This is a genomic window from Streptomyces sp. NPDC101227 (assembly GCF_044767545.1).
GTDB lineage: Bacteria > Actinomycetota > Actinomycetes > Streptomycetales > Streptomycetaceae > Streptomyces.
Genome location: NZ_JBIWOD010000019.1, coordinates 114,054 through 170,337 on the forward strand (window position 1 = coordinate 114,054; position 56,284 = coordinate 170,337).

Consider the following 56,284-nt stretch of genomic DNA (forward strand, 5'->3'; position numbering starts at 1 on the left):
GTCGGTGCTGCCCGCGCTCGCCCGGGAGGCGGTCCCGGCGCTGCTCGCCGTCGGGCGCGCCGACGAAGCCTGCGACCTGATGGCGCACCTGCGCCAGGAGGATCTGGCCGCCGGCCGGTTCCGGCTGCTGACCGCTCAGGTCCTGCTCGCCGAGGGCGAACCGGCCGCCGCCCGCGCGATCTTCGACGCCGGCTTCGAGATCGCCGATCTGCGGGAGGGCGACGAGACCCTCAGCGACACCTGGTACGCCATCGCCGAACGCCTGGTCGCGGGCTCCGGCCCGGTCACGGACGAGGTACGCGCCGAGGCCCGCGACCGGCATCCGCTGCCGGAGCGCTACGAGTTCCGGATGCGGCCGGTGTGACCGGTATGGCTGGGGGCCGGGGATGACGGCCCGTCACCCCAGCGGCTTGTCCAGCACCGCCTTGCTGTGGCTGAAGGTGTCGAGGGAGTACTCGCCGTGGTACCGCCCCATCCCGCTTTCGCCGACGCCGCCGAACGGCAGGTCGGGGGCGGTGAGGTGGGCGACCGGGAGGCCGAAGGCCAGGGCACCGGAGGAGGTCTCGGCCAGCAGGCGCCGCTTGGTGTCGGCCGAGTCGGTGAACGCGTAGAGGGCCAGTGGCTTGTCGCGGTCGTTGATGAAGGCGATGGCCGCGTCCAGGTCGGGTACGGAGACGATCGGCAGGACGGGTCCGAAGATCTCCTCCCGCATCACCGGGGCGTCGGGCGCGACATCGGCGAGCACCGTGGGCGCCAGATAGCGCGATGCGCGGTCGTGGTCCCCGCCGATGACCGTGCGGCCGCTGTCCAGGAGGGCGGCGAGGCGGTCGAAGTGCCGCTCGTTGACGATCCGTCCGTACTCCTCGGCGGCCGCGGGATCGGCCCCGTAGGCGGCGCGCACGGCCTCGGCGAGGTGCGGCTCGACGGCCCGCGCGGTGTCGCCGATGGCCAGGATGTAGTCGGGCGCGACGCAGGTCTGGCCGGCGTTGAGGAACTTGCCGGTGACGATCCGCCGGGCCGCCGCGGCCAGATCCGTACCCGGGTCCAGGACGACCGGGCTCTTGCCGCCGAGCTCCAGCGTGACCGGCGTCAGATGCCGGGCGGCGGCTGCCATCACGATGCGGCCGACGGCGCCGTTGCCGGTGTAGAAGATGTGGTCGAAGCGCTGCTCCAGCAGGGCCGTGGTCTCCGGTACGGCGCCTTCGACGACGGCCACCGCCGCGTCGTCCAGATAGCGGGGCAGCAGCCGGGCGATGGCGGCGGAGGTGCGCGGGGCCAGCTCGCTGGGCTTGACGACGGCGCAGTTGCCCGCGGCCAGGGCGCCGACCAGCGGCGCGAGCGCCAGCTGGAGCGGGTAGTTCCAGGGGGCGATCACCAGGACGACGCCGAGCGGTTCCCGTACGACGTGGGCGGTCGCGGGCAGCAGGCGGTCGGGAAGCTGCGCGGGGCGGGGCGCCAGCCAGTCGTCGAGGTGGGCGAGGGTGTGGTCGATCTCGTTGACGGTGAAGCCGACCTCGGTGCGGTAGGCCTCCTGGGGGCCCTTGCCGAGGTCGGCGCCGAGTGCGGCGACGAGAGCATCGCTCTGCTCGGTGAGCAGCGTCCGCAGGGCTTCCAGCTGACGCCGCCGCCAGGCCGGGGAGGCGGTGCGGCGGGTGGCGAAGGTGGTGCGGAGCCGCTCGACCACGGCGCCGGCGTCCAGGCCGGTGGTCGGGAGAGCGGTGGTGGGGAGGGTGTCTGATGCCATGCCCTCGACCGTACACGAAACGAAAACATTTCGTTTCGTATTGCTTGGCCAGTAGACTCCTGAGGTGACCGAACGCACCGAGAGCAGTCAGAGCGACGCACCCGCCGCCCGGCAGCCCGCCCGTGGGCGGCCCCGCGACGCGGGCCGCGACCGTGCGCTGCTGGAGGCGACCGTCCAGGTCCTCCAGGAGAGCGGCTACGGCGGGCTGACGACGGCGGCGGTCGCCAAGCGGGCCGGGGTGTCGACCGCGACGCTCTACCGCCGGTGGCGCTCCAAGGAAGACCTGGTCGTGGGCACCGCCGTCCGCTGGGCGAGCGACCTCGGTCCCCAGCCGGACACGGGAAGCCTCGAGGGGGACCTGGCCGCGCTGCTGCGGGACAAGGCCGAAACGCTGGAGGGGCCCGGCGGCCGGCTGCTGCACGTCCTGATCGGCGAGGCCGCGCACAACGAAGCGCTCGCCCGGGTCCTGGACACCGCCATCGTCCAGCCGGTCCGCGACCGCGCGGCGACCGTGGTCCGCCGGGCCGTCGACCGCGGCGAGATCGCACCGCTCGAGGACGCGCACGTCCTGGCCGACCTGGTCGTCGGCTCGATGGTCAGCCGCCTGTTCCTGACCCCCGACGCGGCGCACCGGACCCCCGCGGCCGGCCCCGCCGCCCCCTCGTCGGGCACGGCGATGACCCGCGAACTCCTCCCGTTCCTGCTGCGCGCCCTGGGCGCCCCGGCCGGCTGACGGCCGACCGGCGCACCGCCCCGCGGATCCCCTGCGCCCGCGTACGCCATTGGGAGACAGTTCGCGCGCCCCTGGAATGATCCCGGCGCATCACGGGTTGTGACGGATCATGAAGGCAATCAGCGTGAACAGCTACGGCGGCCCCTCGGTCCTCGAATACACCGAGCAGCCCGACCCGAAGGTCGGCCCCGACTCGGTCCTGATCCGGGTCAGGGCGGCCGGCGTCAATCCCGTCGACTGGAAGATCGTCGAGGGCTATCTCGATTCGATGATGTACGCCCACTATCCGCTGATCCCGGGGTGGGACGTGGCGGGCGTGGTCGAGGCGGTCGGCGCCGATGCCGCCGAGTACGAGGTCGGTGACGAAGTCATCGGCTATGTCCGCAAGGACGTGGTGCAGCACGGCACCTACGCCGAGCTGGTCGCGGCCCCCGTACGGACCCTGGCGCGCAAGCCCGCCGCGCTCAGCTGGCAGCAGGCCGCGGGTCTCCCGCTCGCCGGGCTGACGGCCTATCAGTCGCTCCGCCGGGTCGGCACCAAGCGCGGCGAGACGGTCCTGGTGCATGCCGCGGCGGGCGGCGTCGGATCCTTGGCCGTGCAGATCGCGGTGGCCGAGGGCGCCCGCGTCATCGGTACGGCCAGCGAGCGCAACCACGACTTCCTGCGGTCCCTGGGCGCCGAGCCGGTGACGTACGGTGACGGGCTCGAGGACCGGGTGCGGGCGCTGGCGCCCGAGGGGGTGGACGTGGCCCTGGACTTCGTCGGCAACGGCGTCCTGGACGTCTCGCAGCAGCTGCTCAAGGACCGCACCCGACTGGTGTCCATCGCCGACGGCGAGGTCCAGGCGAAGGGCGGCCACCTGGTGTGGGTGCGCCCGGACACCGCCGATCTGACGGCGCTCGGCGATCTGGCGGACGCGGGGAAGCTCGTGGTGCCGGTCGAGGCGACGTTCCCGCTGGCCGAGGCGGCCGAGGCGTTCAAGCGCAGCATGTCGGGGCGGTCCCGCGGCAAGATCGTGCTGGAGGTGTCCTCCTGACGCCGGCTCGGTAGCCGCCGACGGGTCCGGGGACCCCTTCACCCGGCTCCCCGGATCCGTCTGCCGCGGTGCGCCGCTATGCGCTCCGCTCGGCGTCCTGTTTCCGGTCGACGTATTCGAAGACCGACCCGTCCGGATGGCGGGCCACGAGGTTGCGGCCGATCGGGGTCGGCAGCGGACCCGCGATGATGTCCGCGCCGACCGCCGAAAGGTCGGCGAGCGCCTCGTCCACGTCCTTCACGGCGACGGTCGCCGCGATCTTCCGCAGCACCGACAACTCCGCCTCGGGGCCGCTCATCAGGAAGAAGCACCCGACGGCCGCGACCGACACGCCGCCGCGCTGGAAGCGGATGGCCTCGGCGCCGGTGAGTCGTTCGTAGACGCCGATCGCCGCATCGAGATCGCCGACGCATACCCGCAGTGAGGCTCCCAGAATGTCCATACGGACCAGCCTAGTTGGGCACCCCGGCGGCGCGCATCATGGTCAGACCCGGCACAGGATCTCGCCGTGCAGGACGGCGAACCAGCCGTCCTCCTGCGCGCCCCACTCCCGCCACGCGCGCGCGATCCGCGCCAGCTCCCCGGCCGTGGCGTGCCCGCCGTCCACCGCGATCCGGGCGTACGACGACGAGACCGTGCGGTCCGCCCACAGTTCGCTCCACCAGGACCGCTCCTCGGGGGTGTGGTAGAGCCAGGTCCCGGCCGTGGCGGTGATGGCGGACGGGTCGCAACCCGCCTGGCGCGCCCAGGCGTGCAGCCGGCGTCCGGCGTCCGGTTCGCCGCCGTTGGCGCGGGCCACCCGCAGATACAGCTGCTGCCAGTCCGTCATCCCCTCGACCTCCGGGTACCACGTCATGGCCGAGTAGTCCGAATCGCGGACGGCGACGATCCCGCCGGGCTTGGTGACCCGGCGCATTTCGCGCAGCGCCTGCACGGGATCGCCCACGTGCTGGAGCACCTGATGGGCATGCACCACGCAGAAGGTGTCGTCCGGGTAGTCCAGTGCGTGGACATCCCCGACCGCGAACCGGACGTTGGTGATCCCGCGACCGGCGGCGGTGGCGCGCGCCTGGTCCAGTACCCCGGGTGCGTACTCCAGGCCGGTGACCTGCCCGTCCGGGACCAGCGCGGCCAGGTCGGCGGTGATGGTGCCCGGGCCGCAGCCGATGTCCAGGACCTGCATGTGCGGCCGCAGCGAATCCAGCAGGTATCCGGCCGAGTTGGCGGCGGTGCGCCAGGTGTGGGAGCGCAGTACGGACTCGTGGTGGCCGTGCGTGTACACGGCGGATTCCTGCGGCATGGTCGGCTCCTTCGTGTGACCGGGGCGTACGGGTCGGTCGGTGGGTGAACCGCGAGCGGGCATGGCCGTGGTGTCGAAGAGGCCCTCCCGCGCACTGATCACACCGTACGCCTGCATCTCGTATCTTGAGAGTGGCGTCTCATAGTTCGGAATGAGGGTGACCGGTCCCCTCCCGGGGTTATTCGGGCAACAGGCGATAGACCGTCAGCGCCTCGTTCTCCTTCTCCAGCGTCAACTCGCCCTGTGAGGCGATGACTTCACCGTCGAAGGCGAGCGCCGTACCGTCGGGAAGACCGCCCAGCCGCAGGCGGCGCATCCGGGCCTCGCCGAGGACCGGCGAGCTGCGCGGCGCGCCCGTCAGTGCCGCGGCGAGCAGCCGGGTACGGGCCAGCCGGCCGCCGTGCACCACCCGGACGTCGAGCACCCCGTCCGCCAGATCGTGCCGCCGCACCGGCGCCAGCCCCAGCCCCCGGTACTGGCAGTTGCCGGCGAACAGCATCCACACCGACCGCCGCTTGCCGTTGATCTCGACGGTCAACGGCTCGGCGGTGCGCAGCACTTCCCACGCCGCGAGCACCCCGGCGGGCCAGGCGCCGATCCGGCCCGCCCATTTCTCGCGGATCCGCACCAGCTCCGGATACACGCCGATGGAGAAGGTGTTGAGGAAGTACCGGCCCACCGTGTGCGGTCCGCTCCGGAAGCGCGCCAGATCCACGGCGACCGCTTCGCCGCTCTCCAGGGCGCGCGCCGCCGCCGCGTAGGTCTCGATCCCCAGGTCGTACGCGAAGTGGTTGTGGGTGCCGCCCGGCAGCACGGCCAGCGGCAGCCCGTGCCGTACCGCGACCGTCGCCGCCGCGTTGACGGTGCCGTCCCCGCCGAGCACCCCCAGGGCACCGCCCAGCTGCCGGGCGCGCTCCGCGGCCTCCTCCAGGACGTCCGTCAGGGGCTGCGCCTGTGGCCCGCCGTACTCCATCACCTCGGCCTGCGGCAGCACCCCCCGCACCTCCTGGTTGCGGTCCGGGCGCGTCCCGGCGCGCTGCCCCGAGCCCTGGTTCGCGACGACCACCAGGCCCCGCCCGCCGGGCAGCGCGGGCGCGTCGGCGCGCGGCCGGGCGGGCGGCGCCAGCTGGGCGCGGGTCGGTGCCAGGCCGCGCACGGCGAACGCGGCACCGGCGCCCAGCGCCGCCCCGGCCAGCACATCGCCCGGATAGTGCACCCCTGTATAGACGCGCGAGAAGGCCACCGATACAGCGACCGGCGCCAGCGCCAGCCCCCACCACTTGTTCTCGAACGCGACCCCGGTGGCAAAGGCCACCGCCGAGGCCGCGTGCCCGGACGGGAAGGAGGAGGTGAAGGGCTGGCGGTGCAGCCGCCGTATCACCGGCACCGCATCCAGCAGCGGCCGCTCGCGCCGCACGGAACGCTTACCGAAGGTGTTCACCGTCGCCGAGGCCACCGCCAGCGACGCGATGCCGCGCAGCGCGGCCCGCCGCCCGGGTCTGCCGCCCAGCGCGGCGCCGCCCGCGGCGAGCCCGAACCACAGCAGCCCGTGATTGGCGCTGCGGGACAGCCGCGGCAGTACGCGCTGGGCCCCCGGCCACTCGCGCGAGGCGATCCGGACGAAGGTCAGCCGGTCGAGGTGGGTCAGTACGTTACGCATGCGGCACCTTTTACCCCGGTGGGGCCGCGGCAGACCCGGGCGCTGCCGAACGGGGGCGAGCCGAGCCGCAGGGGCTCCCGGGGCGACGGGCGGGCGAATCGGCCGGTGCCGGCACGGAGCCACCCGAATGGCGCAATGCCCCGGCCGCCCCGCCCGCTCATCGCCGTAAGCCGCAGCGGAAGGGCGGGGCGGCCGCATCCGCCACCCGCACCCGGACCGGACGCCGGGCCGCCCCCCATCTCCGTGGCTACCATGCTTGCGAGCGAACGAAAGGGGCTATTACGGCCCAATGGCGAATATGCGCACCCATGTATATACGCCGTGCACATGCGCCGCATACCTGCGCCATGTGCATGCGCATTCCTGTGCATGCACATCGCGGTACGCGCACCTCGCTCCGCCCGGGCGCCGCCGAACGGGCGCGCTCCGGCCCGCCGTCGCAGGCGGCGTATCCGCGCATCACCTCCTATCGTCGGGAGCTCAGCATGGAATCCGGCCCGAACGTCTGGAACTGCCCCTTCGACTACGCCGAAGGCCTTGAGTTCGACCCCACGCTCAAGCGCCTGCTGACCGAGGAACCGGTCGCCCGCATCCGCCTGCCGTACGGGGAAGGCGAAGCCTGGCTCGTCACCCGGTACGAGGACGTACGCACCGTGACCACGGACCGGCGCTTCAGCCGCCACGCCGTCATCGGCCGGGACTTCCCCCGGATGACACCGGAGCCGATCGTCCAGGCCGAGGCGATCAATGTCATGGACCCGCCCGCCAGCAGCCGCTTGCGGAGCCTGGTCTCGAAGGCGTTCGCGCCCCGTCACGTGGAGCGCATGCGGGAAGGCACCCAGCGCGTCGTGGACGAACTGCTGGACCGGATGAGCGAGCAGGGCGCGCCCGGCGACCTGATGGAGAACCTGGCGTCCCCGCTGCCCCTGACCACCATCTGCGAGGTCCTCGACATCCCCGAGGGCGACCGCGACCGGCTGCGCGCGTACGCCCGCACGATGATGAACACCAGCCTCGACAACCGCGACAACGCCGTCCAGGCCAAGGCCGAGATGCGCGCGTACTTCGCGGAGCTGACCGGGCACCGGCGCGCACACCCGGCGGACGACCTGATCAGCGCCCTGGCCACGGCCCGCGACGGGGACGAGATCCTCGACGAGCAGGAACTGACCGTCATGGCCATGGTCCTGCTCATCACCGGCCAGGACACCACGACCTACCAGATCGGCAACCTCTCCTACACCCTGCTCACCCGGCCCGAGGCGCTCGACATCCTGCGTGCCGACCCCGGGAGGCTCCCGCAGGTGATGGAGGAGATGCTGCGGTTCATCCCGTTCCGCAAGGGCGTCGGCATTCCCCGCGTCGCCCTCGAAGACGTGGAGCTGAGCGGCGTGACGATCCGGGAAGGGGACATCGTGCATGTCTCCTATCTGACGGCCAATCGGGACAGCCGGAAGTTCGACCGTCCCGACGAGCTCGATCTGGACCGCGAGAAGCCGCCCCATATGACCTTCGGCTGGGGCGGGCACCACTGCCTGGGTGCCCCGCTCGCCGTCATTGAGCTCGAAGTGGCGCTGGGTACCCTCCTGAAGCGCTTCCCCGAGCTGAAACTGGCGAAGCCGGCCGAGGAGGTGCGCTGGAACGAAACCTCTATCTGGCGCTATCCGCTGGCACTTCCGGTCATCTGGTGACATACGCACCCGGCAGCGGCATGCGGACGTCACCCGTCTGCCGTACCGTTGCTTGGACAGATGACCCACCCTCACAGGGAGAGTTCATTCTTCGACGGCTGGCCCGCTCGCGTCCCTCCCCGGGGCCTCGACTCGGGCCGCCGGAACCGTCAGTGGTTCTGTTGCACCCACACGAGCGCATGCATTGCCGCGGCGGCTACCGCCGGCCCACGAACACCCCGTAAGTCAGAGCCAGGGATCGCACCGAGCGGACCACAGTCTGCTAGGAGTCCAATCCATGGCGGTTCTGTGCAAACCGGCAATCGCGGTCCCTGAGTACATCATCACCAGGGACGACACCCTCGAACTCGCGCGGCAGCTGCACTACGACCATCTGCAGCTCAAGAAGGTGCTCCGGCTGATCGAGCATACGGGCGTGGTCAGACGGCATTTGATCCTGCCGATCGACAAGGTGCTGGAGCACCCCGGGCTCGACGCCCGGAGCGCCATCTACGAAGAAGAGTCCAAGGCCCGGGTCCCCTCCGTGGTGCGCAAGGCACTGGACCAGGCCGAGCTGGAGTCGGAGCAGATCGACCTCATCATCTACGTGTCCTGCACCGGCTTCATGATGCCGGCGCTGACCGCGTGGCTCATCAACGAAATGGGCTTCCGGTCCGAGACACGGCAGATCCCGATAGCCCAACTCGGCTGTGCGGCAGGGGGCGCCGCCATCAACCGGGCGCACGACTTCTGCCGGGCGTACCCCGACGCCAATGTGCTGCTCGTCGCCTGCGAGTTCTGCTCGCTGTGCTACCAGCCCACGGACCTGGGGGTCGGGTCGCTGCTGTCCAACGGCCTGTTCGGGGACGCGGTCGCGGCCGCCGTGGTCCGCGGCAACGGCGGCACCGGCGTCCACCTGGAACGCAACGGCTCGTACCTCATCCCGCACACCGAGGACTGGATCTCCTACGCGGTGCGGTCCACCGGATTCCACTTCCAGCTGGACAAGCGCGTACCCGGCACCATGGAACCCCTCGCCCCGGCCCTGCAAGCCGTCGCCCAGCAGCACCACTGGGACGCTGGCGACCTGGACTTCTACATCGTCCACGCCGGCGGCCCGCGCATCCTGGACGACCTGTGCCGCTTCCTCGACGTACCACCCGAGGCATTCCGCTTCAGCCGCGCGACGCTCACGGAATACGGCAACATCGCCAGCGCCGTCGTGCTCGACGCCCTCGGGCGGATGTTCGACGAGGCATCTGCGCTCGACGGCCAGCGGGGGCTGCTGGCGGGATTCGGTCCCGGCATCACCGCCGAGATGGCCCTGGGGACATGGACGTCAAGTCCGGCGGGGACGGGCTGAGCGCACCCGAGTGCGGCCGGTCCCCACGGACCGGCCGCGCACCCGCTCGTACGAAGGGGTGACCCGATGCCCCATCCGGCCCCGCCCCGCCCCGCCGCTCGACCCCTCCCACCCACCGCTGACGTGTCGCCCCGGTCGCCACCCGCCCCATCTGCCAAGGTGGTCGGAGCCGTCAATCATGTGATGGGCCCACGATCGCCTGCCGACGCGGAGGGTGGAGGTACGGATGCAGCGGACCGCCCCGGATCCGGCCCCGGACCCGCCGGTGGGCCTCCCGGTGCTCCCGGACCTCGCCGCGTACCTCTCCGCGGCCGCCGGCCGCAGTGAACCGGAACCCCCCGGCGGCTCCCCGACGCTGCGCACCGCCGCCTGCGGCTACTGGCAACGCCGCGGCCTGGACACCGACCCCGGCCGTGCGCTCGCCGCCCCCGGCGCACCGGCCCTGCTCCTGGCGCTGTACGCCGCGGCCGACGGCGCGGTGGTGCTGCCGCGGCCCTGCTCCGAGTGGTACGCACCGCCCGCCCGGCTGCTCGGCCGTCCCGTGCACTTCGCGCCCGTCCCGGCCGAATCGGGCGGCATGCCCGACCCGTTCGCGCTGCTGGAGACCGTCCGCCGGGCCCGGATGCACGGCGCGGAGCCGCGCATCCTCGTGCTGTCCGTCGCCGATGACCCGACCGGCACCTGCCCGGCGCCCGAGCAACTGCACGAGGTGTGCGAGGCGGCGGCGGGGGAGGGACTGTGGATCATCAGCGACGAGTCGCACCGCGATCTGCTGCACGATCCCCATGACACCGTGGTGCTCAGCCCCGCCGAGATGCTGCCCGACGAGGTCGTGGTGCTCACCGATCTGCGCGCCACCCTCGCACCCGCCTCCTGGCCCGCGGCGCTCGCCCGCTTCCCGGATACGGAACGGGGCGCCGCACTCCACGCGGCGGCCCTGGAAACGCTGGCCGCGTTGCGCGCCCCGCTCGCCGGCCCCCTCGCCTGCGCCCTCGCGCACGCCCTCGGCGAACCCGGCCCCGTCCGCACCAGAACCGCCGCCACCGCCCGGCTGCACGCCACGCTGACCGCCGCCCTCCACGGCACCCTCACCGCGGCCGGCGCGGTCTGCCGCCCGCCGCACTCCGGCAGCCACCTGTACGCCGACCTCGAGCCGCTGCGGCGTGCTCTGGTGACCCATGGCATCGGTGAACCCGGCGCGCTGGAACGGGAGTTGGCGCCCTGGTCGGCCCGTGGCGGACACCGTTTCGGGGACGATCCGGGGGCGTTGCGGGTACGGCTGGGCTCCGAGGCGCTGCTGGGCGCCGACCGGGAGCTGTGCGGGCGCGCCCTGGAGGCGCCCGATCCCCTCGAACTGCCCCCCGTCGCCGATTCGTTGACCGCCTTGTCGCGTGCGCTGGCCGCGCTCACGGCCCCGGCGGACGGCTGATCCGCCCGGCGCCCCTCCGGTCGTCCCCGTTCGCCCCGTTCGCCCCGTCCGCCTCCTGGCCGTCCCCCACGCGTCCCCCGAATGGAGCCCCCTCGATGACCGAACAGACCGAGCGCTCGGTCGCCGAAGCCCGCGCCGCCACCGCGCCCACCTCAGCCGCTCCGCCGGTCACCCCCGACGCCGCTCCGCCCGTCACCCCGGATGCCGCTCCGCCCGTCACGCCCGTCGCACCCCACGCCGCCCCCGCCCTCCCGCACACCACGCCTGACCTCCCGCCCGCCACCCCGCCACCACTCGTCGAGCCGCGCCCCCTGGCAGCGCCCCGGACCTGGCCCAGGGACTTCACCGACCGGCTGACCGCGCCGCTGCCCGGCGTCCGCGCGCTGGCCCGGATCGCCCGGGAGGGCAAACTGCGCCCGGTACCCGAATCGCTGCGGGAGATCCAGGAACTCCCCTTCGAGCCGGGCCCGATGCCCGCCGCCGGTCCCGCCACCATCGCCCTCACCTGGGCCGGACACGCCAGCTGGGTGATCCGGATCGGCGGACTGACCGTACTCACCGATCCCGTCTGGTCCCGCAAGATCCTCGGCACCCCCGCCCGGGTCACCCCCGTAGGCGTCCGCTGGGAGGACCTGCCGGCCATCGACGCGGTCGTCATCAGCCACAACCACTACGACCACCTGGACGCCCCGACCCTCAAACGGCTGCCGCGCCACACCCCGCTGCTGCTCCCCGCCGGGCTGGCGCCCTGGGCCCGCCGCCGCGGCTTCACCCACGTCACCGACCTCGACTGGTGGGAGGCCGTCGAGCTGCCCGCCGCCGACGGCGCCGTACGCTTCGACTTCGTACCCGCCCACCACTGGAGCAAGCGCACCCTGACCGACACCTGCCGCACCCTGTGGGGCGGCTGGATGCTCACCGCGCCCGACGGGCGGCGGCTGCACTTCGCGGGGGACACCGGCTACGGCCACTGGTTCGAGGAGATCGGCCACCGCTACCCCGGTATCGACCTGGCGATGCTGCCCATCGGCGCCTACGACCCGCGCTGGATGCTGCGCCCCGTGCACACCGACCCGGAAGAGGCCGTACGGGCCTGCCAGGACCTGGGCGCGCGGGCGCTGGCGCCGATGCACTGGTCCACCTTCCTGCTCTCCGCCGAACGGCCGATGGAACCGCTGCACCGGGTGCGCGCCGCCTGGGCCGCCACCGGCCGCCCCCGCGAGGACCTGTGGGATCTGCCGGTCGGGGCGTCCCGCGTACTCGACATGCCGGGAGCCGATGGGCCGGCGCAGCCCGTAGGGGCACTCGACGACGAGCGCTGACGCCCCACCGCCGCGCACACCCGCGGAGAAGGAACTGCGGCGCCCGGCACGCCCCTCCGAAGGTTCTCCGTCCACGGCCCACCCTTCGCCGGACAATAATCGCCGATTTTGGTACGGGGGCCGGGTCGCCGACGATATTCCCGCCCGGCAATCCCGGGTGCGCAGCGCACGACGAGAGGCCCACCACGCCATGCACGACCGGCACACCCGCCGCTTCGGTCTGGGAACCGCCACCGCCCTGGTGATGGGCAACATCATCGGCGGCGGCATCTTCCTCCTCCCGGCCTCGGTCGCCCCGTTCGGCACCGTCAGCCTGCTCGCCTTCGGCGTGCTGACCGTCGGAGCCGTCGCCCTCGCCCTGGTCTTCGGCCGGCTGGCCCAGCGCCATCCGGACACCGGAGGGCCCTATGTCTACGCCCGCGAGGCGTTCGGCGACTTCGCGGGCTTCCTCTCCGCCTGGTCGTACTGGACCATGACCTGGGTCAGCAACGCGGCCCTCGCCGTCGCCGCCGTCGGCTACGTCCACGTCCTCTTCCCCGGCCATGCGTCGGGCGGCACCGACCTCGCCGTCGCGCTCGGCGCGCTCTGGCTCCCGGCCCTCGCCAACTTCGCCGGTACCCGCTATGTGGGCGCCGTCCAGCTGATCTCCACCGTGCTCAAGTTCATCCCGCTCCTCTTCATCGCCGTCGCCGGGCTGTTCTTCTTCGACCCGGGCAACCTCGGCGCGTTCCACGAGGGCGGCGGCAGCGCGGTCGGCGGGCTGTCCGCGGCGGCCGCGATCCTCCTCTACAGCTATGTGGGCGTGGAGTCCGCCGCGATGAGCGCGGGCGAGGTCCGCGACCCGGAGCGCAACGTCGGCCGGGCCACCGTCCTGGGCACCGTCGGCGCCGCCGTCGTCTACCTCCTGGGCACCCTCGCCGTCTTCGGCACCGTCGCGCACACCGAGCTGGTGCACTCCACGGCGCCGTTCTCCGACGCGGTGAACGCGATGTTCGGTGGCCACTGGGGCGGCACGGTCATCGCCGCCGCGGCCGTCATCTCCATCCTCGGCGCCCTCAACGGCTGGACGCTGATGAGCGCCCAGTCCCCGTACGCCGCCGCCAAGGACGGTCTCTTCCCCGCGCCCTTCCTGACCAAGCGGCGCGGCGTCCCGACCGTCGGTGTGCTCGCCGCCGCTCTGCTGGCCAGCGCCCTGACCGTGATCAACTACCTCACCGGCGCCGGCGGCGTCTTCGAGATCCTGGTCCTGATCACCACCTTCTCGGCCACCGTCCCCTACCTCCTCGCGGCCGGCGCGCAGATCTACTTCCTGTTGTCCGGCCGCCGCGACAAGGTCCGCCCGGCCCGCTTCGCCCGCGATCTGACGCTCGCGCTGGTGGCGTTCGGGTTCACGTTCTGGCTGGTGGCCGGGGCCGGTTACGCCGCGATCTACCAGGGCGTACTGTTCCTCTTCGCGGGGATTCTGGTGTACGCGGTGATGGCGGCGCGACGGGCCGGGCGCGGGCGCGGTGGCGAGGCGGCGGCGGACGCGGGGGCGGGCGCCGCGGGGGCCGACGTCCCGGCGGCCGCTTCTGCCGAGGCGCGGTAGCCGGTCCCGTCGCCGTCCCGCCCGCTACGGAACGCGCAGCGGCTCGCCGACCCGGTGCAGATGACGCAGCGCCTCCCCGTACGACGCGAGGAGTCCCGTCTCGTGATACGGGACGCCGATCTCGGCGCAGTACCCCCGCACGATCACCTGGGCGCGGCGGAGATGCGGGGTCGGCAGGTGCGGGAAGAGGTGGTGCTCGATCTGGTAGTTGAGGCCGCCGAGCAGCACATCGGTGAACCGGCCGCCGCGGACATTGCGCGAGGTGAGCACCTGACGGCGCAGGAAGTCCGGCCGGTCATCGCCCGTCAGCGTCGGCATGCCCTTGTGGTTGGGCGCGAAGGTGCAGCCCAAGTAGACGCCGAACAGCGCCTGGTGGAGGAAGAGGAACGCCAGCGCCTTACCGGGGGAAAGGACCAGGAAAAGTGCCCCGAGATACAGCGCCAGGTGCGCCGTCAGCAGTCCGGCCTCCATACCCCGGCGCTTGATCGCGGGTGACCAAAGCGCCCGTAGGCTCGACACATGGAGGTTGAACCCCTCCAGCGTGAGCAGCGGAAAGAACAGCCACGCCTGGTGGCGGCCCATGAAGCGGGGCAGTCCCGTGGCGGCCCGCGCCTGGTCCTGCGACCAGACCAGGATGTCGGGCGAGACGTCCGGGTCCAGCTCTTCGTGGTTGGGGTTGGCGTGGTGGCGGGTGTGTTTGTTCATCCACCAGCCGTACGACATCCCGACGCCGAGATTGCCGAACAGCCGGCCGCCGATCTCGCTCGGGCGCCGCTTCCGGAACACCTGCCGATGCGCCACGTCGTGCGTCACGAGCGCGATCTGCCCGAAGACGAAGGCCAGTACGGCGGCGACGGCCAGCTGCCACCAGCTGTCGCCGAGGACGAGGAACGCCGCCCAGGACCCGACGAACGCCGCGGTCACGAGCGAGAGCCGGACCGCGTAATAGCCGGGCCGGCGGGCGAACAGCCCGGCCTCCGCCATGCGGCGGGACAGCCGGGCGAAGTCGCTGCCGGAAACCGTGACCGGGGCAGCCGGGACGGCGGAGGGGACGGGGGGCTGGAGGCTGGTCGTCATACGGCCGAGTCTTCTGGCGGGGGAGGGCCGCCAACAGCCGGTTCGCCCCCCGGACGGGTGGGGGGTTTACCGGGGGTTCTTCCGGGGGGTGAGCGCACCCTTGCCCCTCACCGGCAATCAGTGTTGCCACTTCCGGGAAGCGCGCGGTGCAATGGACGGTGTGGAGCACTCACCCGCCATCACCCGCGCCCTGACCGAAGTCGGCCCCCGCCTCAAACGCCTGCGCACCGAGCGCGCCGTGACGCTCGCGGCGCTCTCCGAGGCCACCGGCATCTCCAAGAGCACCCTGTCCCGACTGGAAACCGGCCAACGCCGCCCCAGCCTGGAACTCCTGCTCCCCATCGCCCAGGCCCACCAGGTCCCCCTGGACGAATTGGTCGGCGCCCCCGAGGTAGGCGATCCCCGCGTCCGGCTCAAGCCCAAGCACCGGAACGGCACCACCGTGCTGCCCCTGACCCGGCAGCCCGGCCCGCTCCAGACCTTCAAAATGGTGCTCCCGGCCACGCGCAGCACACCGGAGCCCTGCACCCACGAGGGCTACGAATGGCTCTTCGTCCTCTCCGGACGGCTGCGCCTGATCCTCGCCGACCACGACCTGGTCCTCGAGCCGGGCGAGGCCGCCGAGTTCGACACCCGCCTGCCGCACTGGTTCGGCACCACCGGCGACGGCCCCGTCGAACTCCTCAGCCTCTTCGGCAGCCAGGGCGAGCGCATGCACGTACGCGCCAAACCCCACCCCCGGAAAACCCCCGACCGCTGACCCGCCGGCGCCCCGGCGAGACGGGTGCTCGCGCGGCAGGCGGAGCTGCTCTGGAGTGAGTCCTCGTGGCCCCCGTACAGCTGGTTCGGAAGATCTCGTGACCGGGTGAGGCGTGACCTGGCAGGATCCTTACCCACGCGTTCTTGGCGCGTTCCTGAGCTGTCCCCGCTACTCCCCGGCGGTCACCTCCCGACCGGGCACGCGAGGGGCACGGTCCAACTGCTCCTGTGCGGAGGTTCCGTGAAGTTCGCAGACTGGGCACCGATCCTCGTGGCCTTCATCACGGTCGCGGGAGGAGTCGTTCAGGCCCGTCGTAAGCGGCCCATGACCAGGGAGATCGTTAAACAGGACGCTGAGCTGCTGGCCCTGCTCCCCGAGGACAGCGAGGCGAAGCGGATCCTGGCGGCGCACATTGACGCAACCGTGCGCAAGATCGTGGAGGGGGAGGACGAGCGAACGCGTGATCTCAGCGGCGTTCTCTTCTGGGCCAGTTTCCTGGCCCTTGCGGTCTTCCTGGTGGTGGTTGCCGCGGACCGTGGCGGGTACTGGTGGTTGCTGTGCCTCCCTGCCGCCGTCGCCTGGCTGCTGGGAGCCCCCGCGGTGTTGCAGGATGCCTCTCTCCGGCGTCGCGACGCCGGAGGAAGACCGGTGTAGTTCCCATGTCGGCCTCGGTCATGTGACCTGCGAAGCGAGCCTCTTGCTCCATTACCTGGCACGTAATCGCGCCCCGCGCCGCCGCACGCCAGAGTGAGGGCATCGGTTCACCGGCCGGCGCACTCCGGCCGGTGAACCGGTATCCGAAACCGACGGAACCCAACAAGGAGCGCGGCGATATGACCACCCAGCTTCAGCAGCAGAACCAGCAGAACCAGCAGAACCAGCAGAACCAGCAGAACCAGCAGGACCAGAAGAACCGGCCCGGCCAGGAGACGGACGACCGCTACGCGGCCGCCGTCGCCCGGTACTTCGTGGCGTGGAACGCCGCCGACGACGCGGCTCTCGAGGAGGCCGTCGCCGCCGCGTTCACGGATGACGCGGCCTACACCGACCCGCTGGCCGATGTCGCCGGCCACGAAGGGCTCATCGGCCTGATCGCCGGGGCGCACGCGCAGTTCCCCGGGTTCGCTTTCCGGTTGCTGGGCGGAGCGGACGGGCACCACGACCTGGCGCGGTTCGGGTGGGAGCTGGTGGGTCCTGACGGGGCGGCGCCGGTGGCCGGGTTCGATGTGGTGCGGCTGGCTGAGGACGGGCGGATCCGGTCGGTGAGCGGCTTCCTCGACCGGGTGCCGTCCTCGGCGGCATGACGCTCGGGGCGTCCCGTCAGGGAGCCATCGTGCGCAGCAGGGCGACCGTCTCCGGGTCGGCGGGGAGGAAGGTCTCCACCGCCAGCTCGGAGACGGTCACATCCATCGGGGTGTTGAAGGTGGCGATGGTGGAGATGAAGGACAGCACCGCGCCCTCGTGCTCGATCATCATGGGCAGCGCGAAGGGCGGGTGTTCGCCGAAGGACGCCACCTCCCGTCCGCCGGCGGGCAGCGGATACTCCCGTACCTCGTCGTAGAGCGCCCGGAGCGGCGCGGACCTCATCAGCGCCAACTGCCGTTCCATCTGGGCGAAGAGGTGGCCGCGCCACTCCAGGAAGTTGCGGATGCGGGGCGCCAGACCGCCCGGGTGCAGGGTGATCCGCATGGCGTTGAGCGGCGGCCGCAGCAGGGATTCGTCGACGCCCGCCAGCAGCATGGTGATGCCCCGGTTCGCGGCCTGGACGTTGTACGTACCGTCCACCACCAGCGCGGGGAAAGGCTCGTAGCCGGTCAGCAGCCGTTCCATGCCCGCGCGCAGGGCCGCCATCGAGGGATCGTCCAGCGGCGTTTCGGGGAAGGTCGGCGCGTAACCCGCCGCGATCAGCAGGGCGTTGCGCTCCCGTACGGGGACGTCGAGGTGGTCGGCGAGGCGCAGCACCATCTCCTGGCTGGGGCGGGAGCGGCCGGTCTCGATGAAGCTGATGTGCCGGGCGGAGGAGTCGGCGCGCAGGGCAAGGTCCAGCTGGCTTATCTTGCGGCGGTCGCGCCATTCGCGCAGTAGCGTCCCCACCCCCGTGGTCTTCGGCGGGAGCATCGCGGCAGTCGTCATGGGAGGGACGGTAGCCGACCCGCGCCGCCCCGTCCGGCGAGGGCCCGGCACCCGGCGCTACCCGACGGTAGGGGTCGCGCCGGGCCACCGCCGTGCCAGGCTGGAACTGCCACAGTGGCGATCCGGCAGTGCATACGGTGAAGGGGTGAACGCCATGAGTGCCCAGGTGGAACCGCTCAGCGAGAAGGAGATCGAGGACCGCCTCGCGGAACTGCCCGGCTGGTCCGTCGAGGGGGAGCTGCTGCACCGCCGCTACGCCTTCGACGGCCATCTGCCGGCCGCCGTGATGGTCATCCACATCGCCCAGATCCAGGAGGAGCTGGGCCACCACGCCGATCTGAAACTCGGCTACAACCGGCTGACCGTCTCGGTGAACACCCACAGCATCGGCGGCCGGATCACCCACCTCGACTTCGGGCTCGCCCGGCGCATCGAGGCGATCGCCGCCGCCCACGGCGCCCGCTGAGCGCCCCGCCGCGATCAGGTGTGCTTGGGCACCTTCACATAGCGGCCCGCGCGGACCAGCTCCACATTGAACTGGGCACCGCACAGCAGCGACAGATGCGAGAACCACAACCAGACCAGGAACACCAGCGGGCCCGCGAGCGATCCGTAGAGGCGGTTGAAGGTCCCGACGTACGACACATAGGCCGAGAAGCCCGCCGACGACACCAGCCACAGCATGATCGCCACGATGCCGCCGGGGGCCGCCCGCCGCACGCCGCGTGAACTCGGCGGACCGGAGCGGAACAGCACCATCGCCAGCACGGCGGCCAGCAGCAACAACAGGGGCCACTTCAGCAGGTTCCAGGTGGCCTCGCCCGCCTCGCCCAGCCCGAGCGCACGGCCGAGGGCGCGCGCGATCGGGCCGCTCACCAGCAGCGCCACCGCACTGCTGATCAGCAACGCCATGAGCAGCAGCGCGGTCGCCAGGATGCGCGGTGCCTTGCGCCACGGCGGCCGGTCGTCCTTCGTCCGGTGCATGGCGTGCAGCGCCCGGCGGAACACCGCGAGATAGCTGCACGAGGACCACAGCGCGCTGACCAGCGCGCCGCCCACCACCACCCAGGCGGCGGTGCGCTGATGGGCCATGACGATCAGCGCATGACGCACGGCCGTACCGGAGCCGGCCGGAGCGATGGAGCTGATCTGATTGATGAGCTGCACGGTGGCCGAGGGGTCGGCGAGGCCGATCAGCGACACGGTGACGATGATCGACGGGAGCAGCGCCAGCACCGAGTAGTACGTCAGGCTGGCCGCCCAGTCCGTGACGTCGTCATGCCAGACGGCGAGCGGGGTCCGGCGCAGCGCGGTACGGCACTGGGCCCAGGTCGGCAGCGCCGTGCGGGCCGGTGCGGCGGCGGGCGGCGTGGGGGTGACGGGCGGCGCGGACTCAGCGCACACGGCGGCCTCCCGGTGTCGCGATCCGCGTCCGCGCGCGGCGCACAGCGCTCCCGCACATGTCTCTTCCGTCCTCTCTGCCGGTTCTGCCGGTTCACTCGCTCCGGCCGGTCGTGGCCGGATGCCCGGGCCCGCATCATCTCCCGACTCGGCGGCCCCTCCCTGCCATGTGTTCCCCCGCATGACGCGGCTACTGCTACTCCAGCCCCCGCCCCCTCCGGAACCGCGCCATGCCCTCCGCCCAGTCGACCACCGGCTCCGGATAGTCGTACGCGGCCCGCTCGGGCCCGGACAGCCGCCACGGCCGGTGCACCGCCGGGCCCGCGAGGCCGGCCAGCTCCGGGACCCAGCGCCGTACATAGTCGCCCCGTGGATCGAACCGCCGGGCCTGGACCATGGGGTTCAGCACCCGGTTGTACCGGGAGTCCGTACCGGTGCCCGCCACCCACTGCCAGTTGAGCTGGTTGTTGGCCAGATCGCCGTCCACCAGCAGATCGAGGAAGTGGCGGGCGCCGATCCGCCAGTCCGCATACAGCGTCTTCGTCAGGAAGCTCGCCACCAGCATCCGGGCGCGGTTGTGCATCCAGCCCTCATGCAGCAGCTGCCGCATCGCCGCATCGACCACCGGATATCCGGTGCGGCCCTCCTGCCACGCCGTCACCTCCGCCTCGTCGTACCGCCAACGGTCTCCCCGGTCGCGGTAGTTGGCGAAGGCCGCTTCGGGGCGGGCGGCGAGGACCTGGTGGTGGAAGTCCCGCCAGGCCAGCTGCCGTACGAAGGCCTGAGCGCCGGCGTCCGCGCGGCGCGCCGCCCCGGCCGCCACTTCCACCGGTGACAGGCAGCCGAAGTGCAGATACGGGGAGAGGCGCGAGGTGGCATCGCCGGGCAGGTCGTCCTGGCGGTCCGCATAGTCGGCCAGGCCCGACCGCCGCCAGGCCGCGAGGCGGCGCCGGCCGGCCCGTTCGCCGCCGTCCGGCAGGCCCGGCGACGGCCGCCCGCCGGGGCACAGCAGCCGCGCCGACGGCACCTTCTGAGAACGCACCCCCTCCGGCACCGGTACGGCGCGCGGCGCGGCCCGCACCGCCCGGAGCCCCTCCGCCTGCCACCGCCGGAAGTACGGCGCGAAGACCGTGAAGTGGTCCTTCCCGGGCCCGGAACCGCTGGGGGTCACCGCACCCGGCGGCAGCGCCGTGATCACCGCGTCATGCACCACCAGCGCACGGCGGTCCCCAGCCAGTGCCTCGGCCAGCCGACGCTCCCGCCGCAGCGCATAGCCGCTGACCCCGGCGGCGACATGGACCTCCCCGGCCCCGGCCTCCGCGGCCACCCGGCAGGTTTCCAGGACCACATCACCCGTACGGATGACCAGACGGCCGCCGCGCTCCCGCAGCCCCGCGTCGAGATCGGCCAGGCAGTCGGCGAGGAAGGCCGCCCGGTTGGGCGCCGGGAACCCGGCGTCCGCGATGCCGGAGTCCACGACGAACAGGGGAATCACCCGCGGCGCGGCGCGCAGCGCCGCGGCCAGCACCGGCTGGTCGTGCAGCCGCAGATCGGAGGTGAACAGACAGATCGCTACATCCATGCCCCAGCCCTACACGGCGTCAGACGAAGGACAGGCTCCGCCACGGCGACGCCGGATCCTGGGTGAGGACGCGATGGAGGTGCAGGGCCTCGGCGTACTGCGGCCCGAACCAGCCGTTGTCGTACGCCAGCATGCGGCCCAGCGCGTAGCCCGCGGCGAACTCCTCCCACGAGCCGTACACCTCCCTGGCCCGCGCGCCGGCCTGGAGCACGGCCTGCTCGGCCTGCTGCGGTGTGCACAGCCGCGCGCTCAGGCCCCGGCGGACGAGGTGCACCGCGTGGGCGTGGTCCAGGGCCAGGACGGAGACCACCTGGCCACCGGGCGGCAGCAGCCCGTCGGCACGGAAGCGTTCCTCGTAGCGGGTGACGAGTTCGGGGAGTTCGGGGCGTCCGGGGAGGTCAGTGGCCGTCGGCGCGGCCTCGGCGTCGTCCGGGTCCGGCCCGTCCGCCGGCTGCCCCTCGCCCGCACCGGCCCGTGCGCGCAGCGCCGCCTCCGTCTCCGCGGGGACGAACTGCCCGCCGAGCAGCTGGTCGAGGCGCTGCTGCCAGCTCGCCGGGTCGGTCACCGACCACTGCTCGCGCAGCGTCGCGGCGTCCGCGGCGTGGTCGAGGAAGACGGTGCCGAGCTCGTTCCACGGGACGCTGTGGTGCACGGCGAGGGGTGCGCCGCAGGCCAGGCCCTGTGCGAGCGGGCCGTGCAGGGGCCCGCCGTAGTGCGTGGCCAGCAGCCCGCCGGGCCGTACGCCGAAGTGTGCGCGGATCTGCATCCAGGTGGCGCGGTGGGCGGGGGCCGCGGCCAGATAGGCGGCGGACGGGGTCCCGGGATTGACGGCCAGCCGCCATTTGTCGTTCGGCCAGTCCTGCGCCAGTTCCTCGAGCGACACCCGGTCGAAGAACTGCTGCGGCTGCCAGGGCGGCAGCATGCCGCGCGTCAGGACGGGGATGCACTTGCCGCCCGCCGCGGGATCGTCGTACACCGGCAGCGGGTCCTGACCCGGCTGCGGCGCCGCCAGGTACAGATCCTCGCCGGCGATCGCCGCGATCTGCCCGTTCCAGTCGCCCCGCGCCGTCGCTTCACACAGTCGCCGCTCCGTATCGGTCGGCGGCATCCATCCCGCAGTAACCACGCGCCCGACCCTACGGCGAGCCGGTGATCCGGCGGGAGCCGGGGTTGCCGAACCGGCAACGACGGTTGCCCGGGAACGTTCCGTATCGGAGGCTCGACCGCATGAACAATCACGAGCATGCGGAACACGGCCGGACCCACCCCGGACACGGGCACCGGCACGCGCACGGCCACGACGCCCCGATGGACTGGGAGGTGCTCGGCCCGTACCTCGAAAGCGGCGCCGAGGTGCACACGCCGGTCTACGAGCAGGTGGCGGGGTGGCTGCGCGAGCTGTTCCCGGGCGCCGGTGCGGCCGGCCCCGGCACGGTGCGCCGGGTGCTCGACATCGGCAGCGGGCCGGGCGTCGCCACCTGCGTCCTGGCCCGTGCCTTCCCCGCCGCGGAGGTGGTGGCGGTGGACCCGACCGCGGCCCTCCTGGAGCGCGCCCGCGCCCGCGCCGACCGCCTCGGCCTGGGCGGCCGCGTCCACACGCATGTCGCCGAGGTCCCCGACGGGCTGGACGCGCTCGGCGGGGCCGACCTCATCTGGTCCAGCAATGCGCTGCACCACGTCGGCGACCAGCGGGGCGCGGTGGCCGCTCTCGCCGGGCATCTGCGGCCCGGCGGCCTGCTCGCCATCGCCGAGGGCGGCCTGGCCCCGCGCTTCCTGCCGCGCGACATCGGCATCGGCCGCCCGGGGCTGCAGTCCCGCCTCGACGCGCTCGGCGAGGAATGGTTCACGCAGATGCGTTCGGCGCTGCCGGGCGCCGAGGACGCCATCGAGGACTGGCCCGCCTTCCTCGCCGACGCCGGTCTGCGCACCCCCGTCACCCGCAGCTTCCTCCTGGACCTGCCGGCCCCGCTGTCCGGCGCCGCCCGCGATTACGCCCTGTCCAGGCTCACCCGTGCCATGGAGGCCTACGGCGACCAGCTGGACGAGGAGGATCTGACCACCCTCGCCCGGCTCGGCGACCCGCACGACGCGGCCGGTCTGGCCCGCCGCCCGGACGCGTTCCTGCTCGCGGCCCAGACGGTGCACACTGCCCGCGCGCAGTAACGAGGCCGCCTACGCGGCCAGTTGGGCGGTGGCGGTGACCAGCCACCCCGTGCCGCGCAGCCGCACCCCGCCCCCGTCGGCGTCCTCGTGCCCGCGCAGGACGTCGGTGAGGGCGGCGCGGGCGCGGTCCCGTACCTCCGGTGCGACCTGGCTGGTCAGATGGCGCCCGGGTCCGGAGTCCAGCAGCAGCGCGGCCGCGTCGTCGGCGTCGCGGCCCCAAGTTCCGTAGCCCGTCGCGTGGTCCGTGGTGATGTCCGTGAATCCGGCGGCGGACAGCACGTCATGGATGCGCCGCGGGTCCGCGAGGGAGAACATCCCGGCGCTGCCCGGGACACCGAAATCCCCGAGGGGCAGATACGTGCGCAGCCCGGTCACAGCCCCCAGCCACTCGTTGCCCTCGGGCCCCGCGCCGCAGATGAACGCCATCCGGCCGCCGGGGCGCAGCGCGCGGCGGAGGTGCGCGAAGGCGGCGACCGGGTCGGCGAAGAACATCACCCCGAAGCGGCTGATCACGACGTCGAAGGCGTTCGCGGGGAGGGGGTGGGTCTGCGCGTCGCCCCGCTCGAAGGCCACATTGGCGAGCCGCTCCTCGGTCGTGGACGCACGGGCGCGCTCCAGCATGGGGCCGGACAGGTCGAGACCGACGGCCCGTCCGTCGACGGCCCGGCGCGCGGCGAGCCGGGTCGTACGCCCGGACCCGCAGCCCACGTCGAGGACGTGGTCCCGTGCCCCGATCGCGGCCGCGGCGAACAGGGCTTCGTCGAAGCCCGCGTTCACCGCGTCCCACCGGTCCTGATGGCGGGCCCAGTGGGCGCCCTCGTAACCGTTCCACGCCTTCTCCTGGTCGGTGTTGGCGATTCGCCGCATGCCGGACGACCTCCTGTGGGCGCGGGGGGCCGCGCCTAGTATGGGCAAGTGCCCAAACAGTATGGGCGCATGCCCAAACTGGCAATCCCCGCCCGGCGCAACGCTGTTCGGACGTGATGGGATGGGGGCGCCGGCCCGTACGAGGAAAGAGGTCCCAGGTCAGATGACACCGCGTGGAGTGGCGATCCCCGATGTCCGCGAGCGGCTGTTCGCCGCCGCCGAGCGGGTCCTGGCGCGGGAGGGCCCGGGGGGCCTGACCGGGCGGGCGATCACCGGTGAGGCGGGCTGCGCCAAGGGGCTGCTGAACGTCCACTTCGCCGGGCTGGACGAGTTCATCGCCGAGCTCTGTCTGGACCGGTTCGGACGCACCGCCCGGACGGCCGGGGAACTCCCCGCGCGGGCGGGCCGGGGCACCATCGCCGAGAACCTCGTCGCCGTCGCGCGCGTACTGCTGGACTCCGTGGGCCCCACGGTCGCGACCCTCGCCCTCACCCGCCCCGCCGCCTTCCTGCGCGTACGCCAGGCGCTGGAGACCGGGGCGCCGGGCTTCGCGGCCATCGAGGAGGCGATCGCCGCCTACCTGCGCGCCGAACAGCGGCTGGGGCGCCTGGCGGACGGCGCCGACACCGGCACGGTCGCGCTCGCGCTCGTCGGCACGGTCCACCATCTGCTGATGACCAGCTGGTCCGGCGCACCGGACCCGCGAGCGCAGGCGGAGCGGCTGGTCGCCATGCTGATCGCCAACGCCAACGCCAACGCCAACGCCAACGGCAGTGGCAGTGGAAGTGGCAGTGGCAGTGGCAGTGGCAGTGAGGCTGACGGTGAGGGCGCCGGCTTGGTGTGACGGCGGTCAACTCCCGTTCATCGGCTTCGGGTTGATCACGGCGAAGGGCGCGCCCTGCGGGTCCTGCACGACGGCCATCCGCCCGGCGACCATGTCGAACGGCGGCTTGAGCGTCGACCCGCCGCCCTCCTGGAGCTTGGCGACCGTCTCGTCGGTGTCCGCCACCGAGAAGTACGTCAGCCAGTGGGAGGGGGTGCCCGCGGGGACGCCCTCGGGCATCGACTGCAGGCCGCCCACCGGGCGTCCGTTCACGCTGAGTGCGAAGTAGCCCTCGGCGCCTTCCAGGGGCTCGGTCCGGATACCGAGGGTCGTCTCGTAGAAGGCGGCAGCGGCGTCCCGGTCGGTGGTGTTGATTTCGTTCCAGATCACGGCGCCGTGCTCGTTGACGATGCCGGCGCCGGGGAAATCACGCGGCTGCCAGACGCCGAACACGGCTCCGGTGGGGTCGGCGGCGATGAACATCCGGCCGATGGTCATCACGTCCATGGCGGGCATCAGCACCATGCCGCCCGCCGAACCGACCGCCTGCTCGGTGGCGTCGGCGTCGGGGGACGTGAGGTAGGTGGTCCACACCGTCGGGGGCGCGGGCTGGCCGCCCATCGGGATCGCGGCCATGATTCCGGCCACCGGCTTGTCCTTCAGCAGGCACACGGTGTAGCCGCCGGTCTCGGGTGGCCCGATCTCCCCGGTCCAGCCGAACAGTCCCGAGTAGAAATCGATGGCGGCTTGCTGGTCGGGGGCCGCGAGATCGACCCAGCAGGGTGTTCCGGGTGCGTAGGGAGCGGTGACTTCAGGCATCGTTGCCTCCTCGGAGGGCGTGGACGTGCCCCTGCCGATGAGCGCAGGGGCAACCCGCTCTCCCCACACTTCCCGCCGCCCGCCCGGCCCGCCACTCGGCGGCCGGTCCGCCGCCGCCCCCCCCGCACGGCCCGTGCGCCGCGCCGCCGCCCGGACGGACCGGGCGGCAGCGCGGCGGGTGACGCCTGGAGGGGTGACCGTCAGGCGAACGTGGCCGGGTCCGGGCCGAGGCGGTTGCCCGCGTCGAGACCGGCGAGGGTCTTCATATCGGCGTCGTCCAGCTCGAAGCCGAAGACGTCGATGTTCTCCCGGATCCGGGACGGGGTCACGGACTTGGGGATCACGACGTTGCCGAGCTGGAGGTGCCAGCGCAGCACCACCTGCGCGGGGGTCCTGCCGTGCTTCTCGGCGAGAGCGGCGATCGTCGGGTCCTCGAGGAGCCCGCGGCCCTGGCCCAGCGGCGACCAGGCCTCGGTCGCGATGTGGTGCCGGGCGTGCGCGGCGCGCGACTCGGCCTGCTGGAACTGCGGGTGCAGCTCGATCTGGTTGACGACCGGGACGACGGAGGTCTCGCCCAGCAGCCGCTCCAGGTGGGCGGGCAGGAAGTTGGAGACGCCGATGGCCTTGGCGCGCCCGTCCGCGTAGATCTTCTCGAAGGCCTTGTAGGTCTCGATGTACGTGCCTTCGGAGGGCAGCGGCCAGTGGATCAGATACAGATCCACGTACTCCAGGCCCAGCTTGGCCAGGGAGGCGTCGAAGGCGCGCAGGGCGGAGTCATGGCCGTGGTCGGAGTTCCACAGCTTCGTCGTGACGAAGAGCTCGTCGCGCGGGATGCCGGAGGCGGCGAGGGCCTTGCCCGTGCCGTGTTCGTTGCCGTAGATCGCGGCGGTGTCGATGCTGCGGTAGCCCGCTTCGAGGGCTTGGCCGACGGCGGCGGCCGCCTCGTCGTCCGGGACCTGCCAGACGCCGTAACCGAGCTGGGGCATCGCGATGCCGTTGTTGAGCGTGATGGACGGAACCTTGCTCACGGGGGATTCGATCCTTACATCGGTCGACTGCGTGGTAACGCGTTTGTGCGCTTGTGCGTGTTCCTGTGGGAATACGCACCGGAATGTTCAACGAACATCCACTGTCGAACATTCCCGCCGGGGCAGACGCGAGGGGGAGATCTCGGGCCGGACCGATGAGCCGGGCCGAGGGGAGCCGACACGCGTCCCGGACGTCAGCTCGGCGAGGGTGAAGGCGCCCGCGCAGAGCAGCACCAGCCCGGTGAACAGCTCCGCGGCGCCGACGAGCGCCGGCAGGCCGCCCGGCGCCGGGGAGACACCCGTGGTGAGATCACCGGCCAGCGTCCGCGTCACCCACAGGCAGCCACCACAGCCGAAGACCACCGCGCTGCCGACCCAGGCCAGCGCCAGCGGCACCCGTACCCGCAGCCCGGCGAGCGGCGCCCGGCGGGGCAGCAGGCGGGGAAAGAGCAGCAGCAGGACCCCGAGCGCGCCGGCCAGCGAGAGCAAGCCCTGTACGCAGTCGGAGGTGTAGGTCACGGCCGTGCGGGCGTCCGCCTCGGCCGCGGTGACGCCCAGTGTGGAGCCGGTGCCCCACAGGAGCTGGACGACCGCGAGGACGGCGGTCAGCACGGCGGCGGGCAGCGCCAGGATCCGCTGCACGGCGCGCGTACCGGTATCCGGAAGGTCGCGCAGCGGGCGGCACAGCAGGCCGCCCCAGCGCCGGTGCGCGTACACCGCGAACGCGCCGAAGAGCGCGAGGCCTTCGACGATGAAGCCGCCGTAGACGACGCCGAACACCCATGGCTCGAGGAAGTCGCCGCGGGCCATCGGGTGCGGGCCGTCGACGAACGGCGCGGCGAGGAGGCTGCCGGGGACGCCCAGCATGAGCGGGATGAGCAGGCCGGATGCCATCCACAGAGGGAAGGCCAGCAGCCACGCCGGGGTACGGAGCCCGCGCGGGCGGGTGAGGGTGTGCGCCACCAGGGCGGCGATGGCGTCCAGGAGGAAGGTGAAGGCATTGGCCGCGAGCCAGGAGGCATGGTCGATGCGCCCGGTGTCGACGACGCCGATGTCCATGCCCAGTACCCACAGCAGCTTCAGGGTGAGGTACGGGGCGCAGGCGGCGACCGCGATCCGGCCGAGCAGGGTGAGGCGGCGGGTGTTCATGCGCCGGAGTCTGCCGACCCGCGCCCCGGCGGACGTCAGGCCCGGGGACGATCGGCCTCCGCCGCGCGGCGGAGGCCGGGTCACCGCGCCATGGGGCCGTCACGCCCGGTAGAGCGCGTCCACCTCGGCCGAGTACGCCGTCTCGATCGCCTTCCGCTTCAGCTTCAGGGACGGCGTCAGCAGCCCGTGCTCCTCGCTGAACTGGTTGGCCAGTATCCGGAAGGTACGGATCGACTCGGCCTGCGAGACCAGCGTGTTGGCGGCGACCACCGCACGCCGGATCTCGGTCTCCAGATCCGGGTCGCGTACCAGGTCGCCCGCCGGCATCTCCGGTTTGCCGCGCATGGTCAGCCAGTGCGCGACCGCCTCCGGGTCCAGCGTCACCAGGGCGGCGATGAACGGCCGGTCATTGCCGACCACGATGCACTGGGCGACCAGCGGATGCGCCCGCACCCGCTCCTCCAGCGGCACCGGCGAGACCGTCTTGCCGCCGGAGGTGACCAGGATTTCCTTCTTGCGGCCGGTGATCGTCAGATAGCCGTCCTCGTCCACGGCGCCCAGGTCGCCGGTGGAGAACCAGCCGTCGTTGAGCACCAGATCGGTCGACTTCGGGTCGTTGTGGTAACCCTGGAAGATCTGGCCGCCGTAGAGCCAGATCTCGCCGTCCTCCGCCAGATGCACGGTCGTACCGGGGACGGGCACGCCGACGGTGCCGAAGCGGGTCCGCTCGGGCGGGTTCGCGGTGGCGGCCGCGGTGCTCTCCGTCAGGCCGTAGCCCTCGTAGATGATCACTCCCGCGCCGGCGAAGAACAGCCCGAGCCGGCGCTCCATCGCCGAGCCGCCCGACATGGCGTGCCGCACCCGGCCACCCATGGCGTCCCGGACCTTGCTGTAGACCAGCTTGTCGAAGATCGAGTGCTGCATCCGCAGCGCGGCGCTGGGCCCGGAGCCGGTGCCGAACGCCTTGTTCTCCTGCGCCTCGGCATAGCGGATCGCGATCTCGACGGCCTTGTCGAAGGGGCCGACCTTGCCGTCCGCCTCGGCCTTGCGCCGGGCCGCGGCGAAGACCTTCTCGAAGATGTAGGGCACCGCGAGGATGAACGTGGGCCGGAAGGTCTGCAGGTCGGGCAGGAGCGCACGGGCCGCGAGCTCGGGCTGGTGCGCCAGCTTGACCCGGCCGCGGACGGCCGCGACCTGCACCATCCGCCCGAAGACATGGGCGAGGGGGAGGAAGAGCAGCGTGGCCGCCTCTTCGCCCGCCTTGGATTTGAAGACCCGCTCATAGCGCAGCACGATGTTGTCGGACTCGGCCATGAAGTTGGCGTGCGTGATCACGCAGCCCTTGGGGCGGCCCGTGGTGCCCGAGGTGTAGATGATCGTCGCGGTGGCGTCGGGGGTGACGGCCATCCGGTGGCGGTGCACGACATCGTCCTCGATATGCGCACCGGCCGCGGTCAGCTCCGCCACCGGGTCGGCATCCAGCTGCCACAGCTTGCGCAGGTGCGGCAGCCGGTCGATGACCGAACCGATGGTCATCGCATGGTCCTCGTGCTCGACCAGGCAGGCCGTGACGTTGGCGTTGTGCAGCATCCAGAAGACCTGCTCGGCCGACGACGTCGGATACAGCGGAACGGACTGGGCGCCGACGGACCACAGCGCGAAGTCGAAAAGGGTCCACTCATAGCGCGTACGCGACATGATGCCGACCCGGTCACCGAACCGGACGCCCTGGGCCAGCAGACCCTTGGCAAGCGCGATGACCTCGTCCCGGAACTGTGCCGCGGAGACGTTCTGCCAGTGCCCCTCGTCGTCCTTGCGCGTCAGCGCGACGCGTCCGGGGTCACTATCGGCATTGTCGTAGACGGAATCCGCAAGCCCACCGACCCGCGGTGCGGTTGCCAAAGGGGGGACGGTGAACTCGCGCAATGACCCAGCCCTTCGTGGTGCTCCTCACAGGGCCGAGACCGTACCCCAAGGCGACGATGTCCGGGAGGGCGGTACCACGGCGCGGACCGGCGTGCACGGGAAATGGCCAAGGTCAGAATTCGGGTTACTTCGGGTAAGCGCGGACATGATCCGGCCAATTCGCCTCCGGACTATCACCACGCCGGGACTGTTTCTGCACGAAATCTCTGCATGCGGCGCCCGCGTCCCGTGTGCCTATGGCATGTGCAGCCGGTCGCCGCCCACCAGGATCGCGTCGGCCAATGCATCGGCCGGACCCCGCGCCGCACGTGAGCGCCGCCCGTGCAGCAGGACGAAATCCACTCCGCCGAGCTCCGGCAGCCCCGCGCGCGACGAAATACGCACCAGGCCTGGCGGAATCATGCCCATGGTGTGCGCCATAACGCCCAGTCCGGCCCGAGTTGCGGCGATAAGACCGTTCAGGCTGCCGCTGGTGCAGGCGATCCGCCACTCGCGGCCCTGGCGCTCCAGCGCCTCCAGCGCACGGGCGCGGGTCACCGCGGGCGGCGGGTAGACGACCAGCGGCACCGGCCGCTGCGGGTCCAGCCGCAGCCGCTCGGTGCCCACCCACACCAGCCGATCGCGCCACACCAGTCGCCCGCGCGACTCCTCCGGGCCCCGCTTGGCCAGTACGAGATCGAGCCGGCCGGCCGCCAGCCGCTCGTGCAGCGTCTCCGACAGCTCGACCGTCAGCTCCAGATCGACCTCGGGGTGCTCGCGCCGGAACCCCTCGAGCACCTCCGGCATCCTGGTCAGCACGAAATCCTCCGAGGCCCCGAACCGCAGCCGGCCGCGCAGCCGCGTCCCCGCGAAGAAGCTCGCGGCCCGCTCGTTGGCCTCCAGGATCGTGCGCGCGAACCCGAGCATCGCCTCGCCGTCCTCGGTCAGCTCCACGGCGTGCGTGTCCCGGACGAACAGCCGCCGCCCGGCGGCATCCTCCAGCTTCCGTACGTGCTGGCTCACCGTCGACTGCCGCAGCCCGAGGCGGTGCGCGGCCTGAGTGAAGCTCAGCGTCTGCGCCACGGTGAGAAAGGTGCGCAGCTGCGCGGGTTCGAACATGGCCTTCATCGTCCGTCGCCTCCCCGTCGTCCGTGTGGTGCGTCCACCCCATGCCGTCCCGACCGCCGACGTCGCGGGCTCGTGATCGCAGCCCGCGATGAACCCTGCCGATCGGCCCGTGATGACCGGGCCGTGATGATCGCAGTTCGTGATGGCAGTCACCACGGTAAGAGGGGTTCCCGATTGCCGCTCGAAAAGGCACGCTGGCCAGGGCACCGTCCGTGCCCGCGCCCCACGCATCGCCGAACCACCCGAAGAGAGACCATGCGCCGCCCTTTGTTCGCCCTGCCCTCCTGGCTGCCCGTGGACGGATACATCCTGGCTCTGGTGGGGACCGTCGGCCTGGCGGCGCTGCTGCCCGCGAGCGGAGTGGCCGCCACCCTCACGGACGGCGCCTCCACCGGAGCCATCGCCCTGCTGTTCTTCCTTTACGGCGCCCGGCTCTCCACCCGCGAGGCGATGGCGGGCCTGCGCCACTGGCGGCTCCACCTCACCGTCCTGGCCTGCACCTTCGCGATCTTCCCACTGCTCGGGCTGGCCGCCCGCGCGCTGGTCCCCGCCGTCCTGCCGCCGACCCTGTACACCGGGCTGCTGTTCCTGTGCCTGGTGCCGTCCACGATCCAGTCCTCGATCGCCTTCACCTCCATGGCACGCGGCAATGTGGCGGCGGCGATCTGCGCCGGGTCGTTCTCCAGCCTCATCGGCATCGTCGTCACCCCGCTGCTGGCCGGCCTCGTGCTGCACGGCAACGGGGGCGGCGGCTTCTCGGCCGACTCGCTGCTCTCCATCGTCTGCCAGCTGCTGCTCCCCTTCGTCGCCGGTCAGCTGCTGCGCCGCTGGGTCGGGGGGTTCCTCACCCGCCACAAGAAGGTCCTCGGCTATGTGGACCGCGGCTCGATACTGCTCGTCGTCTACACCGCCTTCAGCGCCGGCATGGTCCAGGGCATCTGGCACCAGGTCTCGCCGCTGCGTCTGTTGTGCCTGCTGGGCGTGGAGGCCGTACTGCTGGCACTGATGCTGACCGGCACCTGGCACGGCTCCCGGCAGCTCGGCTTCGACCGCCGGGAGCGGATCGCGATCACCTTCGCCGGGTCGAAGAAGAGCCTGGCGGCCGGTCTGCCGATGGCCAGCGTGCTCTTCGGGGCGCAGGCCGGGCTGGCGGTGCTGCCGCTGATGCTGTTCCACCAGATGCAGTTGATGGTGTGCGCGGTGCTGGCGAAGCGGTTCGCGGCGCGGGCGGACGCGGATGCGGAGGCCACGGACACGGTCACGGGGACGGGCACGGACATGCCCGAGGTCGCGGAGGCCGGGGCGGCGGCGCCGATCGTCGCGGGCGGACCGCTGCGCTAGGAGGCGTCGTACCAGGGCCTGCCCGCCGCCCAGTGCCGTACCCAGCCCGCGAAGCCCGGTTCCCCGGCGGTGTGGCCGAACGGCGCTCCGAAGGGGGCCGCACCCTCCCCGCATATGAGCCAGATGTGGCCGCGGTGTGCGCCGCTGACGATCAGATGCCAGTACATGCCGCAGCCGTCCGTCCCGAGGACCACCGAACCGTGGTTGAAGACCGCTGCCACCAGCGGATCGATCTCTCCCCCAGCTAACGCCGGGGGGACCCCCACAGCAGGCCGTGGATCGTCCTCCCACAGCCAGGCCTCCGTCAGCGGGAACGGAGCGTCCAGGGCGCGGTCGGCCGGCTTGCCCGACCAGTCCCCGGGGAGGGCCGCCAGAGGCACGAGGCCGTAGTCCGGCGGGCCCTCCGGGCACCCGTCGGCGATGTCCGCGACGAAGGTGCGGTACGGCTCGGGGAGGGTGATGCGGTGCTCGGCCTCGAAGGCGCGCACGGCCGCCCGGCCCAGCGGGGGCGAACCCCCGCCGGGCGCGCAGGCGGCCCGCAGCGCCTCGAGGCAGTCGACGTCGGCGGGTCGTTCCGGTTGCTCGAGGCGCTCCGGTTGCTCCGGTCGTTCGGGCCGTACGGACTGTTCCGGCCGTGCGGACTGTTCGGGCCGTGCGGACTGTTCGGGTCGTAGGGGCTGTTCTGACCGTAGGGACCGGTCGGTTCGTACGGACCGTTCGGGCTGCGCGGGTGCCATGACTCAGTGGTACCAGCGCCCACTGACAACGGCCCGGGCCGGCGACCGGCGCAGCCCGGTCGTCTCAGTCCCGCCCGCCGCCGTGCACCCGGTCGAGTGCCAGCCGCAGCACCAGCGGCCCCGCGGTGTACGCATCGGAGGCGCGTACACCGGCCAGTTCGGCATCGCTCAGGGCCCGCCGGTAGACGCGTACCTCGTCCAGCGCACCGGTGAACTGGGCGCGGCTGTCCAGCTTTTGGCCGAGGTGTACGCCGAAGACCGAGCCGCGACTGACCGACCCCGGGACGTCCGGGACGCTGGTGGTCCCGACGAGGTCCACGGTGAGCAGCAGTCGGCCGCCGGTGCGCCGCAGCGCGAGATGGTGCCAGCGGCCGTCGTTGTACGCGTCCTTGGTCGCCACCTGCGCGGTGACGGTCGGCCGGGCGCCGTCGACGGCGGTGATGTGTGCGGTGATCCGTTTGTTCGCGGGGTCGGCGCTCACCGCGACCTGCGGTGACCGGCTGCCCACGCCGCCCATCCAGAGAATCGGCTGCTCACCGGTGGTGGCGTCGTAGCGGAAGAAGAGGCTGCAGGTGAAGTCGTCGGTGCCGAGGGGGAGCGAGTCGCGGTAGGGGAGGCGTACGGCGTCGTCCTTGCCGTCGAAGGCCAGCGCGCCGCCGAACACGCCGTCGGTGCTGCGGGCGCCGCCCAGTACGAGCGCCGGGCGGGCGCCGGGGGCGTCGTCGCGGGTCGTGGGGTCGGGGGCGCGGCGCGGGCCGAGCCAGTCCTCGGTGAAGCGGGCGAAGCGGATCTCGTCGCGGGCGTCCGCCTTGCCGCCTTCGTAGAGCAGACCGGTGACGTCGGGGGAGATGGCGACCATGTCGGAGTAGCCCGACCAGTCGGTCGTGACCCGTGCGCCCCGGTCGACGCCTTCCCACGTGCGGCCCTCGTCCCAGGAGGAGCGGATGGTCATCGTCCGGCGCCGGTCGGGGTCGGCCGGGGCGGCGAAGAGGGTACGGGTGTGACCGCGGCCGGCGTCGTGGGAGTGGGGCAGGCGCAGCGCCGAGGCCTGCACCATGGGGGCGTACAGATCGGGGATCGCGCGGAACGGAGCGGCGAAGGATTCGCCGCCGTCGCGGCTGACGGCGGCGGTGCGGTGGCCCAGGTCCGTACCGTCCTGTTCGCGGCCGTTGACGTAGATGGAGCCGTCGGAACGCTCCAGGAGCGTCATCTCGGAGGGCTTCTGACGGAACGTGCCGTTCCCGGAGATCGGCCAGGTGTCCAGCGCGCCGACCTTCCAGGTGCGGCCGCCGTCGTCGCTGTGCACCAGTGCCGCGTGGTTCTCGGTGACCCGGCCCTGCGCGTAGCTCTCGGCGTTGATGCCGAAGACCAGACGGCCCGCGTGCCGGCCCCGGGTGAGCTGGATGCCGTGCACGGGCCCGGTGGCGTACCAGGAGTTCCATTGGGGCGGGCGGATGGTGGGGGTCAGGTCCCGGGGTGCGGACCAGGTCGCTCCGTCGTCGTCGCTGTATTGGAGGTGCGGGGTGCGGTCGCAGGGGACATCGCAGCTGAGACCGTCGTTGCGGCCCTTGTTGTACGTCTCGGCGATGACGATGCGGCCGGTGCGGCGGTCCACGATGGGGGCCGGATTGCCGTGGGTGTCGCCGGCGCCGTGGTTGATCACCTGGAGCGGCCCCCAGGTGCGGCCGCCGTCGGTGGACCGCCGGACGACCAGGTCGATGTCGCCCGCGTCGCCGCAGTCGTGCGCCCGGCCCTCGGCGAAGGCGAGGAGGGTGCCGCGCTGCGACTTGACGATGGCCGGTATGCGGAAGCAGGAATAGCCCTGTTCCTGCGCGGCTTTGAAGAGAACCTGCTGGTCGAAGCCGCCCTCGGGGGCCGGAGCCGAAGCGTCCGGGGCGGCCGGGACGGGCGTGGCCTGCGCGGCGGAGGTCGGTAGGAGGGCGAGGACTGCGGTGGTCACCGCGGCGAGAACGGCCGCGGCGCGGCGCCGCCGAGGTCTGCTGCGGGGGCTGGGGTGTGCGCGGAGAACTGACGTCATGGTCCGGCCTGCCCTTTCGGGGTTCGGCGTCGGGTCATCAGGACATCCCACGTCCTATGTGCATCCGCGACGGAAGCTACTGCCGTGTGCGGACCGCGACAAGGAGCCTGCGTCAGTTCTCCGCCGGGGGCCAGGAAATCACTCGCCCGGCCCGCAGGCAGTGCGCCGTGCGGGTCCGCCCCGTCCGCCGCCCCTCACGGCAGCAGCACCACCTTGCCGAGATTGGCCCGCGTCTCGATGATTTCGTGCGCCTTGGCGGCGTCGGCCAGCGGAAGTTCGGCGTGTACGGCGGCCCTCAGCCGTCCCGTCCGGGCCAGCTCCCAAAGCTGTGCCTCGTGCCGATCGTACCGCTCCCGGTGGACGGTGGAAAAGCGCCGCATCGTCAGCCCGGTGATGGTCTTCGAGCCCGCCAGCAGCTCATACGCCGGGACGGTGCCGCCACCGGAGTTGAAGAAGACGAGCCGGCCGCCCTCGGCGGTGGCGGCCAGCGCCCGCGGCAGCAGCTCGCCGCCCACGCCGTCCAGCACGATGTCGGCCGGCTCACCCCATGACTCCTGGTCATACGTCACGACCTCATCGGCCCCGAGCCCGTACAGGAACTCCGCCTTGGCCGCGGAGCTGACGGCGGCCACCACCCGCGGCACCCCCTGGAGCTTGGCCAGTTGGACGGCGAGATGTCCGGTGGCGCTGGCGGCTCCGGTGATCAGTACGGACTCGGTGCCGGCCGGCGCGGCGGTGCTCAGCGCCGCCAGCGCGACCTGGCCGCCGCGTACCAGCGCGACCGCCTGCACGGCGCTCGCCCCGTCCGGGATCCTGGCGGCCAGGACGGCGGGGGCGAGGGCGAGTTCGGCGTAGGAGCCCTTGAAGGTCAGCGAGGTGACGCGGTCGCCCACCGCGAAGCCGGAGACGTCCGGGCCGACGGCGACGACCTCCCCGGCGATCTCGCCGCCGGGTGTGCCGGGCAGCGGATCGCCGCCGCCCTTGCCGTCCCCGCGCACCCGGCGCACACACGGCAGCGTGACGCCGATCGCCTCCGTGCGCACCAGCAGCTCGCCGGGGCCGGGCACCGGGGGCTCGGCCTCCTCGACACGCAGGACCTCCGGGCCGCCGTACGCATGAAATCGGACTCGGCGCATGGGCCGGCACCTCCAGGGGTCGTCGAACGGCGCGCGAAGGTCCGCACGCCGCCCGGTGATTCATTGGGTGTCCCAACAGTAACCGTGAAACGTTGGGAGTGCCAATGGTTTCCGGGTGGTTTTCATTGGTGGCCCCCATGGATTTCCCGCTACGGTGGTGCCATGTCCGACCACCAGCACCCCTACGCCCCCTCCGGTATCCGCGCGCTCCCCAGCTGGCTGCTGGGCCGCGCCGCCGCCCGCGGCCACCGCCTGGTCGCCGATGCCCTCGCTGTCGAAGGCATGCGGATGATGCACCACGCCGTGCTGTCCGCGGTCGCCGAACTCGGCCCCGTATCGCAGGCCGAACTCGGCCGGACGCTGAGCATCGACCCCAAGGACATGGTCGCCATCGTCAACGACCTGCAGAAGGACGGGCTGGTCACCCGCACCCCCGACCCCAAGGACCGGCGCAAGAACGCCATCGAGATCTCGGCCGACGGCGAGCGCAGGCTGCGCCGTACGCAGCAGCTCGGCGACGAGGCCAATGCGGAGCTGACCGCCACTCTGACCCCGGCGGAGCGGGAGCAGTTGGTCGCCCTGCTGACCAGGATCGCGCTGCCGGAGTAGGGAAGGGCGCCGCCGGGCGAGGACGGCTATGGACGGGCCGGTCTGCCGATCCGCGGGCGCATCGCCTCAGCCCGTGGTGGCCGCCGAACCCAGGGCGAGGCGGTGCTCGCCCGCGTACACGTTCATGGAGCTGCCGCGCAGGAAGCCGACGAGGGTCAGTCCGGTCTCGGCGGCCAGATCGACGGCGAGCGAGGACGGCGCGGAGACCGCCGCCAGCACCGGGATGCCCGCCATGACGGCCTTCTGCGCCAGCTCGAAGGACGCCCGGCCGGAGACCATCAGGACGCAGGACGACAGCGGCAACAGCCCCTGCTGGAGTGCGCGTCCGACGATCTTGTCGACGGCGTTGTGGCGTCCTACGTCCTCCCGTATGTCGAGCAGCTCGCCGTCCGCCGTGAACAGCGCCGCGGCATGCAGCCCCCCGGTCCGCTCGAACACCCGCTGGGCGGCCCGCAGCCGGTCGGGGAGGGCGGCGAGGGTCGCCGGCTCGATGCGGACGGGGGTGCCGGGGGAGTCGTCCAGCTTCCAGCGTGCCTGGGTGCGTACCGCGTCCAGGCTGGCCTTGCCGCACAGCCCGCAGGAGGACGTCGTATAGACGTTGCGCTCCAGGGTGATCTCCGGGACCGGCACTCCGTCCGCGAGCCGGACATCGACGACGTTGTAGGTATTGCTCCCGTCCTCCGTCGCCCCCGCGCAGTACACGATGTTCGCGAGATCGTCGGCGGCGGCCATTACACCCTCGCTGACGAGGAAGCCGGCGGCGAGCGCGAAGTCGTCACCGGGCGTGCGCATGGTGATCGCCAGCGGCTTGCCGTTGAGGCGTATCTCCAGCGGCTCCTCGGCGACGAGGGTGTCCGGTCGGGTGCTCACGGCACCGTCGCGGATACGGATCACCTTGCGTCGCTCCGTGACTCGTCCCATGTCCGATCAGTCCCGTCCTCGCCGGTGGTGCTCAGTCCCGGTTCCGCGTGCCGGTGGCCGAAAGCGGCCCTTGATGCGGAGGTTGCCGACCGGCCGCCCTCTCATGGGAGTTGGGGGCCGCGGTGATCGCGTCCGTGACCCACGTCACCAGGCAGCTCCGTGTGGTGCGGCGCGCGCTCGGTAGACTGTAGACGATAACCAATTGCGTGCCCATGTGCCCGTGCCACATCACGCCCGCTCGCCGTTCCGCCTTCCGTGCCGATTCCGCTCCCGTACCGCTTTCCGTACGCGTCCACAGAGGGGGACCTCGATGCTGTCCACAGGGCTACCGCAGGGAGCCGTGCCGAAGCTCGAACGACCCGGCCCGCTGCGCGAGCGCGTCTATGAAGCGCTGCTCGAGCTGATCACCACCCGTGCGCTGCGCCCCGGCCAGCATCTGGTCGAAAGCGAGCTCGCCGGTCACCTCGGGGTCTCCCGGCAGCCGGTCCGCGAGGCGCTGCAGCGGCTGAACACCGACGGATGGGTGGACCTGCGCCCGGCCCAGGGTGCCTTTGTGCACGAGCCGACCGAGGAGGAGGCGGACCAGCTGCTGACGGTCCGTACGCTGCTGGAGGCGGAGGCGGCCCGGCTCGCGGCGGCCAACGCCGGGTCGGCCGGCATCGGGGAGCTGGAGGAGCTGTGCGCCACGGGGGAGCGCGCCGTACTGGACGACGATGTGGAGGGCGCGGTGGCGACCAATGCCGCGTTCCACGCGAAGGTGATGGAGCTGGCCGGCAATGCGGTGCTCGCGGAGCTGGCCGCGCAGGTCGGGCGGCGGGTGCGCTGGTACTACACGCCGGTGGCCCGGCAGCGCGGCAAGCAGTCGTGGACCGAGCACCGCGCGCTGATCGCCGCGATCGCCGACCGGGACGAGGCACGGGCCACCGAGGTGATGCGGGCGCACACCGAGCACACCCGCCGCACCTACCACGAGCGCGAGCGCTCCTGAGGTACGCCGGTACCGGCGGAGCGGTGGGGCGGCGGCGCCCACCCCTCGTTCCGATCCGCGAGACCAGCCCCGCCACCGCACCCCCATCCGGGTAATGTGCACCCGATCACGCACTATGCGGCACCACGAACGCTGCGCGACCACAAACGATGCACGACCACGAACGCAACACCTTCACCACCACGGCACCGACCACGAATGGCGAGACGCATATGAGCGAGGGGACCGCACCTTCCGCGGGCGAGGCGGCCGCGGTCGCCGACCAGGCGGCCCGCGAGCGGCTGAGCTATCTGCGGAGCAGCATCGACAACCTCGACGCCGCGCTGGTGCACCTGCTCGCCGAGCGCTTCAAGTGCACCCAGCAGGTCGGCGAACTCAAGGCGCGGCACAGCCTGCCGCCCGCCGACCCGGCTCGGGAGGCCGCCCAGATCGAGCGGCTGCGCAGGCTGGCCGAGGACGCCCGGCTGGATCCGGCGTTCGCGGAGAAGTTCCTGAACTTCATCATCGATGAGGTCGTCCGGCATCACCGCGCGATCGCCGACGGAACGCTGGGCCTCCACGGCGGGCCGTCCGGGGGCTGAGCCGCGCGGACGGCTTTTGCGGCCGCTACGGCCTTCACGGCCTCTTCGGCGGCGCCGGATCACTCCCCGCGCCGCCTCAGATCATTTCGCGGCTGATCGGCCGGGGATTGGGCGTCACATCGCGCATCCTGGTGCGCCCCGGCTGGTGCAGGAACAGGGCCAGTGCGGCCGCCACCATCGAGACGCCGCCGGCGAGCGCGTAGGCGCCGTTGTACCCCCAGGCGTCGACGACCATGGATCCCAGTCCGCCGCCGAAGAGGCCGCTGATCAGTTTTCCGCTGTAGACCAGCCCGTAATTGGTGGCGTTGTAGTTCTCGCCGAAGTAGTCCGGGGTCAGGGCCGCGAACATCGGGTAGAAGGCGCCGCCGCCGAATCCCGAGAGGAAGGCGAAGAACAGGAACAGCCATTCGCTGTGGATCTCGCCGGCCCAGATCACGCCGAATTGCGCCAGACCCAGTACGACGATGACGAACACCAGGGTCAGCTTTCGGCCCCACAGGTCGGACAGCCAGCCGACCACCGCCCGCCCGACGCCGTTGACGACGGACATCACGCCCATCGACGAGGCGGCGACCAGCGGGCCGAAGCCGACTTCCTTGGCGAAGTCCACCTGGAAGGAAATCCCGAAGATGGAAACGCCGGCGGTCATGACGACGGTGATCCACATCAGCGGGAGCATGCCGGTCCGAATGGCTTCCCCGGGCGTGAACTGCCGTACCGCGGGCGGGTTCTTGGCCAGGCTCGCGGCACTCTTCCTGTTGCCGGCGTGGCGAGGGGGCTCGCCCCGGCTCGCGCCGCGCCGGGAGCTGGGGAACGGGCCGATGCCGGCGGGCCACCAGTTCTTCGGCGGGTCCTTGAAGAACCAGGCGCAGACGCCCACCACGAGCAGGACGTAGACGCCTATGAGGTCCAGCACCCCGGCGAAATTGCCGGTGTCGAAGGCGTAGTTGAAGACGAAGATGAAGGGCAGCGCGCCATAGGCGAAACCGCCGTTCACAAATCCCGTCTTCGCCCCGCGCCGCTCGGGGAACCATTTGCCGACCATATTGATGCAGGTGGCGTAGATGAGGCCGGAGCCCAGGCCGCCGACCACGCCGAAGCCGCAGATGGCCAGGAAGACATCGTCCAGATGGGCCAGGGCCGCAAAGCCGACGAGGCAGAGCGCCGACCCCAGGAACATGGCGTTGCGGGCGGTCAGTATTCCCCGCTCGCGCAGCCAGCCGGCGGGGAAGGCGATGCCGGCCTGGAAGAACACCCAGACGCTCAGGATCCAGAAGGTGTTGCTCTGGGTCCAGCCGTGGGCCTGCGAGAGGGTGTCCTCGGCCGAACCGTATGCGTACTCCGAAACGCTGATGGCCATCATCGCGATCCACGGCAGATACACCATCAACTTGCGGGAATGGCCGAGCAGATCCCGGTCCGTCTCGCCGATTCGGTAGACACGGCCCTTGGCGTCCGTGACTTCCCGGAACGCGACCACCCTCGCATGCCGTTCCTTCTCTGTGCTCATCTCATCCCCTTGGAATTCCCCTAGGAATCGCAAGAACCCGGTCGGCGCGCACCCTGTCCGATCTCTTCGTGATCCCGGAGAGCGGCCGGGTCAGCTCAGCAACCCGGCCGCCCGCGCCCAGCGGTATTTCGCACCGAGCGCCGCCACCGGCTTCTCGGTGGTGTAGGGGTAGGCCACGACGCCCCGCTCGAAGAGGTACGCGGCGGCCTCCTCGACCTCGGTGTCCCCGGCGAGCGAGGCGACCACGGGCTTCTCGATGCCGCGCGCCCGGAACTCCTCGACGACCCGCGCCGTCAGCTTCGCGAAGACCATCGGCGGGGTCACGATGGTGTGCCAGTAGCCCAGCACCAGCGCATGGATCCGCGGGTCCGACATGCCCAGCCGGATGGTGGCCTCGTACGTGGACGGCGGCTCGCCGCCGGTGATGTCCACGGGGTTGCCGGCCGCGCCGAACGGCGGGATGAAGCGGCGGAAGGCGGCGTCCAGGTCCTCGGGAATGTCCATGAGCCGAAGGCCGTTGTCGACGACGGCGTCCGAGAGCAGGACGCCGGAGCCGCCGGCGCCGGTGATGATGACGACGTTGTCGCCCTTGGGGATGGGCAGTACGGGCAGCGCCCGCGCGTATTCCAGCATGTCGTTCAGGCCCGGCGCCCGGATGACGCCGGCCTGCCGCAGGATGTCGTCGTAGACCGCGTCATCACCGGCCAGCGCCCCGGTGTGGGAGCCCGCGGCCCTCGCCCCGGCGCCGGTCCGGCCCGCCTTCAGCACCACGATCGGCTTCTTGCGTACGGTCTCCCGCGCGGCCTCGACGAACGCCCGCCCGTCCTTGAGGTCCTCCAGATGCATGGCGATGCAACGGGTGTGGGGATCCTCGCCGAAGTAGGTGAGGAGGTCGTCCTCGTCCACGTCCGACTTGTTGCCGAGCCCGACGATCGCCGAGACGCCGGTCCGGGTGGTCCGCGCGAAGCCGAGGATCGCCATCCCGATGCCGCCGGACTGCGAGGTCAGCGCCACCCCGCCCTTGACGTCGTACGGCGTGCAGAACGTCGCGCACAGGTCCTGCCAGGGGGAGTAGTAGCCGTAGATGTTCGGCCCCAGCAGCCGCACCCCGTACTCCTCGCCGATGGCCACGATCCGCTCCTGCAGGGCGTGTTCACCTGTCTCCGCGAAGCCGGAGGGGATCAGGACGGCGTTCGGGATGCCCTTGCGGCCGACCTCCTCCAGCGCCGCGGGGACGAGGGGCGCGGGGATGGCGAAGACCGCCACATCCACCTCTCCCGGCACGTCCATCACCGACGTGTACGCCTTGCGGCCGAGAATGTCATCGGCCCTGGGATGCACCGGATGGATTTCCCCGGGGAACCCGCCCTCGAGGAGATTGCGCATCACCGAATTCCCGATCTTGCCCGGCTCATTGGAGGCGCCGATGACCGCTACCGACCGAGGCTGCATCAGCCGGCGCATCGCGGCGAGGATCTCGTCCCGGGAATGCCTGCGGCGCTCCGCCACCGCCCCCTTGCTCAGCAGGATGCGGACATCCGCGGCCCGCACCCCCTCCGGCGAGGCGAACACCGGATTGAGGTCCACCTCCGCGATCTCCGGGTGTTCCGCGGCGAGTTGGGACGCGCGGACGATGAGGTCGGCCAGCGCGGCACGGTCCACGGGCGGCGCGCCCCGCGCCCCGCGCAGTATCTCCGCCGCCCGGATGCCGTCCAGCATCGAAGCCGCGTCGTGCACCGAGGCCGGCGCGAGGCGGAAGGTGACGTCCTTGAGGACCTCGACCAGCACCCCGCCGAGCCCGAACGCCACGATCTTCCCGAAGGTCGGATCGGTGACCGTCCCGACGATCACCTCCTGCCCGTCGGGCACCATCTGCTGCACCTGGACACCGGCGATCGCCGCCTTCGGGTCATACGCCCTCGCGTTCCGCACGATCGCGGTGAACGCGCCCCGGACCTCGGCCGCCGAGCCCAGCCCGACCCGTACACCGCCCGCATCCGTCTTGTGCAGGATGTCCGGCGAGACGATCTTCAGCGCGACCGGGAACCCGATCCGGTCGGCGAGCGCCACCGCGTCATCGGCGCACTCCGCAAGGCCCTCGGCCGGGGTGGGAATGCCGTACGCATCCGCGATCAGCTTGCCCTCGGGGGCGGTCAGCGCCGTCCGCCCCTCGGCCCGCGCGGCCGCCAGCACGGCCCGTACGGCCTCCTGCCGGCCCGGCGCATCCCGCATCGGACTCGTCGGACGCACCGCCGGATCCCCCTTCAGGTCCCTCCCCGGATGCGCCATCAGATGACCCCGTTCGCCTTGAGCAGCCGCAGTTCCTCGTCATCCAGCCCCAGCTCGCGCACGTACACCTCTTCGTTGTGCTCGCCCAGCAGCGGCGAACGGTCGACCTCGACGGGGGAGTCGGACAGCTTCAGCGGCGATCCGACGGTGGTGAAGGCCCCGCGCTCGGGATGCTCGACGGTCACGACCATCTCGTTGGCGGCCAGCGAGGCGTCCTCGACGATCTCCTTCGTCGAAAGGATCGGCCCGCAGGGGATGTTGTGGGCATTCAGCCGCTCCAGCACCTCCCACTTGGGCAGCGTGCGGCTCCACTCCTCGATCAGCTGGAACATCTTCGCGAGCTTGGGCAGCCTGGACTCCGGCGTCGCCCAGTCCGGGTCCTCGGCCAGCTCCGGCCGCCCGATCAGCGCGGTCAGCGGCCGCCAGCCGACCGGCTGCACGATGACGTACACGTAGTCGTTGGGGCCGCCGGGCGCACACCGCACCGCCCACCCCGGCTGCCCGCCGCCGCTGGCATTACCGCTGCGCGGCACCTCGTCGCCGAAGCTCTCGTTCGGATACTCCGCCAACGGCCCGTGCTTCAGCCGCTGTTGGTCGCGCAGCTTGACCCGGCACAGGTTCAGCACCGCATGCTGCATCGCCACATTGACCCGCTGTCCACGGCCGGTACGCTCGCGCTGGAAGAGCGCAGCCAGAATCCCGGCGACGCAGTGCACACCGGTCCCCGAGTCGCCGATCTGCGCCCCGGTCGCCAGCGGCGGCCCGTCCTCGAAGCCGGTCGTCGCCATCGCCCCGCCCATCGCCTGCGCGACCACCTCGTACGCCTTGAAGGCGGTGTACGGGCCGTCGCCGAAGCCCTTGATCGAGGCGTAGACGATCCCCGGGTTGATCTCCCGGATGCGGTCCCAGGTGAAACCCATCCGGTCCACCGCGCCGGGACCGAAGTTCTCCACCAGGACGTCGCTGCGCCGGATCAGTTCGGTCAGCAGTTCCTTGCCGCGCTCGGTCTTGGTGTTGAGGGTGATGCTGCGCTTGTTGCAGTTGAGCATCGTGAAGTAGAGGGAGTCGACGTCCGGGAGGTCGCGCAGCTGCCTGCGCGTGATGTCACCGGTGGTTGCCTCCAGCTTGATGACGTCCGCGCCGAGCCAGGCGAGCAGCTGGGTGGCGGACGGACCGGACTGTACGTGGGTCATGTCGAGGACACGGATGCCGTCGAGGGCCTTGGTCATGGCCGTCAGCTCCTCACTTGTACATGGTCTGGTTCATGGTCCCGGGGGCGTACGCGTCCGGATCGACCCACACATTGATCAGCGAGGGCTTGCCGGACTCGCGGGCCCGGCGCAGCGCGGGGCCGATGTCGGCGGGGTCGCGGACCTCCTCGCCGTAACCGCCCAGCATCTGCGCGAACTTGTCGTAGCGGACGTCGCCGAGGGTGTTGCCGACCCGCTCGCGCTCCTCGCCGTACTTCGCCTTCTGGCCGTAACGGATCTGGTTCATCGACGAGTTGTTGCCCACGATCCCGACGAACGGCAGGTCGTAACGGACGAGGGTCTCGAAGTCCCAGCCCGTGAGCGAGAAGGCGCCGTCGCCGAACAGGGCGACCACCTCCTTGTCGGGCCGGGCCTGCTTGGCCGCGAGGACGAAGGGGATGCCCACACCGAGCGTGCCGAGCGGGCCCGGGTCCATCCAGTGGCCCGGCGATTTCGGCTGGACGACCTGCCCGGAGAAGGTGACGATGTCGCCGCCGTCACCGATATAGACGGAGTCCTCGGTCAGGAAGTCATTGATCTCGCTGACCAGGCGGTACGGGTGGATCGGGGCGGCGTCCGAACGCAGCTGCGGCAGCCGCTTCTCGACGGCGGTCCGCTCCGCGGCCCGTAGCTCCTCCAGCCACTCCTTGCGCTTGCCGGCGCCGCCGTTGAGCTGCCCGGACGCGGCTTCGGCAACGGCCGCCAGCACCAGCCCCGCATCGCCCACGATGCCCAGGTCGACGTCCCGGTTCTTGCCCACCGTCCGGTAGTCCAGGTCGATCTGGACGACGGTCGCGGCGGGGGAGAGGCGCTTGCCGTAGCCCATCCGGAAGTCGAAGGGCGTGCCGACGATCACGATCAGGTCGGCGTGCGCGAAGGCGTAACGGCGGGAGAGCTGGAAGTGGTGGGGATCGCCGGGCGGCAGCGTGCCACGGCCCGCGCCGTTCATGTACGCGGGGACGTCGAGGGCCCGTACGAGCTCGGTCGCCGCGCCCGTGGCCCGGGTCGTCCACACCTGACTGCCCAGCAGAATCGCCGGCTTCTCGGACCGTACGAGGAGATCGGCGAGCTTCTGTACGGCCTCCGGGTCACCGGCCGACCGGGTCGAGGCGCGGTAGTGCCCCGCCCGCGGCACCCGCGCCGTCTCCCGGGGCACCCTGGCGTCCAGCACGTCCCGGGGGATCTCCAGGAACGACGGGCCCGGCGCGCCGTGATAGCACTCGCGGAACGCCATGGAGACCATGTCGGCGGCCCGCGCGGTGTCCGGCACGGTGGCGGCGAACTTGGTGATCGGCGTCATCATGTCGACGTGCGGCAGGTCCTGCAGCGACCCCATCTTGTGCTGGCTGCGCGCGCCCTGCCCGCCGATCAGCAGCATCGGGGACTCGGCGCGCAAGGCGTTGGCGACGCCGGTGACCGCGTCCGTGGTTCCGGGACCCGCGGTGACCACCGCGCAGCCCGGCTTGCCGGTGATCCGGGCATAGCCGTCCGCGGCGTGCGCGGCGACCTGCTCATGGCGTACGTCCACCACGTCGATGCCCTCGTCGACGCAGCCGTCATAGATGTCGATGATGTGGCCGCCGCAGAGGGTGTAGATGACGTCGACCCCCTCCGCCTTGAGCGCCTTGGCGACCAAGTGCCCACCGGAGATGAGGTCTTGGGCATCCTCGGGCATGGGGCATCGCTTCCCTTCATAGGGGTGTCGGCAGGGGTGCGTACGGACCGGTCCGCCGACTTCGCGGCAGATTGCATACAGTCGACGAATACTGTATGAACCCGTTATCCCTCATCGGATCGCCGATGTCCAGAGGGCGCACGGCGATCAGGTCAAGGAGCAGCGGCCGCGGGCCCCGTCCGGACACCGGGCCAGGCAACTCTCCGACGGGCTGGGCGTGTTGTTCTCCGCGCTCCGCACGGCACGGCCACACGGCATCCGCGGCACCGGCCGTCGGTGGCCTCCTCCCGGTGGTCCCGCCGCCCGCGCCGAGTGACACTCGCCATACCTGACGCCGGACCGTCCCACGCACCGCCCCGCACCACTACCGTCCAGTAACACGGTTCCCCCGGGAGCCGCCCGAGCGCCACCACCCTGCCCCTCCGGCCGTGCACCGAGAGCGGAGACACCGATGGCACCGACCCCCGAAGCCCACTCCACCCCCACCCTCACCCTCAAACCCGGTACGTCCTGGCAGGACGCCTGGCAGCGCAGCCTGGCCGCCGCCCCCGAGGCGTTCCGCGACGACCATGTCCTCAACCTCTGGGCCGCCGCATGGCACCAGGACGGCGCCCCGCTGCCCGCCACCAGCCCGGTGGACGGCACCCCCATCGTCGGCCCGCCCCGACTCGACGCGGACGCCGCGCGCCGCGCCGTACGCGCCTCCCTCGACCAGCACCGCGACTGGCGCCACGTCCCGCTCCCCGAACGCAAGGCGCGCATCTCCGCCACCCTCGACGCCCTCACCGAACACCGCGAGCTCCTCGCCCTCCTCCTCGTCTGGGAGATCGGCAAGCCCTGGAAGCTCGCCCAGGCCGACGTCGACCGCGCCATCGACGGGGTCCGCTGGTACGTCACCGAGATCGACCGCATGCTCACCGACCGGTCGCCGCTTCCCGGCCCGGTCAGCAATATCGCCAGCTGGAACTACCCGATGTCGGTCCTGATCCACGCGATGCTCGTCCAGGCCCTGGCCGGCAACGCCGTGATCGCCAAGACCCCGACCGACGGCGGCCTGGCCTGCCTCACCCTCGCCTGCGCCCTCGCGGCCCGCGAGGGCGTCCCGGCCACCCTCGTCAGCGGCAGCGGCGGGGAGCTGTCCCCGGCGCTCGTCGGCTCACCGGAGATCGGCTGTGTCTCCTTCGTCGGCGGCCGCGACACCGGCGCCCGGGTCGCCACCGCCGTCACCGACCTCGGCAAACGCCACATCCTCGAACAAGAAGGCCTCAACACCTGGGCCATCTGGAACTACACCGACTGGGACGCCCTCACCCCCCTGCTCCACAAGACCTTCGACTACGCCAAACAGCGGTGCACCGCCTACCCCCGCTTCGTCGTCCAGCGCGAGGCGTTCGCCGACTTCCTCGCCGCCTACCTCCCGGCCGTACGCGGCGTCCGCTTCGGCCACCCACTGGCCGTGGCCGCCCCCGACGACCCCCTCCCCACCCTCGACTTCGGCCCCCTCATCAACGCCGCCAAGGCCAAGGAACTCGCCGACCTGGCCACGGAGGCCATCTCCCGCGGCGCCGTCCCCCTCCACCGCGGCGACCTGTCCACGGGGTGGTTCCTCCCCTCCCAGGACACCTCCGCCTACCTCCCGCCCACCACTCTCCTGGCCCCGCCCCCGTCCTCCCCCCTCCACCACGCCGAGCCCTTCGGCCCGGTCGACACCATCGTCCTCGTCGACACCGAGGCCGAACTCCTCGCCGCCATGAACGCCAGCAACGGCGCCCTGGTCGCCACCCTCTCCACCGACGACCCCGACACCTACGCCCGGCTGGCCCCCCAGATCCGCGCCTTCAAGGTCGGCCACGGCAAGCCCCGCTCCCGCGGCGACCGCGAGGAACTCTTCGGCGGCTTCGGCAACTCCTGGAGCGGCGCCTTCGTGGGCGGCGAACTCCTCGTACGAGCGGTGACCGAGGGCCCCGCGTCCGAGCGCCTGCCGGGCAATTTCCCCGACTACCACCTGATGCCCTAGCCACCGTCACCGGCGCGTCCCGCCTCCCCCGCCCCCTGTACCCCCTTACCCAATTCCCTGCCGATCGGGGCAGCAGGCGAACCGCCGCTCGGCCGCGGTCGGCACCGTACGCTCCACCGCCTGGAGCAGGAGCGCGCGGTGCCGCACCAACGGCTCCCGCCGCCCCGCCGGCGCCAGCAGCAGAAGATCATCGACCCCCGCCAACAGCCGCCGTGTCATCTGGGGACTGCCCACCGACGACTCCCGGATCTCCGACATCCCCAGATCCACCAGATCGCCCCACGTCGGCCCGCCCTGCGTCAGCCGCACCACACCCCGCCGGTCCCGGTGGTGCACCGCCCCGAGCGGCCGGTGCACCACCGCCGCCAGGATCTGCACCATCCGGTCCAGACACTGCACCGCCGTCGTCGGATCGTTCACCGCCGGCGACAGTGCCCGCAGCGCGATATCCGACAGCTGCCGCAGCCCTAGCCCCAGATCCTGGTGAAACGTCCGCTCCACCCCCACCGACACCGCGTAACGCAGCGCCCGCCGCGACGGCACCGCCCCGCCGTGCACCGCCAGCACCGGCGTCCCCGGCATCACGAAATCCCCGATCCGCGGAATCAGCCGCAACACCACCCCGTGCCGCCGCGCCACCCGCACCAGCCGCGCCACACGCACATCCAGCAACACCCCGGCCGGCCCCTGATACGCCACCCGCCCCCGCTCCGCCGGCACCGCCACCCCGCCGGGCCCCCCGACTCCGTCCCGCTCTTCGCCCTGGCCCTCGCTCCGCGCCAGCATCCGAAACGTCTCCCGGGCAATCCGGTCCACCACCGGCCCCACCTGCATCAGCCGCAGGGTCGCCGACACATACGCAATGAACAGCAACAAGCTCAACGCCACCAGCGCCATGGTCAGCAGGCTCTGCACCACGGGCACCGAGGTGACCTGCCGCACATCGCTCTCGCTCTCGTACGACGTCAGCACCAGCAGCGAGAACAAGAACGTCGCCAGAAAGACGGTGAGCGTGGCCTTGCTGATCCGGCTACGGACGAAGATCCGCACCACCCGAGGCGTCATCTGCCCACTCGCCATCTGCACCGCCACCAGCGAAATGCTGAAGACGACACCAATGAACGTCATCATCGCCGAGCTGATCGTCGTCACGATCGTCCTGGCGTCCTCGGCGATCGAGATCAGCTCCCTGACCTCGTCATACGCCCTCGCCTCCTGCAACGCCGACACAATCTCCGCATCGGCCGCCAGCGCCCCCACCCACAGCAGAACCACACACGCCAGCCCCACCGTCGGCGCGAACCAGAACGTGTCCCGCAGATGCTCCCGCAACGACGACCGCACCCGCGGCCGACGCGGCCTCCAGAGCTGAGCGAGATGTCCCTCATTACCCATAAGGTGAGGTTATGCCCCGCACGGATACGCAGGTGAAAGGCACTCCGAAACCTTGGTATTGTTGTCCATGTCGCCGCGGGGAACGCCCCGCGAAGATCACACCTAGTCCGGGTGGCGGAATGGCAGACGCGCTAGCTTGAGGTGCTAGTGCCCTTTATCGGGCGTGGGGGTTCAAGTCCCCCCTCGGACACAGATAACAGATCGTACGGATCATATGTACACGCAAAACAGGGTCGTGACTCCACAGTCACGACCCTGTTTTGCATGTCGACGTGGAGGATGATTCCGAAGCCCTCGTAGAGGGGGTGCTTGCGCTCGGGCTCGGCGGCGAGTAGCCGGTCGGTCATCGAGCCGAGCTCGGTGACCATGTGCGCGATCTGGGCCGAGGTGGGGATCTCGGGCTGGGCGGTGGTCGCCGCGAGGACATCTTGTTGTGCCGAGGTTTTCTGGGTCTGGGTCTCGTTGATCCATTTGCTGACGAGCTGCGGGTCGGCTCCGGCGTCGAGCGCCGCCTGGTACTGGGTGAGGCGGTCGCAATCAGTGATCGTCTTCCGGGCTGTCACTGCCGCCGCATCGACGGGGATCGCGGAGCCGGCCTGCGTTTCCTGTATGGCGCGGAGAGCGGCAGTGAGCTGTCCCGGGGCGAAGGATTTCGCGATCCACTTGTCCAGCTCCGGCAGGATGATCTCCTCGCGGGGCTGCCTGGCACGCGAAGCCTCGGGATCCTGGTGGTCCTCGGTGGAGACACAGCCGTAGCAGGCGAAGCGCATCCGGCTGGCTCGCGTTTCTTGTTGTCCGCCCCGGTTGCGGCCCTTTTGGTCAACCCATGCCGTGGGGGACTGTTGGCTTGGCTGGTGGATCGAGATGGATGGGGTGCCGTCATGATTGACACCTTCTTGGGCTGGGTGCCGTGGCTCATCGACTCCCTGGCAGCGGGTGGCCGTCCGAATGGGTGACGCCGGCCTTGACGGTACGGTGGCTGATGCTACGGAGCCCCGATAGCGAGGGCGTGATTCGCTACCGGTTGGGCCGTGCCGATGCTCCGGTTGCGCGGCGCCGGGGGCTGTTCACCGGCGGCAGGGGCGAATGGGGGCGAGTGAATGCAGGCGGAGCCGGTGTCGTTCCTTCAGTTCATCGGGGTGAACTGGCCGGACATCAATGAGGATAAAGTCCGCGAATTCGGGTCCCATGTGCGGGATTTCGCGCACCCACAAGGAATCCACGTCCGTGGTCAAGCAGTTGGAGGACGTGTATCAGGGCGCGTCGTATGAGGCGTTGCTGGCCAAGTGGGGCCAGATGTCCGACAGTCACATGACGGAGCTGGTCAACGCCTGTCATGTGGTGGTCGACGCGCTGGATATCGCGGCGGACACGATCGTGGCGATGAAGGTGGAGGCGATCGCTGAACTGACCGTACTGGCCATCACCTTCATTGCCGACCAGGCTGCGGCCGTCGCGACCCTCGGCATCGCGGAGGCGGCCGAAGCGCTTTCGCGCGGAGGGCAAGTTCTCGGTGGGCACCAGCGATGGGATGAGATCATGACCAGGGTGGGCGATGGCTGTATCGACCCCGAAACTCCCATCCGTGTCGATGTTTTTGGCGGGGATGAGAACCCACGTCAGGGGAGTAGCGTCTATGTCACTCGTCCGGTCTTCGGATCCTGATTTTCGCGTGTGCCAGGTCAGCTTCGGGGATCTGCTCGAACTGCAGTCGCGGGCAGAGAGGGAAGGATGGGCAACACGGTGGCCCTCCGAGGCGTCTCTCCGTGGGCAGGTGAAGGAGGCTTCCGTATTCCTCTGCACTCTATTGCGGGAGGAGCGAAATGGTGAAGTCCGCTCCTATCGGTGCCTCGTTCTACTCCGGACGGCAAAGGGGGATGCCGCAGGCGGCGTGACCACGATTGACATCGCTCCAGAGGTGCTCGCGTCGATGGAGAGAATTGATCGAGATCCGCAGGTTCGAAAGGCGCTTGCGGGAATGTTCTCCATAGCCTCGGGAGGCATCTCCATGGTCTCGAAAGGCTGAGTTCATCCGTCGCTTCCAGATGAACTCCATGTGCTCAAACGGATGTGTGGATAAGCGCGCTCGCGGACCTTCACGGAGGTGGAGGTAACGAAGTGTCCCGACGCGGTTGAACTCGCCCATGCGCCGTTCTTCGGTGTGCGGTGAAGTAATTCCACCGTTGCGGCAACAGCTATGAGAGGGACGGAAGTTGGGGCTGCGCGGTCAAGGCGTCATCTCATTTGGCTGACTTGGGCCAGAGTGCGGGCCGAGCTCCACCGTCTGGTCCTCGGCGAGCTCGGTGCCCGTGGCGAGTCGAACTGGTTCCGCTGAGCGATCGACTTGGTGAACGTGCGGGCCTGAAACGGGGGGCCTAACGGGTCCGAATCCTGCTGCACGGACCACCACCACGAGACGCTCGGGTAGGACAGCGGCGCGGGACGGGTGGTGGTCGTCGAGGTTGCGCCGGCGTCAGCTCAGTACATCCGGACATGTGGCACCCGATACGAGCATTCGGGCAGACAGCGGCCTACACCCGGGCTGACGAGGTAACCCGAGCGGCTGGCCTTCCGGACCACACAGTGCTCGGCCACCCGCGCGCGCCGCTCCAGCGCCCCAGACCGTGGCCGGCCTTACGGACTGGCCGCGCGGGCGAGCCACAACGATCGGGGGCCGGGCATGACCGTCCCCCCAGCGCCCCCGCCGGCCTCGCATCCCTCGCCCGCTGTCCCGCTGCCGAGCCGGCGGAGCTGCCTCCTGGGCGCTTCGACACCGCACCTGGGCCGTGAGCTCTACCGGAGCACATGGGGAGGCCGGCACGAGCTGCTGTATTCGGAGGAGCTGGGCCGGTGGTCGGCAGGTCGGCAGATCGGCGGATCGCGGCCACGTAGTCACGGCGGCGGGGGAGGGCCGAAGGGGCTGGGCCGGTGACCCCCGAAGTCCGTTCCTGCGATCGTTGCGGTCCTTCTTTGGGCTCGGGCCTGAACTCACCTCTATCTAACACCACTTGGGCATCATCCGTTGCTCCGTATCCGCCGTGCCCTTTACGTTGGGCGCGTTTGAATCCGGTTCCATCCCCGCTCAGCAGGCGGGATGCGGAAGGAAACCCCCCATGCTCAGACGAATATCCCTACGGACCGCGGCGGCCGCCTGCCTGGCCGTCGCGGCGCTGACCGGCACCACGGCCGCCGCGACCGCGGCACCGGGCACCCCGGACCACTCCCCGCAGCCCCGACGTACCCAGCAGGTCGAGTACTTCACGGGACCCGGCGGCCATCCTCGGCACACCACCGTCCCCGCCCCCAAGCCGCTCTCCCGGTCCGCAAAGGCGGCGATCGCAGCCACTGACGGAGATGTCACCCCGATCGTGCAGAACGGCCCCGTGGGCGACAAGCTCGACGTCGTCTTCATCGGGGACGGTTACACCGCCACCCAGCAGGAGGACTTCCACGCCGACGTCCGCGCCAAATGGGCCAAGATATCCGCGGTCGAGCCGTATGCCTCGTACACCGGCCTGTTCAACGTGTGGGCCGTCGATGCGGTGTCCAACGACTCCGGTGTCTCCGGTGACCCGACCAACGACGTGGTCCGCGACACCGCGCTGAACTCGGCCTTCTTCTGCGACGGCACCGAACGCCTGCTCTGCGTCGACACCGGCAAGGTCGAGGCGTACGCCTCCAAGGCCCCGGCCGCCGACCTCGTCGTCGTCCTGTCGAACTCCACCAAGTACGGAGGCGCAGGCTACAACGACATCTCCTCACAGGTCGGTTACGACGGGATCGCCACCGCCTCGTCCGACAACGACCGGTCCGACCAGATCGCGGTGCACGAGACCGGTCACTCGCTCGGCAAGCTCGCCGACGAGTACGACTACGGCGAGTCCGGCACCTACTCCGGCCCCGAGCCGACCGAGACCAACCTCACCACCCTCTCCGCCGACCAGATGACCGCCCAGCGGCAGAAGTGGTACCGCTGGCTCGGCCAGGAGTCGCCGGACGGCGGCACGGTCGGTGCGTACGAGGGTGGCGGCTACTACCAGTACGGGCTGAACCGGCCCACCGAGAACTCGATCATGCGCTCGCTCGGCCGGGAGTTCAACCTCCCCGGCCGCGAGGCGATGATTGCCGCCTTCTACCGCCATGCGAGCGTACTGAGCAGCCCGGTCGCCACCGACCGCGCGCTGCGTCGTGGGGATCGCATCAGGGTCTCGCTGCCCACCTCCGCACGGGTGAAGTGGTATGTCGACGGTCGCGAGCATAAGGCCGCGCGCGGCCGGACCGCCGTCGTTCCGCGTGCTCTCGGCGTCCTTGCGGACGGCTACAGCCACACCGTGACCGCCCGCGCCACCGACCGCACGGACGCGGTGCGCCACCCGGCGGTGCGCAAGCTGCTGTCCGGGAAGTTGAGTTGGCGGATCGCCCCCTGAACGGACAGTGACCCGTCCCGGCCGCCGGGGCATGGACGGCGCCGGAGGGACTTCGCCGGGAGGAGCCGGTGCTCGGCCTTCTTGTGCTCCATGTGTCCTGGGGGTTCCCACGCATCGCGGTGGTGCAGCCGAAGGAGACGTCCTCGACGTCCAGAAGTACCTCGTATGTGGATTGCCTGTTCCAGATCCGGCGGCCGGTGTGGCGGGGGTCAGTTGTCGACGTACTTGCGCAACACGGCTTGGTAGTCGGCGAATTCGGGCTCGGTGTGGAGCTCGTCGGTGCCCTTCTTGAGGTAGACGAACCCCGGGCAGTCGGGCTTCGCGGTGCCGCGCAGCCGCTCGCTGCCGACCTCCTTGCCCGTCCTGGCCTCGTACACGGTGACGTCGTACACGCCGCGGTACAGCTTGATGGTGTCCGTCGTGAACTTGCAGTCGGTCAGGAACTCGCCCTCGTCGGGGGTGTCCAGGCAGGCGATGAGCTGGACCCGGTGTGGGTCGAGCTTGTTTCCGCTCCAGTAGTCCGCCGTGCCGGAGGCCGGGAAGGCCGGACGGGGGGAGCCGGACTCGCTGATGGTGAACATCGCGATCGGGTGCGGGCCCGCGCCCGCGTGGTCGGCCGCCTGCGGGAAGTACTTGCGGGCCATGCCGCTGCCGCAGCCGGACTCGAAGTCGGAGACGCGGCTCAGCGCTTTGTCGCCGGCCTTCGGCTCGAACATCACCCAGTAGGCGCCGTAGCCGACCGCCGCCACCATGAACACCGCTGTCAGCCGGAGGAACAGCGTCCGCCGCCTGCGCTGTTCCGGCCGCAGGTCCTGCACCGCGCCGACCCTGCGCCTGCTTCCCAGGACGTATCCGAGGTAAACGACCGGGGCGGCCGCCACCACGGCGAACAGGACGCCGACCGGCGGATTGCCGCCCTGGAAGGCGATCACCGAGAAGATCACCGCGATGCCGATGAGCAGGACTATCAGCTTGGCCATGAACACATCTTTCCGTGGGTACCAACAGCGAGCCCGAAGGCCACCGACGACAGGCGAGTTCGCCCCGGCGTTCTGTACCGAGGGGTCGTGTTCGGACGTTCTCCGGGGGCTGATCATGCAGCTGGCGCGGTGAAGGATTCTTCCCGGCGATCTGCGGTATGCCGGTCGTGCCCGGCCATCAGGTCGTCCAGGTTCGAGGTGGTGAACTCCATCGGAACCGCGGTGCCATGGCGTTGCAGCGGTCTTCGGAGGCTCGGAGACAGCCCCTGACCTGGGCAAGGCCGGCGAGGGGACCGGGCGCCGCCCGAGGACGGCGCCCGATGGAAACGTCCCGGCTCAGGACAGCATGTTGACCTTGTACTGCATGACCCGGTAGTTCCTCGGGTCGTACCACTGGCTGACGACGATGTGGAAGTTGCCGAACGTCGAGCCCGGGATGACGAACCCGCCGTACGGGCTGGCGACGAGGTTGGCCACTTCCTGCCCCGGGCTGCAGGGCAGGATCATCGTCTGCTCCAGCGTCCTGGTCAGGTCCGAGGTCGGAAGCGGGAAGACCATCGCCCGGATCGACAGCGGGTTCATGTTCAGCCAGGTGAGGACGTACTTGCCATCCATGGCGCGGAAGCAGATCTCGCCCCACTTGCGGGTGCCGAAGACAGTCGTCGGGGGCGCGCCCCACCGCCAGTCGCCGTCGGCGTAGCCCCACGGTTCGTAGGCGTCCGCGTTGCCGAGGCTGTCCTTCCGTACCCGGTGCAGCAACATCCCTGATTCCACGTCACGGTTGAAGACCGTGGACAGGACGTAGCAGTAGTCGCCCTCGGCCACCGCGTAGGTCTTCTGCTGGAACTGGCCGCCGTGCAGGTCACCTGGCCACTGGCACAGGTATTCCCAGGTCTCACCGTTGTCGGTGGAGCGCCAGAAGTCCGTGTGGTGGGTGTCGTAGATGACACCGCGCATGAGATGCATGTACATGACGCCGTCCACGACGAAAACGTCGGACGGGATAGCCGTCGTGGCCTTGTCGCCGACCGGGCTGTGCGGCTCGTCGACAAGGCTGTTGGCGTGGTCGCCGCCGACGCTTCCGTCGATACGCAGGTTGTTCAGGTCCGCGCTGCTGGAGCGCAGGCCGACCGGGGCGCGCCAGTCGTCGGCGGGCTCGCCCGGCTGCGGTACGTGGTCGCCGTTGAAGGTGTCGCCGCCGACGAACAGCATGGTGCCGTCCGGGCACCGCGCGGGGATGCCGAGGTCGGTCCACGGCGAGGCGAACGGGCCGGTCTCGACCGGGCCGCTCAGGTTCTTGATCTTGGTCGCGAGGGTGGGGCTGGTCGGGTCGCCCGGCCCGCCGGCCATCGCCACCTCGGTACCCGAACCGACGACCCCCGCCCCTATGGCGACGCCGACGCCGATCTTGAGGAACTTACGGCGGGAGTGCCCGCCGGTCGTCGAATCCTTCTCGTCCGATGGACGCGTCATCCCATCAATGCCTTTCATCGGTGGAAAACGACCGACGCTGGGCGGTCTGCCTGCATCGGACAGCGTCGACGCTAACCACGGCCGATGAAATGGCGATGACATGACGATGGCCTCGCTGATGGGCATGCCGGAGTCTGCGGGAAGAATGTGCATGGCGCGCCGGCTGGACGGGCGGGTGGCAACACGTGCATATCCGGGATGGATCCAGATATCCGCTGCCGTAGCCACCCGAAGGAT

At 71.2% G+C, this 56,284-nt stretch carries 47 protein-coding genes, 1 tRNA gene and 2 pseudogenes (1 of these 50 running past the window's edge); 24 read left to right on the forward strand and 26 right to left on the reverse strand.

The features are described from left to right. On the forward strand, positions 1-364 hold the end of the coding sequence (locus ACIRPT_RS33410; RefSeq protein ID WP_403834077.1) for a DUF5107 domain-containing protein. The gene continues 1,688 nt to the left of window position 1, outside the view; the window shows 364 of its 2,052 coding nt (coding positions 1,689-2,052); the start codon falls outside the window, past its left edge; the stop codon is at positions 362-364. 33 nt (positions 365-397) lie between these two features. On the opposite strand, the gene ACIRPT_RS33415 is transcribed toward ACIRPT_RS33410, so the two are convergent. After that, positions 398-1,744, reverse strand: a complete 1,347-nt coding sequence (locus ACIRPT_RS33415; protein ID WP_403834079.1) for an aldehyde dehydrogenase family protein — start codon at positions 1,742-1,744, stop codon at positions 398-400. 64 nt (positions 1,745-1,808) lie between these two features. Between ACIRPT_RS33415 and ACIRPT_RS33420 the strand changes: the two genes are divergently transcribed. Next, a complete protein-coding gene (locus tag ACIRPT_RS33420) occupies positions 1,809-2,477 on the forward strand; it encodes a TetR/AcrR family transcriptional regulator (protein ID WP_403834082.1) in 669 nt (222 codons plus the stop codon). A gap of 109 nt (positions 2,478-2,586) precedes the next feature. Beyond that, the gene (locus tag ACIRPT_RS33425) at positions 2,587-3,513 is read left to right on the forward strand and encodes an NADP-dependent oxidoreductase (RefSeq protein WP_403834084.1); all 927 of its coding nucleotides are present in this window, start codon (positions 2,587-2,589) and stop codon (positions 3,511-3,513) included. A 76-nt stretch (positions 3,514-3,589) separates the two neighbouring features. On the opposite strand, the gene ACIRPT_RS33430 is transcribed toward ACIRPT_RS33425, so the two are convergent. The 3 genes from ACIRPT_RS33430 to ACIRPT_RS33440 all read right to left on the reverse strand — a co-directional run bounded on the left by ACIRPT_RS33430 (position 3,590) and on the right by ACIRPT_RS33440 (position 6,473). Continuing rightward, entirely contained in the window at positions 3,590-3,955 is a 366-nt protein-coding gene (locus ACIRPT_RS33430; RefSeq protein WP_403497511.1) for a VOC family protein, read from the reverse strand. A gap of 42 nt (positions 3,956-3,997) precedes the next feature. Continuing rightward, a complete protein-coding gene (locus ACIRPT_RS33435; RefSeq protein WP_403834086.1) occupies positions 3,998-4,813 on the reverse strand; it encodes a class I SAM-dependent methyltransferase in 816 nt (271 codons plus the stop codon). A 178-nt stretch (positions 4,814-4,991) separates the two neighbouring features. Next, positions 4,992-6,473, reverse strand: coding sequence for a bifunctional phosphatase PAP2/diacylglycerol kinase family protein (locus ACIRPT_RS33440; protein ID WP_403834088.1), 1,482 nt, complete (start codon positions 6,471-6,473; stop codon positions 4,992-4,994). Between the two features lie 485 nt (positions 6,474-6,958). On the opposite strand from ACIRPT_RS33440, the gene ACIRPT_RS33445 reads away from it, so the two are divergent. The 5 genes from ACIRPT_RS33445 to ACIRPT_RS33465 all read left to right on the forward strand — a co-directional run bounded on the left by ACIRPT_RS33445 (position 6,959) and on the right by ACIRPT_RS33465 (position 13,845). Further along, positions 6,959-8,164, forward strand: a complete 1,206-nt coding sequence (locus ACIRPT_RS33445) for a cytochrome P450 (protein WP_403497517.1) — start codon at positions 6,959-6,961, stop codon at positions 8,162-8,164. A 277-nt stretch (positions 8,165-8,441) separates the two neighbouring features. Continuing rightward, positions 8,442-9,506 carry a type III polyketide synthase gene (locus ACIRPT_RS33450; protein ID WP_403497519.1) on the forward strand — a complete coding sequence of 355 codons (1,065 nt, stop codon included), beginning with the start codon at positions 8,442-8,444 and terminating at the stop codon, positions 9,504-9,506. 226 nt (positions 9,507-9,732) lie between these two features. Then, positions 9,733-10,935: an aminotransferase class I/II-fold pyridoxal phosphate-dependent enzyme gene (locus ACIRPT_RS33455; protein WP_403834090.1), complete on the forward strand. Its 1,203-nt coding sequence runs from the start codon at positions 9,733-9,735 to the stop codon at positions 10,933-10,935. 95 nt (positions 10,936-11,030) lie between these two features. After that, complete coding sequence (locus tag ACIRPT_RS33460) at positions 11,031-12,257, forward strand: MBL fold metallo-hydrolase (protein WP_403834092.1); 1,227 nt, start codon at positions 11,031-11,033, stop codon at positions 12,255-12,257. A gap of 190 nt (positions 12,258-12,447) precedes the next feature. Then, a complete protein-coding gene (locus ACIRPT_RS33465; RefSeq protein WP_403834095.1) occupies positions 12,448-13,845 on the forward strand; it encodes an amino acid permease in 1,398 nt (465 codons plus the stop codon). Positions 13,846-13,869: 24 nt separating this feature from the next. Here the strand turns inward: ACIRPT_RS33465 and ACIRPT_RS33470 are convergent, their stop codons facing one another. Next, positions 13,870-14,922: a fatty acid desaturase family protein gene (locus tag ACIRPT_RS33470; protein WP_403834098.1), complete on the reverse strand. Its 1,053-nt coding sequence runs from the start codon at positions 14,920-14,922 to the stop codon at positions 13,870-13,872. 151 nt (positions 14,923-15,073) lie between these two features. Here ACIRPT_RS33470 and ACIRPT_RS33475 point away from each other — a divergent pair, with 151 nt between their 5' ends. The 3 genes from ACIRPT_RS33475 (at position 15,074) to ACIRPT_RS33485 (ending at position 16,986) form a co-directional block, all read left to right on the forward strand. Then, a complete protein-coding gene (locus ACIRPT_RS33475; RefSeq protein WP_403497529.1) occupies positions 15,074-15,682 on the forward strand; it encodes a helix-turn-helix domain-containing protein in 609 nt (202 codons plus the stop codon). Positions 15,683-15,922: 240 nt separating this feature from the next. Beyond that, positions 15,923-16,336, forward strand: a complete 414-nt coding sequence (locus ACIRPT_RS33480; protein WP_403834100.1) for a hypothetical protein — start codon at positions 15,923-15,925, stop codon at positions 16,334-16,336. 179 nt (positions 16,337-16,515) lie between these two features. Continuing rightward, complete coding sequence (locus ACIRPT_RS33485) at positions 16,516-16,986, forward strand: nuclear transport factor 2 family protein (protein ID WP_403834103.1); 471 nt, start codon at positions 16,516-16,518, stop codon at positions 16,984-16,986. Positions 16,987-17,002: 16 nt separating this feature from the next. Here ACIRPT_RS33485 and ACIRPT_RS33490 read toward each other — a convergent pair whose 3' ends face one another. Beyond that, a complete protein-coding gene (locus tag ACIRPT_RS33490; protein WP_403497537.1) occupies positions 17,003-17,815 on the reverse strand; it encodes a helix-turn-helix domain-containing protein in 813 nt (270 codons plus the stop codon). 154 nt (positions 17,816-17,969) lie between these two features. On the opposite strand from ACIRPT_RS33490, the gene ACIRPT_RS33495 reads away from it, so the two are divergent. Beyond that, a complete protein-coding gene (locus ACIRPT_RS33495) occupies positions 17,970-18,281 on the forward strand; it encodes a 4a-hydroxytetrahydrobiopterin dehydratase (protein WP_403834105.1) in 312 nt (103 codons plus the stop codon). A 14-nt stretch (positions 18,282-18,295) separates the two neighbouring features. Here ACIRPT_RS33495 and ACIRPT_RS33500 read toward each other — a convergent pair whose 3' ends face one another. From ACIRPT_RS33500 to ACIRPT_RS33510, 3 genes are all read right to left on the reverse strand, one after another. After that, complete coding sequence (locus tag ACIRPT_RS33500; RefSeq protein ID WP_403834107.1) at positions 18,296-19,219, reverse strand: YihY/virulence factor BrkB family protein; 924 nt, start codon at positions 19,217-19,219, stop codon at positions 18,296-18,298. Between the two features lie 193 nt (positions 19,220-19,412). Then, on the reverse strand, positions 19,413-20,798 hold the full coding sequence (locus ACIRPT_RS33505) for a cryptochrome/photolyase family protein (RefSeq protein ID WP_403834109.1): 1,386 nt from the start codon (positions 20,796-20,798) through the stop codon (positions 19,413-19,415). Positions 20,799-20,817: 19 nt separating this feature from the next. Beyond that, positions 20,818-21,906, reverse strand: coding sequence for a DUF1266 domain-containing protein (locus ACIRPT_RS33510; RefSeq protein WP_403834217.1), 1,089 nt, complete (start codon positions 21,904-21,906; stop codon positions 20,818-20,820). 119 nt (positions 21,907-22,025) lie between these two features. On the opposite strand from ACIRPT_RS33510, the gene ACIRPT_RS33515 reads away from it, so the two are divergent. After that, a complete protein-coding gene (locus ACIRPT_RS33515; RefSeq protein WP_403834111.1) occupies positions 22,026-22,961 on the forward strand; it encodes a class I SAM-dependent methyltransferase in 936 nt (311 codons plus the stop codon). Positions 22,962-22,970: 9 nt separating this feature from the next. On the opposite strand, the gene ACIRPT_RS33520 is transcribed toward ACIRPT_RS33515, so the two are convergent. Beyond that, complete coding sequence (locus ACIRPT_RS33520) at positions 22,971-23,828, reverse strand: class I SAM-dependent methyltransferase (protein ID WP_403834113.1); 858 nt, start codon at positions 23,826-23,828, stop codon at positions 22,971-22,973. Between the two features lie 163 nt (positions 23,829-23,991). Here ACIRPT_RS33520 and ACIRPT_RS33525 point away from each other — a divergent pair. After that, positions 23,992-24,567: pseudogene (locus tag ACIRPT_RS33525) on the forward strand (TetR/AcrR family transcriptional regulator); the annotation flags it as partial. Positions 24,568-24,678: 111 nt separating this feature from the next. Here the strand turns inward: ACIRPT_RS33525 and ACIRPT_RS33530 are convergent. The 5 genes from ACIRPT_RS33530 to ACIRPT_RS33550 form a co-directional block, all read right to left on the reverse strand. Further along, positions 24,679-25,470, reverse strand: a complete 792-nt coding sequence (locus tag ACIRPT_RS33530) for a VOC family protein (RefSeq protein WP_403834115.1) — start codon at positions 25,468-25,470, stop codon at positions 24,679-24,681. A gap of 200 nt (positions 25,471-25,670) precedes the next feature. Further along, positions 25,671-26,498, reverse strand: a complete 828-nt coding sequence (locus tag ACIRPT_RS33535) for an aldo/keto reductase (RefSeq protein WP_403834118.1) — start codon at positions 26,496-26,498, stop codon at positions 25,671-25,673. 87 nt (positions 26,499-26,585) lie between these two features. Further along, positions 26,586-27,647, reverse strand: a complete 1,062-nt coding sequence (locus tag ACIRPT_RS33540; RefSeq protein WP_403834120.1) for a hypothetical protein — start codon at positions 27,645-27,647, stop codon at positions 26,586-26,588. A 99-nt stretch (positions 27,648-27,746) separates the two neighbouring features. After that, positions 27,747-29,573 carry an AMP-dependent synthetase/ligase gene (locus ACIRPT_RS33545; protein WP_403834122.1) on the reverse strand — a complete coding sequence of 609 codons (1,827 nt, stop codon included), beginning with the start codon at positions 29,571-29,573 and terminating at the stop codon, positions 27,747-27,749. 234 nt (positions 29,574-29,807) lie between these two features. After that, complete coding sequence (locus ACIRPT_RS33550) at positions 29,808-30,671, reverse strand: LysR family transcriptional regulator (RefSeq protein WP_403834124.1); 864 nt, start codon at positions 30,669-30,671, stop codon at positions 29,808-29,810. A 264-nt stretch (positions 30,672-30,935) separates the two neighbouring features. Between ACIRPT_RS33550 and ACIRPT_RS33555 the strand changes: the two genes are divergently transcribed. After that, positions 30,936-32,021 (forward strand): bile acid:sodium symporter family protein, encoded by a 1,086-nt coding sequence (locus tag ACIRPT_RS33555; RefSeq protein ID WP_403834126.1) that lies wholly within the window; start codon positions 30,936-30,938, stop codon positions 32,019-32,021. Here ACIRPT_RS33555 and ACIRPT_RS33560 read toward each other — a convergent pair. From ACIRPT_RS33560 to ACIRPT_RS33570, 3 genes are all read right to left on the reverse strand, one after another. After that, a complete protein-coding gene (locus tag ACIRPT_RS33560) occupies positions 32,018-32,758 on the reverse strand; it encodes an SMI1/KNR4 family protein (RefSeq protein WP_403834128.1) in 741 nt (246 codons plus the stop codon). The two genes, ACIRPT_RS33555 and ACIRPT_RS33560, sit on opposite strands and share 4 nt — an antisense overlap. Before the next feature lie 64 nt (positions 32,759-32,822). Next, on the reverse strand, positions 32,823-34,796 hold the full coding sequence (locus ACIRPT_RS33565; protein ID WP_403834129.1) for an exo-alpha-sialidase: 1,974 nt from the start codon (positions 34,794-34,796) through the stop codon (positions 32,823-32,825). A 194-nt stretch (positions 34,797-34,990) separates the two neighbouring features. Continuing rightward, entirely contained in the window at positions 34,991-35,932 is a 942-nt protein-coding gene (locus ACIRPT_RS33570) for a zinc-binding alcohol dehydrogenase family protein (protein ID WP_403497565.1), read from the reverse strand. Between the two features lie 162 nt (positions 35,933-36,094). On the opposite strand from ACIRPT_RS33570, the gene ACIRPT_RS33575 reads away from it, so the two are divergent. Further along, positions 36,095-36,541 (forward strand): MarR family winged helix-turn-helix transcriptional regulator, encoded by a 447-nt coding sequence (locus ACIRPT_RS33575; RefSeq protein ID WP_403834132.1) that lies wholly within the window; start codon positions 36,095-36,097, stop codon positions 36,539-36,541. A 66-nt stretch (positions 36,542-36,607) separates the two neighbouring features. On the opposite strand, the gene fdhD is transcribed toward ACIRPT_RS33575, so the two are convergent. Beyond that, complete coding sequence (fdhD, locus tag ACIRPT_RS33580; RefSeq protein WP_403834134.1) at positions 36,608-37,462, reverse strand: formate dehydrogenase accessory sulfurtransferase FdhD; 855 nt, start codon at positions 37,460-37,462, stop codon at positions 36,608-36,610. A 310-nt stretch (positions 37,463-37,772) separates the two neighbouring features. On the opposite strand from fdhD, the gene ACIRPT_RS33585 reads away from it, so the two are divergent. Together ACIRPT_RS33585 and ACIRPT_RS33590 are read left to right on the forward strand one after the other, a co-directional pair. After that, positions 37,773-38,450 (forward strand): GntR family transcriptional regulator, encoded by a 678-nt coding sequence (locus ACIRPT_RS33585; RefSeq protein ID WP_403834137.1) that lies wholly within the window; start codon positions 37,773-37,775, stop codon positions 38,448-38,450. A gap of 212 nt (positions 38,451-38,662) precedes the next feature. Then, entirely contained in the window at positions 38,663-39,031 is a 369-nt protein-coding gene (locus ACIRPT_RS33590) for a chorismate mutase (protein ID WP_403834219.1), read from the forward strand. A 76-nt stretch (positions 39,032-39,107) separates the two neighbouring features. On the opposite strand, the gene ACIRPT_RS33595 is transcribed toward ACIRPT_RS33590, so the two are convergent. From ACIRPT_RS33595 to ACIRPT_RS33610, 4 genes are all read right to left on the reverse strand, one after another. After that, positions 39,108-40,541: an OFA family MFS transporter gene (locus ACIRPT_RS33595; RefSeq protein WP_403834139.1), complete on the reverse strand. Its 1,434-nt coding sequence runs from the start codon at positions 40,539-40,541 to the stop codon at positions 39,108-39,110. 90 nt (positions 40,542-40,631) lie between these two features. Next, a complete protein-coding gene (locus tag ACIRPT_RS33600; RefSeq protein WP_403834221.1) occupies positions 40,632-42,773 on the reverse strand; it encodes an acetate--CoA ligase family protein in 2,142 nt (713 codons plus the stop codon). A gap of 56 nt (positions 42,774-42,829) precedes the next feature. Then, entirely contained in the window at positions 42,830-44,059 is a 1,230-nt protein-coding gene (frc, locus tag ACIRPT_RS33605) for a formyl-CoA transferase (RefSeq protein ID WP_403497578.1), read from the reverse strand. Between the two features lie 13 nt (positions 44,060-44,072). After that, positions 44,073-45,755, reverse strand: a complete 1,683-nt coding sequence (locus ACIRPT_RS33610) for a thiamine pyrophosphate-binding protein (RefSeq protein WP_403834141.1) — start codon at positions 45,753-45,755, stop codon at positions 44,073-44,075. A 451-nt stretch (positions 45,756-46,206) separates the two neighbouring features. On the opposite strand from ACIRPT_RS33610, the gene ACIRPT_RS33615 reads away from it, so the two are divergent. Beyond that, the gene (locus ACIRPT_RS33615; RefSeq protein WP_403834144.1) at positions 46,207-47,772 is read left to right on the forward strand and encodes an aldehyde dehydrogenase family protein; all 1,566 of its coding nucleotides are present in this window, start codon (positions 46,207-46,209) and stop codon (positions 47,770-47,772) included. A 45-nt stretch (positions 47,773-47,817) separates the two neighbouring features. Here the strand turns inward: ACIRPT_RS33615 and ACIRPT_RS33620 are convergent, their stop codons facing one another. Then, the gene (locus ACIRPT_RS33620) at positions 47,818-49,167 is read right to left on the reverse strand and encodes a DUF2254 domain-containing protein (protein ID WP_403834146.1); all 1,350 of its coding nucleotides are present in this window, start codon (positions 49,165-49,167) and stop codon (positions 47,818-47,820) included. 105 nt (positions 49,168-49,272) lie between these two features. Between ACIRPT_RS33620 and ACIRPT_RS33625 the strand changes: the two genes are divergently transcribed. From ACIRPT_RS33625 to ACIRPT_RS33645, 5 genes and pseudogenes are all read left to right on the forward strand, one after another. Then, a tRNA-Leu gene (locus ACIRPT_RS33625) sits at positions 49,273-49,357 on the forward strand. A 178-nt stretch (positions 49,358-49,535) separates the two neighbouring features. Further along, positions 49,536-50,123 carry a hypothetical protein gene (locus tag ACIRPT_RS33630; RefSeq protein ID WP_403834148.1) on the forward strand — a complete coding sequence of 196 codons (588 nt, stop codon included), beginning with the start codon at positions 49,536-49,538 and terminating at the stop codon, positions 50,121-50,123. 271 nt (positions 50,124-50,394) lie between these two features. Beyond that, positions 50,395-50,832, forward strand: coding sequence for a hypothetical protein (locus ACIRPT_RS33635; RefSeq protein WP_403834151.1), 438 nt, complete (start codon positions 50,395-50,397; stop codon positions 50,830-50,832). A 550-nt stretch (positions 50,833-51,382) separates the two neighbouring features. Next, positions 51,383-51,569 (forward strand): annotated as a pseudogene (locus tag ACIRPT_RS33640) (IS5/IS1182 family transposase); the annotation flags it as partial. 711 nt (positions 51,570-52,280) lie between these two features. Next, complete coding sequence (locus ACIRPT_RS33645) at positions 52,281-53,594, forward strand: M64 family metallopeptidase (protein ID WP_403834154.1); 1,314 nt, start codon at positions 52,281-52,283, stop codon at positions 53,592-53,594. Between the two features lie 209 nt (positions 53,595-53,803). Here the strand turns inward: ACIRPT_RS33645 and ACIRPT_RS33650 are convergent, their stop codons facing one another. Beyond that, on the reverse strand, positions 53,804-54,574 hold the full coding sequence (locus tag ACIRPT_RS33650; protein ID WP_403834156.1) for a hypothetical protein: 771 nt from the start codon (positions 54,572-54,574) through the stop codon (positions 53,804-53,806). A gap of 336 nt (positions 54,575-54,910) precedes the next feature. Then, positions 54,911-56,047 carry a DUF4185 domain-containing protein gene (locus ACIRPT_RS33655; RefSeq protein ID WP_403834159.1) on the reverse strand — a complete coding sequence of 379 codons (1,137 nt, stop codon included), beginning with the start codon at positions 56,045-56,047 and terminating at the stop codon, positions 54,911-54,913. Between the last annotated feature and the right edge of the window lie 237 nt (positions 56,048-56,284).

Coding starts and splice junctions, on each gene's coding strand:
- ACIRPT_RS33575 (WP_403834132.1), top strand. CDS start 36,095: ATGTCCGACCACCAGCACCCCTACGCCCCCTCCGGTATCCGCGCGCTC.
- ACIRPT_RS33560 (WP_403834128.1), bottom strand. CDS start 32,758: ATGGCACCCGCGCAGCCCGAACGGTCCGTACGAACCGACCGGTCCCTA.
- ACIRPT_RS33590 (WP_403834219.1), top strand. CDS start 38,663: ATGAGCGAGGGGACCGCACCTTCCGCGGGCGAGGCGGCCGCGGTCGCC.
- ACIRPT_RS33415 (WP_403834079.1), bottom strand. CDS start 1,744: ATGGCATCAGACACCCTCCCCACCACCGCTCTCCCGACCACCGGCCTG.
- ACIRPT_RS33510 (WP_403834217.1), bottom strand. CDS start 21,906: ATGCCGCCGACCGATACGGAGCGGCGACTGTGTGAAGCGACGGCGCGG.
- ACIRPT_RS33585 (WP_403834137.1), top strand. CDS start 37,773: ATGCTGTCCACAGGGCTACCGCAGGGAGCCGTGCCGAAGCTCGAACGA.
- ACIRPT_RS33550 (WP_403834124.1), bottom strand. CDS start 30,671: ATGTTCGAACCCGCGCAGCTGCGCACCTTTCTCACCGTGGCGCAGACG.
- ACIRPT_RS33435 (WP_403834086.1), bottom strand. CDS start 4,813: ATGCCGCAGGAATCCGCCGTGTACACGCACGGCCACCACGAGTCCGTA.
- ACIRPT_RS33645 (WP_403834154.1), top strand. CDS start 52,281: ATGCTCAGACGAATATCCCTACGGACCGCGGCGGCCGCCTGCCTGGCC.
- ACIRPT_RS33450 (WP_403497519.1), top strand. CDS start 8,442: ATGGCGGTTCTGTGCAAACCGGCAATCGCGGTCCCTGAGTACATCATC.
- ACIRPT_RS33620 (WP_403834146.1), bottom strand. CDS start 49,167: ATGGGTAATGAGGGACATCTCGCTCAGCTCTGGAGGCCGCGTCGGCCG.
- ACIRPT_RS33570 (WP_403497565.1), bottom strand. CDS start 35,932: ATGCGCCGAGTCCGATTTCATGCGTACGGCGGCCCGGAGGTCCTGCGT.
- fdhD (WP_403834134.1), bottom strand. CDS start 37,462: ATGGGACGAGTCACGGAGCGACGCAAGGTGATCCGTATCCGCGACGGT.
- ACIRPT_RS33425 (WP_403834084.1), top strand. CDS start 2,587: ATGAAGGCAATCAGCGTGAACAGCTACGGCGGCCCCTCGGTCCTCGAA.
- ACIRPT_RS33455 (WP_403834090.1), top strand. CDS start 9,733: ATGCAGCGGACCGCCCCGGATCCGGCCCCGGACCCGCCGGTGGGCCTC.
- ACIRPT_RS33430 (WP_403497511.1), bottom strand. CDS start 3,955: ATGGACATTCTGGGAGCCTCACTGCGGGTATGCGTCGGCGATCTCGAT.
- ACIRPT_RS33565 (WP_403834129.1), bottom strand. CDS start 34,796: ATGACGTCAGTTCTCCGCGCACACCCCAGCCCCCGCAGCAGACCTCGG.
- ACIRPT_RS33515 (WP_403834111.1), top strand. CDS start 22,026: ATGAACAATCACGAGCATGCGGAACACGGCCGGACCCACCCCGGACAC.
- ACIRPT_RS33495 (WP_403834105.1), top strand. CDS start 17,970: ATGAGTGCCCAGGTGGAACCGCTCAGCGAGAAGGAGATCGAGGACCGC.
- ACIRPT_RS33530 (WP_403834115.1), bottom strand. CDS start 25,470: ATGCCTGAAGTCACCGCTCCCTACGCACCCGGAACACCCTGCTGGGTC.
- ACIRPT_RS33470 (WP_403834098.1), bottom strand. CDS start 14,922: ATGACGACCAGCCTCCAGCCCCCCGTCCCCTCCGCCGTCCCGGCTGCC.
- ACIRPT_RS33485 (WP_403834103.1), top strand. CDS start 16,516: ATGACCACCCAGCTTCAGCAGCAGAACCAGCAGAACCAGCAGAACCAG.
- ACIRPT_RS33520 (WP_403834113.1), bottom strand. CDS start 23,828: ATGCGGCGAATCGCCAACACCGACCAGGAGAAGGCGTGGAACGGTTAC.
- ACIRPT_RS33655 (WP_403834159.1), bottom strand. CDS start 56,047: ATGACGCGTCCATCGGACGAGAAGGATTCGACGACCGGCGGGCACTCC.
- ACIRPT_RS33505 (WP_403834109.1), bottom strand. CDS start 20,798: ATGGATGTAGCGATCTGTCTGTTCACCTCCGATCTGCGGCTGCACGAC.
- ACIRPT_RS33475 (WP_403497529.1), top strand. CDS start 15,074: ATGGACGGTGTGGAGCACTCACCCGCCATCACCCGCGCCCTGACCGAA.
- ACIRPT_RS33460 (WP_403834092.1), top strand. CDS start 11,031: ATGACCGAACAGACCGAGCGCTCGGTCGCCGAAGCCCGCGCCGCCACC.
- ACIRPT_RS33465 (WP_403834095.1), top strand. CDS start 12,448: ATGCACGACCGGCACACCCGCCGCTTCGGTCTGGGAACCGCCACCGCC.
- ACIRPT_RS33610 (WP_403834141.1), bottom strand. CDS start 45,755: ATGCCCGAGGATGCCCAAGACCTCATCTCCGGTGGGCACTTGGTCGCC.
- ACIRPT_RS33440 (WP_403834088.1), bottom strand. CDS start 6,473: ATGCGTAACGTACTGACCCACCTCGACCGGCTGACCTTCGTCCGGATC.
- ACIRPT_RS33615 (WP_403834144.1), top strand. CDS start 46,207: ATGGCACCGACCCCCGAAGCCCACTCCACCCCCACCCTCACCCTCAAA.
- ACIRPT_RS33555 (WP_403834126.1), top strand. CDS start 30,936: ATGCGCCGCCCTTTGTTCGCCCTGCCCTCCTGGCTGCCCGTGGACGGA.
- ACIRPT_RS33445 (WP_403497517.1), top strand. CDS start 6,959: ATGGAATCCGGCCCGAACGTCTGGAACTGCCCCTTCGACTACGCCGAA.
- ACIRPT_RS33650 (WP_403834156.1), bottom strand. CDS start 54,574: ATGGCCAAGCTGATAGTCCTGCTCATCGGCATCGCGGTGATCTTCTCG.
- ACIRPT_RS33540 (WP_403834120.1), bottom strand. CDS start 27,647: ATGAACACCCGCCGCCTCACCCTGCTCGGCCGGATCGCGGTCGCCGCC.
- ACIRPT_RS33490 (WP_403497537.1), bottom strand. CDS start 17,815: ATGACGACTGCCGCGATGCTCCCGCCGAAGACCACGGGGGTGGGGACG.
- frc (WP_403497578.1), bottom strand. CDS start 44,059: ATGACCAAGGCCCTCGACGGCATCCGTGTCCTCGACATGACCCACGTA.
- ACIRPT_RS33600 (WP_403834221.1), bottom strand. CDS start 42,773: ATGCGGGATGCGCCGGGCCGGCAGGAGGCCGTACGGGCCGTGCTGGCG.
- ACIRPT_RS33595 (WP_403834139.1), bottom strand. CDS start 40,541: ATGAGCACAGAGAAGGAACGGCATGCGAGGGTGGTCGCGTTCCGGGAA.